The following is a 57671-nucleotide window of genomic DNA, read 5'->3' on the forward strand; positions in this document are numbered from 1 at the left end:
TTTTGAGAATTATATTCAAAACAATTTGCTGGAATTGTTAGAAGCAGTGACAAAATTGGAAAATTCGATGTACGGTCCGGAAGACTTTCCATTAGTGGATGTGCCTGAAGAGGAACTTAACCAACTACTAAGCAAAGAAACAGGAATTGTTGATATTTATGAATTGACTGCTTTGCAAAAAGGGATGTTATATCATAGTTTATTTGATAGTGAGAGCAGTCAGTATAAAGTACAACTCATTTTTGATATGAAAGGCGTTCTGGACGTCGCAAAATTAAAGAATGCCATTGAGACAGCAGCTGGGAAACATGACATTTTAAAAACGAAATTATATTCAAGTAGAAAAGGGATATTCTATCAACTATTAATGAGTTCCATGGATATCGAGATTAAATATGAAGAAATGACCGATCATAAAGCGAAGCTGGAAAAGTTGTTAGCAGATCAATACAAAATCATAGATATCGAGAACAATAGGTTGAATAGCTTCATGATCGTTAAGCTTGCGGAAAATGAGTACCAATTAATATGGACATTCCATCATATTATTATGGATGGTTGGAGTTATTCGATGGTGATTAATGACATTTTTGACTCTTATCATTCAATAACACCGTCATCATCTTTGAGTACCTCATTTAAAAAGTATGTTGAATATATGAAAGATTATACGAGTAATAAGGAGCTGCGGGACTATTGGGCAGGGAAACTGGAAGGTGTCCGAAGTTCTGTACCTAGTTTAACGGGAGTGTTGGAAGGCGAGGGTTACATTGAGAATAGCTACTTGAAAGTACTGGATGAGGAATTGAGTGATTCCATTCAACGATTCTGTCAGGAATACAAGATTACCATGAATACTTTCTTTCTAACTATTTGGCTAACTACTTTAAAAGAATTAAAAGGTACGGATAATGTATGTTGCGGCGTAGTGACATCCGGCAGGAATATCCCGGTTCAAAATATTGAGGTTATGGTTGGTCCATTTATCAATACCGTTCCGTTTATAAAGCATATCAGCCAAGAGAAGACCTACATGGAACTGCTGGATGAGGTTCAAAAGGAATTTTTGGAACTAAGTGCCTATGAGAATACACCATTATCAGAAATTTATGAATGGGCTAATATGAAAGATCATTTATTTGACTCATTATATGCTTTTGAAAACTATCCCATACAACTAGCTAATACTGGTGAAATCAATGTAAGTTTGAAAGAAGGGCGGGAAACCACCCATTATCCAATCGTCATCATCATTAACCCTGGTTCAAGTGTTCAAATTAAGTTTAATGAGGCAGCGGTCAATCTAAAGTTAAGGACATCAGTCATTTCTATATTTAATCAAATCTTAAACGGAATGTTAGAAAAAATGAAAGTTAAGTGAGGGGAAATATATGGAGACAACTATTGCGGTCAAGGGAAGGTTAATTGAGGAAAAGCTTATTGGATTTTGGAAAGAGATCTTAGAACAAGAAACCATTGGTACAGATTCTAATTTCTTTGATTTAGGGGGGAATTCCCTTTTAGCCATGCAATTTATTCAAATGGTGAAGAATAACATGGGAGTAAGATTGCCAATCAAAGTGTTGTTCGAACAATCAACCATACAGGAACTATCTGTACTCATCAAACAATTGGACGATATTAATAAGTTAAGTTGAATGGAAAAGAATTGAGGTGATGTTCTATGAACAGGATCATAAGTGAAACGGAAGATAGGCTATTAAACATGATTTCAATTATCATCGAACCTCTTAAAATATCACTATTAGAGGACATGAATGCATCACTAAGTACAAATGAAAAAAAGGATGAGTTTTTGTCTTCGATAAAACGGGAGTTCGGTATTCAATTAACATCTGAAATCATTACAAGTCAATGGAACATAGAAAGGTTGGCAAGTTTCCTGGACATGCTTCTCAGCATGAGAGAAGACGAGGTCAATAAGCCTTATAAACGTGGAAAAAGGGAAGGGATGCTTTCTCATAATCAAGATCGAATGTATCTGTTTGACAGTCTCGATGATAGGAAAATGCTCTATAATATGCCATTTAAATTCATTTTAAATGGCGTAGTGGACATTGGTGACTTACAACAGGCATTAGATATCATGATTGAACGCCATGAAACTTTACGAACCAATTTTAAGGGTGAAGAACATCAAGTACTTCAATTCTTGTCAAAAAACAGCAGTAACTTAATAGCCTATGAGGACTGTCGGGAAGTAGGCCCCGAAGTCAGTAATATAATGGTGACCTCCCATCTTACTGAAGAAATAGAAAGATGTTTTGATCTGGAAAATGATCGGTTATTTAATATGAAGCTATTTCGAATTGAGGAAGAAACGTATTATTTAGTATGCAATTTTCACCATATCATTTTTGATGGAGTATCGTTTGTAACCTTTTTCGAGGAGTTAATGGAGATTTATGAAAGGATTCAAACGGGCAAGGTTGGTGATATTCCTCCTGTGGACATGCAATATTTAGATTATGCTGTCTGGCATAAGGAGTGGGTCAGGGAAAGTACGCCAAGCCAAAGGAGGTTTTGGGAAAGTTATTTAGATCGGGAGGAAGAAGCATTAGAACTTCCATTTGACTTTCAGCGTCCAAAATCACCTTCTTATTCTGGTGACAGACTGGAAATGCCTATAACGGATGAACTTCGTTTATTGATAGACAGGATTTTAAAGGAGAATGGCACAACCTTATATACTTTTATGATGACCGCCTATCAAGTGTTTTTAAGTCAGTATACCGGGAAGAATCGAATCATCGTTGGGAGTACCGTTGCAAACCGCGGCCAAGAAGAATTTTCCCGGACAGTTGGGTGCTTTGTCAATACGCTGCCACTGAAGTTAACAGTGGAAGCTACGGAATCATTTAATGAAATCTTGACCCGAAATCGCAAAGTGATTTTGGATGTATTGGAACATCAGGCTTTTCCATTTGAAAAAATTGTTGAAATCATTAATCCAGACAGGGATCTAAGCCAATCCCCATTGTTCCAAACAGCTATGGCTATGGAAGAAAGCTTTGAAGGGAATTTTAGCAATTCATTCTTCACGCTTGAACAAGAGCAGATCGAAATACCTTTTTCAAACTATGATCTAACTATAAAAGTAAAGGGTTCTCATGACCTAATACTTGAATTCGAGTATTCCGATGAGCTTTTCAAACGGGAAACAATCGAAAGACTCATGATGAGTTTCGAAAAATGGTTATTCCAAATTTGTAACAATACAAATATGCCCATTTGTCATTTGGATTATTTAGACGAAAATCAAATGAATAAATTGTTATTTGAGTGGCAAGGTGAGGTTTCGGATGTACATCAAAATGAGACGATCACCTCCATTTTGGAAAGAATCGTTAAGAAGCATCCAAACAAATTAGCCGTTGCTGATAATGGTAAGTCCATTACCTATTCAGAATTAGATCAAAAGTCAAATGTGATTGCGAAATTGCTTAGAAACTATATGGAAAATGGCTCTAATAAAGTGGGCCTGCATGTTAGTAGATCTATTGAGATGGTAATCGGCATGTTGGGAATCATTAAAGCTGGATGTGCATACGTTCCGCTTGATCCCATGCTACCAGCTGAACGGTTGGAATATATCATCAATGATTCAAAGATGGATATATGCATTACGAATCAAGTTGTGGTACCTGCGATTAAAAAGATAGCTAAAGTGATAGATCTTGAATCTGTACATTACATGGATTCCGAATGCTGTACCGAAATGATTACACCATCAGATCTAGCTTACATAATTTATACTTCCGGAACGACAGGAAAACCTAAAGGCGTCATGTTATCCCATAGAGGAGTAGTGAATTTAATAATAAGTCAAAACAAGTACTTACAGCTTGATGTGACCTCAAAGGTATTGCAATTTGCCACCTTTAATTTTGACGCTTCTATATATGAGATTTTTGGAAGCCTATTAAATGGTGCAGAGCTGCATATCGGGAATAATAAGGAGGAAATGTTTGATTTATTCGCATTGGAAAATCAAATCAAAAGTGAAAAGTTAACGCACCTAGTATTGCCGCCAGCGGTATTACTAGAGCTGAATATAGAGGATTCTGATGTGAAATTCGTTGGTTCAGCCGGATCTGAATGTCCAATAGCTTTGCTGGAGCGCTATCAAAATATAAATTTTTATAATGCCTATGGTCCAACGGAATATTCAGTATGGACCACGATTGAAATGTTTAAAGCGTTTGAAAAAAATGAAACTACTAATAATAAAGTATCGATAGGCAAACCAATCCTGAATACTGACGTCTATTTATTAAGTCCTGAGCAAAGACTCGTACCAATAGGTGCTGCAGGGGAAATATATATTGGTGGTGAAGGATTAGCTGTTGGATATGTGAATAATGATGATTTAACAAAAGAAAAGTTCATTGAACATCCTTTTAAAGCTGGAAAGCGTTTGTATCGCAGCGGTGACCTTGCAAAATTCACGAACGATGGTGAGTTGATTTTTCTGGGGCGTAAGGATAATCAAGTGAAAATAAGAGGATTCCGGGTGGAAGTTGATGAGATTTTGGTCAATCTCAATGCATATCCGCAAGTAAGTGACTCATTCATTATGGTTCAGGATCAGCCAAACTTAAATAAACAAATAATCGCTTATTTCACATCAAAACAACAGGTTGATAACGATCACTTAAAAGTATTTTTAAAAGAGAGATTACCAAGTTACATGATTCCTTCATTCTTTATGCAAGTGGACAATTTTCCGTTAAATGCAAATGGGAAAATTGATTCAGCAATTCTTCCGGTACCAGTCACTAGAATCAATACATCAGAAGAACCTAAGACGTTTAATGAGAAAGTGCTTCTTCAGATTTTTAAGAATGTCTTAGGGGTAGATGACATAAGTATCCGAGATAACTTTTTCGAACTTGGCGGCGATTCCATTCAGAGCATCCAAATATGTTCCCTTGCAAGGCAGGAAAGTATAATCATCAGTTCAAAATCAATTTTTGAAAATCAAACGGTAGCTGAGCTTGCAGCGGTTGCAAAAACTGAAAATAAAGTCATGATTCAACCAATAGCCACTAGAGGAAATGTGGAATTGACCCCCATTCAAGAATGGTTCTTTGCTGAACACACGACTTCCATCAATCATTGGAACCAGTCTATTGTGTTTAGTAAAAATTCCTGTGCCCTAATGGAGGATATTGAAAGTATTCTATCTCAAATCGTGGAACATCATGATGGATTGTTGACCTTATTTGAAAAGCATGACGAAAAATATATCGGGAATATAGACTCTGAACACAAAACATGGGAGTTAGTCTATAAGGATATTCATCATTTAGATGAGGAAACGCGAATAAGAACGAGAGATGAATGGGAAAGTACGGTTCAAGGTTCATTGGACATAAGTAATGGACCGATCATGAAAATGCTTGTTTTAAAAGAACAAAAGAACAAGTATCGCTTCTTTTGGGTAATCCATCATTTATTAATCGATGCAGTTTCCTGGAGGATTTTACTTGAAGATTTCAATCATCTCCATGATCAAGCATTAAACAATCAAAAAGGGAAACTCGCCTATAAAACTTCATCATTTAAAGACTGGTCAAATTTCTTAAAGAAATACAAGGAAACGTTGATGGACCCTGAAACACTCCGTTATTGGGAACAAAAAACAAAAAGTGAAATAACGGATTTCATGATAGGGGAAGACTTTATAGCTACGCAAGAAAGAACGGTGGAGAAATCATTCGGTGAAGAAGAAACTGAGTTTTTGATCCAGGAATTAACAGGGCAATCTAAAGCGACTGTAGAAGAAGTATTGTTGTCATTAATTGCGAAGAGTTTGAACCAATCTTTTGAAGTGAAGAAATTCTGGATAGAAGTAGAAGCGCATGGCAGGGAAATGGTGGACGAAACAATGGATGTTACTCGGACCGTTGGCTGGTTTACTGCGATGTATCCAATATTGCTGCATTCAGATAAGACGTTTGATGATACTTTAAAAAACACGAAGAATGCTATAAGGGAAATTCCGAATAAGGGTTTTGATTATGGTGTGATCAAGTATTTAAGTCCTGGGGTCATTCAGGAGCCGGATATCCACGTTACTTTTAACTATTTGGGTAGGTTGGACTCTCAATTCGAATCATCCAATAGCAAGGACTTTGGTGAATTTGAACAAAAACCGAAACTCCATTTTCTGGCATTGATCCAGGACGGAAGACTAAGTATAAAAATAATTTCAAAATTAGCTGAAGAAAAAATGAACTTATTAATAGAAGCCATAGGCAAAGTCGTGATGGAAATCAAGGGATCTGAATTTGATCAAGGTTCTTTAATAGAAAGTGATTTTCCAGATGCAATGCTTACTGAGGAAGATCTGTTTCATATATTGAATTCTAATAAATAATGTGAATACTCATTTAATAGAAAGAAGAAGTCAGTAGATAGGATGGAACACAACGATAATGGAATCGGGAGGCGCTAAATTGGAGAAATCTATTCAGAATATCTACTCATTAACTCCGCTTCAAGAAGGAATCCTCTACGAACTGGAGATGAACAATACAGCTGAGAACCTTTACATTTCTCAAATGCGAATCAGGATAACGGGCGCACTTGACGTAAATGCATTATTCCAAGCATGGAGTCAGGTTGTAGAACGTCATGAAGCATTAAGAATGAAGGTCATCTCTAAAAATATTGAAAATAATGTTCAGGTTGTATTCAATGCAATGGACTATCAACCAGAAATAATAGATATGACGGAGTTGAGTAAACATGATCAATTAAATGAAATTCAGAGAGTGACATCAAAATTCCAGCAGATGGAAGTGAATAACTCCAATTTGATGAAACTCCAGTTAGTGAGAATTGAAGAAAATCAGCATATCTTGATTTGGACTCATCACCATATAATTTTGGATGGCTGGAGTACCAGCATAGTCATCGATGAGCTCTTTGTTATTTACAGCCGAATTGTAGGAAAGGACTCAAAACGGCTTATTGAAAAGCCAAAGCAATATGGAGATTTTATCCGATATATGAATAAAATTGATGCTGAAGATCTAAAACGTTTTTGGAAAGAGCTAGCAAAGGATATTGAGCAGCCGACAATCACATTCCCCGTTCTGAAATCTGTGAAGGAAAACCGGCAGGAAAATGATCTATTTTGGGAGCTGGATAAAAAACAGAGTGAACTTTTAAGAGAATTTGCCGCTAAAAACCATGTAACGGTTAATGTATTATTGCAGTTAATATGGTCGATCGTGCTAAAGGAAATGTCCAACCAAAACCGAATAGTCTTTGGAATTGTGAGCTCTGGCAGGTCGAATAACTTATTCAAATCAGAAGAAATTGTCGGGTTGCTCATTAATACGATTCCGATGATAGCTGAAATAAACGATACTGACAGCGTTACTGATTTACTGAAACGGTTCCAGGAAACATTAAACAATATGCTGGAGCACTCTCAAATTTCTTTAGTGGATATCAAAAGGCATACGAAATTAAAGAAGGAAGATCCGATTTTCGAAACGTTATTTGTTTATGAGAATTATCCGGAAGCTAAAAATGAAGGCAATAGTATCAACTGGGAAGTTGAAGGCGGAAAAGAATCACATAGCTTTCCGTTATCATTACAAGCCCAGGATAATAAAGAAACCATTAAATGCAAATTGTATTTTAATCGCTGCTTCTTAGAGCATTCACTAGTTAATGATATCCAAAAAGCCTTCATGCAGATTGCCCATCAAATTACAAAAGCACAGCAAATTGACGAAATATATGTCGATGTTGATTTTTCAAAACTAAAGAATAATGTAGGTAATGACTTTCATGCAACAAGTGACCATTCGATCACTTCGGCATCGGTTAATCAAGAACTTAAAGAAATATGGCAAGAGTTTTTCTTGAATACTGAGATTAATGGTGACTTCTTTCAATTGGGCGGGCATTCGATAACAGCCATGAAATTGGTATCTAAGGTGAATAAACGACTTGATGCGAATATGAAATTGACTGATTTATTTGAAAATCCCACATTAAAATTGCTAAGTCATAAGATCTTTCCAGAAGTGATTACATCTCCTAAAGATGAAACGCAATTAGTTTCATCATTTGTAGAAAAGACATTTTTGGAAGTCTTATCAACAAGTCAAATCGAAAAAGATGCCGATTTTTTTGAAATGGGCGGTCACTCGATATTAGCCATGAAGTTATTGACAAAGTTAAATAAAGAATACAACCAAATTCTAACTTTGAAAAATATTTTTCAAAATTCAACGATCGATTCGTTGACGGCCTTCATCATGACTCGAATTTCAGATACTGACAGTGAGCACAAAGAAATCCAAACGGAAAATCATGTTTTATCCAGTAACCAAGAGGCTTTGTGGTTCAACGAAAAACTCAATGGTAAAACAACCAATTATAACATTCCTCAGAAATATAAAATTACTGGCAAAGTAGATACTTCACTCCTGGAAAAAGCCGTCAACCATGTCATCGATAGACATGAAATCTTAAGGACCATCGTGCATGAAAAGGACGGTAAAGGCTATCAAGAAATTAAGGAAGATTTGTACATTAAAATAAATGAAATGGACCTCTCTGAATTAAAGGCAGAACAGCAAACGACCCGTTTGCTGCAAATTGAAGATGACGTCCAATCGGAAATCTTTGAACTTGAAAAAGGTCCTCTCTTGACATTGAAACTTGTTAAATTGAGTGAAAATGAGTCTGTTTTATTTGTGAATCTCCACCATTTTGTTTTTGATGGATGGTCAGTGAGTATATTTTTAGATGAATGGTTATCATTTTATGACAGTGAAGTGAATGAAAAGGAACTTAACCTTGGAAACGACTTTACACAATATAAGGATTTTGCCATTGAGCAAAAAAGCTGGTTGGAAAGTAACATTAAAGAAGAAACGCTATTTTGGGAAACAAACTTATCTGGGGAATTACCTAAATTGGAGCTTCCTATAGATTCTATGCGTACAAAAGAAAATCGCAACGATGGCAGTAGTTTTATAGTGGAGCTAACAAGGGAAGAGCTCCAAGGTTTAAAGCGGATGTCCATTGAAAAAAACTCGACATTATTCATGACACTTCTAACGATGTACCAGTCTTTTCTAGCAAAATATACAGGTCAAAACGATATCATTGTCGGAAGTCCTTTGGCGAATCGAATGATTGAAGGAACAGGGAAATCGATAGGTTATTTTGTCAATACACTCCCCTTTAGATTAAAGCTGGGACCCGGGGAAACATTTGAAGAGATTCTTCAAAGAAATACAAATCATATCATTGACATCTATGATCATCAGCAAATGACATTGGAGAAAATTGTTGAAGTCATTAACCCTGAAAGAAATTTAGTAACCACTTCTTTATTTCAAACCGTCTTCATTTTACAAAATAATGCTAAAGCTGCATTTGAAAGTGAATACATAAAGATAACGCCTGAAGTAATAAAATCAAAGGTAGCAAAATTCGATTTGAGTTTAGCTGCGGAAGAATATGAAGATAAACTTTTATTCGCTTTTGAGTATAATTCAGGTATTTTCAATGAACAAACCATTCGATTATTAGGTGAAAATTTCTTGGAGTGGATTCGGACAATTACATACGAGCCTGAACGATACATTGACCAAGTATCTGTAGTGAGTAAGAAGCAGGAGAAAGTATTATTGGAAGAATGGCAGGGAGAAACCGTTCAGTTTGAGGGGATCGATGATACAATCCCAGAAGCATTCTATAAAATTGTTGAGAGATTTCCTGATAAGGTAGCCATTGTTGATGGTCCCAGAACCATTACATATCGCGAATTGAATCATAAGAGCAATCGTCTTTCACACCATTTAATAAGCAGGGGAATTTCTACAGAAGAAAGAATCGGAATTTATGTGAATCGATCAATTGATATGGTTACCGGGATGTTGGCAGTAATTAAAGCTGGAGCTGCGTATGTTCCATTGGATCCTCATTATCCTAATGAGCGATTAAGCTATATGGTCCAAGATTCGTCCATTTCCTATTGTTTGAGTCACAAAGAACTCGGTGTGAATGAATTGATCGATTCAGCTAAAATAATATATTTTGAAGATATTGAAAAAGAATCGGATCTGTTAATGGACGCCAATCTTCACATTCCGGATCAGAGAAATCTAGCGTATGTCATTTATACTTCGGGAACGACAGGCAGACCAAAAGGAGTCATGTTAGAACATAGAGGAATCATTAACTTAGTGTATAACCAAAATAAAATGATGTGTTTAGACACATCAGCTAGAGTGTTGCAATTCGCTACATTTAATTTTGATTCATCCGTCATTGAGGTTTTTAGCTCACTTTTATTTGGTGCCGAACTGCATATAAGTGTGGATAAAGAAAATCAATTTGACATGAGTAAACTTGTTGAACAAATTAAGGGAGAAGGAATTTCCCATATCATTTTACCGCCTGCCGTGTTGAAGGAACTGCCAATCACGGAATTGAACAGTATTAAAGTACTGGGATCTGCAGGTTCTGAATGTCCATTTGAGCTCGTTTCAAAGTTTAAACATATATCGTTTTTTAATGCCTATGGGCCTACAGAATATTCGGTGTGTACAAGTTTTAAACTATTTCCTCCGAATGAAGAGATAGCGAATGAATTCGTTGTTTCAATTGGGAAGCCTCTGACTAACACAGTTGTACTTGTTTTGGATGAAAACCGGAAACTAGTTCCGGCAGGATCGGTTGGTGAACTATACGTTGGAGGAATTGGGTTAGCAAGGGGATATTTGAATAATGAGAGCCTGACAAATGAAAAGTTCATCGCCAATCCATTCAACCCTGCAGAAAAAGTATATAGAACCGGGGATTTAGTTAAGCATAACAAAGCTGGGGAATTAGTCTATATAGGCAGAGCGGACGATCAAGTGAAAATAAGGGGATACCGGGTTGAACTATCGGAGGTTAATGTTTCCTTACGAATGATGGAAGAAATCAAGGATAGTTATGTAACGGTATTGGAAGATGAATTTGAGAATAAAAGGCTAATTGCTTATTATACGGTGAGTGATGTGGTTTCGATAGAATCAATCAGAAGACGATTGAAAGAAACACTGCCTGCATTCATGATTCCTGCTCATTTTATGCAACTGGATAAATTTCCTTTGACGCCGAATGGGAAAGTTGATCGGAAATCCCTGCCGAAATGGACGGAACAGATAGACGAGCGGAAGGGAAAAGTGCTGGATGTGCAAGAATTGTCCAAAACTGAAACAGCGCTTCTGACAATATGGAGAAACGTTTTAAATGATCCCACTATAGGCCCGGATGATAACTTCTTTGAATGTGGCGGTGATTCAATCATCAGTATTCAAATATGCTCTGCTGCAAAAGAAAAAGATTTATTTATAACTCCTAAAGATTTATTTGAATACCAAACGGTCCGCGAGTTGGGGAATATTGTGAATGAATTGGAGCAAAACCAAGTGGTTCAAGAAACAATATCAGGTTATGTCCCGTTAACGCCTATTCAATCATGGTTTTTTAATGAAAATCATGAGAATATCCATCATTGGAATCAGTCCGTAGTATTAATGAAGGATAATACATTATCAACTGAACAATTTAAAAAAATCATCATGAAATTAATTGATCAGCACGACGTATTAAGGACATTATTTGAAAAACATGGTGATTCATATATAGGGAATATTGGGGATGCTGATACAGCATGCGGTTTTTATGAGTATAATGTTTCAAGTTTTAAAGATGAAAATAGTTTGAAGGAAATTAAGGAGCTAGAAGAAAACGCCCAACAAAGTTTAAACATACACATTGGCCCCATGATGAAGTTTCTTCTTTTCAGGGATCAAAGGGAGGTAAGGATCTTTTGGGTGACTCACCACCTCGTAGTTGATGGTGTTTCATGGAGGATACTTCTTGAACATTTCGAAAGATGTTATCAGCAGATGAAGAATGAACAAGAACTATCACTTCCTTTAAAAACGACTTCTTATAAACAATGGTCCGAGAAACTAAACGAATATCAGAACACTGACCTATCGGAAGAAGCCGTTCAATATTGGGAAAAGGAAATGAATACTCCCGTTTCTCCGCTGACGAAAAGCTTAGGAGAAACGTGTGATTTTGAAAACATGTACAAAATAGAAGTGGATGAGGATCAAACACAAAACCTCATTAAAAATACATTAAGAAAACATAAAACGACGATTGATGAAGTTTTATTATCAGTTATCGCCCAGGTGTTTTCCAATCGTATGGGAATCAATGAATTTTGGCTCGATTTAGAAGGACATGGTCGAGAGGATATTGAGGAAGGCGTTGATCTTTCAAGGACGGTAGGGTGGTTCACCTCCATCTATCCAGTAAGGATTGAAGGAAGGGCGTCTTTGGGATCTACACTGAGAAATACGAAGAACATAATAAGAAGTGTGCCGAACAAAGGGTTTGACTTTGGAATCCTAAAGTATATTTCCACTCGGGATTATCGTTATCCAGAAAGCCTTGTGAGTTACAACTATCTAGGTCAGTTTAATAATACAGGTGATATGCAACAAACCAATAGCAGCAATATCGATTTGAACTACAAATTTCCATATAAACTCAATTTTGTCGCTAGCATCGTAAACAATAGACTCATGCTGAATATTATCGGGGATAGCAACAATGAAAACTTCCAAATGATATGTAAAGAAGTTGAAGCACAATTAAACAAAGTTTTAAGCGGAAGTGCAGATTTGAATGACTCTATTATCGAAACGGATTTTGAATCAGAGGAAATAGTTGATGGAAGTACAATTAAGCATTTCATTAATAAGTTTAATAACATTGAAGAAATTTACCCAGTGACATCACTTCAAGAAGGGATGTTATTCCATAGCGAAGTAACTCAAAGTCCTGAATATATCTCGCAGCTATCCATCGACTTAATAGGCGATCTTGATCTGGATAAATTAGAAGAAGCCTGGAATGATACTTGCAGAAAATACGACGTCCTAAGATCGGTTTTCAGGCGCAATCAATTGGGGGACCGTTATCAAATCATACTCAATGATATTTATTATGTGTTTAATCATGTGAATCTAACGATGATTAGTGTAGACGAGTCAGAATCCAAGATAGAAAATCTTTTAGAACAAAGCAGGAGCAGACAAACGGATTTAGAGAATGGGCCGCTCATGAACATCACCTTAATTCAGCTAACGGATCATCGTTTTAAATTCATCTGGACACATCATCATGCTTTAATAGATGGCTGGAGCCTGCAAATCGTCATTAATCATTTTCTGGATAATTATCGAAATCCATCCAGTACTTTAAAAGACAGTGATGAACATAAGTATGCTTATAAACAAGTCATGAACCATGTAAGAAATATTAATAAACAGGAAGAAGCAGCTTTCTGGAACAAAGAGTTGAGCGATTTCGAACAAGTAAAAGAACTGGTGAGTAAGAAAACGGATAAGGAAGCTTTTACATCGGATAAAGTAGTTGAATATAGCTTACCTGAAGAGCTTACTGAAGAATTGATAGAGTTATCCAAGCGGCATAGAAAAACAATTAATACCGTTGTTCAAGGAGTTTGGGGAATCGTTCTATCTTACCTTAGTGAAAGCAACTCAGTATGTTATGGGGTGACAAGCTCAGGAAGGAACCTCAGCATTCCGCATATCGAATCAGCTGTAGGCTTATTGATCAATACCCTTCCATTCTCTTTGAAAATCGATTGGGAGGATGATTTACAATCCTATTTCACCGCTATTCAAAACAAGCAATTACAAATGAGAGAGTATGAGTTCAGTTCACTTACGGATATAAAGCGATACGCTGAAATTCCATGGGATAGGGATTTATTTCAACATATATTTGTATTCGAAAATTATCCGGGCGCAGAACTGGCAGATGATTCGCCAATCATGATCGAAAGTTCAGTTGGAAGTGAATCAACTAATTTCGATCTTACGTTCTCTGCAGCTGTAGTGCAATCAAAGTTGCATTATAAAATCATTTATAAAAACAATAAATTCGATGAAAATGAAATTTTAAGTTTTATGGATTCCATGCAAGAAATATTCTTAAATCTAACAAAAGATGAAACACTATCTATTGGTAAATTAATAAATCACTTGAAAGTTGGGGCCCGATGATAAGTAAATCGATGACGACGAATAAATTGATGTCAATAACTGAAGCTTTTAAAAAAATGGCGGGGGATAATCAATCAAAAGCGGCACTTTATGATAATGAACGGCAAATAACTTATAAAGAATTAGATATTCTCTCAAATAATCTTGCCAAAAGGATCATTGACATGGGAATTCAAGAAGAAACGATGATCGGGATTCCAAGCAAAAGGTCCATTGAACTGATCGTAGGGATGCTTGCCATTATAAAGTCTGGCTGTTGCTATGTTCCAATAGATGAAAAATACCCATTAAAAAGATTGGAATATATGCTTGAGGATACGGATATGGAGTTCTTCTTATCATTTAATGATCATGAAGGGAAGCTCAGTGAATTGGATATTGAACCAATTCCATTTGAGATTAAAGAACTGAGCAGGGAAGGGCACACGCCTGTGAACCGTTCTTCAGAGAATGGTCTAGCGTATGTTATTTATACATCTGGAACGACTGGAAAACCAAAAGGCGTAATGATAGAACAAAGAAGCGTAGTCAATTTAGTATTGAACTCTGAAATACTTGAAATAAACGAAAATAATAGAGTGGCTCAATTTTCCAACCCTTGCTTTGACGCCGCAACTTTTGAGATATGGGGAGCGTTATTAAATGGAGCAACATTATTCCTGATGACGAATGAGTTCACTTCTTTTGATGATTGGAAAGAAGCGATATCGGTTGGAAAGGTGGATGTAGCTTTTTTTACGACAGGTCTTTTCAATGCAATGGTTGATGAGGATCCATTAATTTTTGAAGGATTAAAGAAAATTGTGGTTGGAGGAGATAAAATCTCGATTTCCCATGTCAAAAGATTGAAGCAGGCAATTGGTCATTTTTCCTTGATTAATGGGTATGGACCAACTGAATGCACAACCTTTGCCATTTGTCATGAAGTCGCAGATAAGGATGTAGATGTTATTCCCATTGGAAAGCCATTGACCAATGTCGAAATCAGGATTTTATCTGAAGAACAAGTTGAGGTAGGCGATGGCGAAATAGGTGAAATCCACATTGGCGGTCAAGGGGTCATGAGAGGCTATTTAAATCAGCCACAATTAACAGAACAAGCTTTGATCATGGATGATTTGAATCAAACGAAGTGGTATAAAACAGGTGATCATGGCATCCGGTTAAATAATGGTGAGATCCTTTACAAAGGACGAAAAGACAGTCAAGTGAAAATTCGCGGCTTTAGAATAGAACTGAATGAAATTCAAGATAAGCTTGATAAGTACATGAAGGTTGAAAGTTCAGTAGTAGCAGTTAAAAACATCAATGATGAGAATTATGTTATCGCGTATTACAAACAGAAGGATGAAAACGCGAAAAATGCTGAAAAGGATATTAAAGATTATCTGGGCAATGAATTGCCGAATTATATGATTCCACACTTTTTTGTCAGAGTGGATGATTTTCCGCTTAATGCCAACGGTAAAGTGGATAAGGCGAAATTATTGGAAATGGATATCATGCAAAATGAGATTTTTTTAGCCAATCAAGAAAATGGAAAGAAAAAAGAAGTATTGGAGATTTGGAGAAATATATTAGGAAATCAAAGTTTAGGATTAGACGACAATTTCTTTGAAAATGGAGGTCATTCCATTTTAGCTACCAAACTGGTCTATATAATGAAGGAAACTGTACTTCCTGAAGCTACTTTACAGATTTTATTGGAAAATAACACAGTGAATAAATTTGTTGGTGCACTTGAAATTGATTCATCTGGCAGTATGGAAGCTCTGATGGAGAAGGACTCCACACTCGATCGATCGCTTATGGAGAAAATAAGGAAAATATGCACTAAACCAGTTCAATTTGAAAAGAATATGATGATTACTGGTGGAACAGGGTTTTTAGGAGCCCATCTATTAAACAAATTGTTACGGGAATTGGAAAATGTCAAAATATATTGTTTGGTTAGATTTCCTTCAAGAAATAGATTGAAAGATACTTTAACGAAATATGGTCTTTGGCAGGATGAGTTCGAAAGCCGAATCGTTGTAATTGAAGGCGATTTTAGTAAACATCAATTCGGTTTGGATGATATGACATATGAGAAATTAAGCAATGATGTTTCCCATGTATATCATGTCGGTGCCGAAACGAACTTCTTCGAGCCGTATAGTAAATCAAAAGTTTCAAATGTGGATGGTGTAGTGGAGATCATTAAGTTTGCTTCATCATACACTCGGAAAAACATCTATTATGCCTCAACGCTTTCTGTATTGACCGGCGAAAGGAAATGGGATGAGGAAGACGAATTGGTTTACTCCCCAGATTTAATGATCGGGTACAGCCAGTCCAAATGGGTAGCAGAGAAACTGCTTCTTGAAGCAAGGGAATATGGATTGACAATCGATATTTTCCGATTAGGCCGGATTTCATCTAATTCACTAAACGGGGTTTGGAACGAGAAGGATATGCTGTACAAGGTTTTTGAATCATTTATTGAACAAAGGATATTGCCATTTAAAGAGGAAATTCATTTTGAATTGATGCCAGTCGACTTTGTAAGTGAGTTTATGTATAAAATATCAAGATTGAATGAGAATCAGAAACTCGGAATCTATCACATGTTCAATGATCAGAGGGTTTCAAGTGAATTCGTGACCTCCTTCTTCGAAAAAAATAATATACCTTACTCCAATATGGATTTGCAAGAATGGTTACAATCTTTAAAGGAAAAGACACAATCTAATGAGATTCATTCATTAAGTGCTTTGTCCCAGTTAATTGATGAATCAACAAAATTAAAAGAGTCGGAAATCCTTCAATCCAAAACCAAGAAGGATATGGAATGGCTATCAATGAAAATGCCGGAAATTGATTCAAGGTATGTGGAAAACTTTATGAAGTTCATGTTGAAATAATCTTTATTGAACTGGAGAAGGGGGATGAAAGGACTGAAGAAAACACTTTTTTGTTTCCCTTATGCTGGGGGAAGTGCATCTTTTTATAGAGAGTGGAAATTTGATGACGATGTGATAGAGGTAGTCCCGTTGGAATACCCTGGACATGGCAGTAAATATAGTGAACCATTGCGTGACCATATGACTGATCTGACGGATAGCCTAATGGAAGAAATGGAAAGGAAATATCAAATTCAAGCATTGGAAAACATCTCTTTGTTTGGACATAGCATGGGTGCGATAGTAGCCTATGAAATTGCGGCAAAATTAGAAGGGAGATATGGCAATAAAGTAGAGCATTTATTCATTTCAAGTAAATCGTCCCCAGATTATAAAGTAGATCAAATCGATTGTTCTAATTCAAATAATTTAAAACAATCACTGAAAAAAATCGGGGGAACGAACAAGGAGCTCTTAGAAACGGAAGATTTCATGACATTATTCCTGCCGATAATACAATCGGATTTAAATGTTTTAGCCAACTACCACGATGAAAATAAACGTAAAAAAAAGGTGGGAAATAAAGCAGTTTTGCTATTGGGCTCAGAGGATTCCGTGACGAAGGAAAGTATGGAAAGCTGGAATGAATACATTGAACATATTGAAGGATTGCATATGTTAAAGGGAGATCATTTCTATTTAAAGCAAAACCAAGATATTGTATTAAAAATCATTCAAGAGTATTTACTAAGAAGTCGTTGTGAAATTCTGATTTAGGTATATGCAGTTATTTGTGTACTCGGATTAGGAATGATTAATGTAAAAAGAATAGGACCCAAAAGTGTTCGGATCATGACTCTAGAATTATGGATTATATCCAGATTTTAAAGATGAAATGATTTCAGCCACTTTTGGGTCCTTTTGTTCTATCTAAGCTATAATGTGACTTTGGTTTTTAAGCTGGTTATTAATGGGCTAGACACTATTAATTGAAATCATGTATTTATCATGTAAGTCTCGAATTGGAGCAGCTAAAGTCTCTAAAGTTAAAGGGTGAACAATTATCATTGGTTGATATTATTATTTTCAGCCAGTACGTTGGGGGATATGATTAAACATTGACTCATAACGGTACGAAAAATTTACCTTTGATATAAAGAATATGAAGCAAAAAAAATGCTCCAAATAGTTTTTTTGAAAGAATGGATCTCTTTACGGATTTTCATGTTTAATTAGAAAGATAAAGAAGGGTTGACGCAATTGATAACAACAACCAAATTTTATAAGAAAAAACGATGGATGATTCCCATCTCTATCATGATCATTCCAATTATCCTTGTATTAATAATAGGGAAATTCACACCGGTACTTAATACCTTTATGATCAAGCAGCTTTTCGAAGCAGATTCTTTTGCATCTCCTAAAAACATGGAGATCATTACAGAACAGGTTCATGTCGAAAAAGATTTAACTTATGATAAGCATGGAATGGATAATAGTATTTTAGATATTTATTATCCCAAAAATATGAATAAGCCACTCCCCGTTATCATGTGGATACACGGAGGTGCTTTTGTATCAGGCAGTAAGGAGCAAACAAAAGAATATGGAATGGCATTAGCCAATGAGGGATATGTCGTGGCAAATATAAACTATGCGATTGCACCAGGACAAAAATATCCCGGTCCAATTCTGCAAGCCAACCAAGCCCTCAAGTTTTTACAGGAGAATATCGCAAAATACGGTGGTGATATGAATAAACTATTTATCGGGGGGGACTCAGCTGGTGCGCAAATCGCTAGTCAAACCGTTGCGTTAATAACGAATGAAGCACTCGCAAGGTCAATGGATATTCAACCTTCAATTGATAAAGAACAGTTAAAAGGTGCACTTTTATATTGTGGGATTTATAACATGGACGAAATGGGTACCCAGTCTTCGCCGGTGATAAAGAAGGGGATCGACTCGGTGTTTTGGGCATATACAGGGAAAAAGGATTATAAAGCTTTCTCTAGACTGAATGAGATGTCTACAGTTAAACATATAACACCATATTACCCTCCTACCTTTTTGACAGTTGGAGATGCGGATCCATTAGCATCACAATCAGCAGAACTTATAGACGTTCTTGAAAAACAAGGAGTGGAAATAGAAAGTGTTCTATTTGATGGAACAAATACGGACTTAGGTCATGAATACCAATTTGATTTTACCATCCCGCATGCTGAACAAACTTTTGAGCAAACCATTCAATTCTTAAAGGAACATAGTGAATGATTTTTTTGCAATATGATATTCAATTCGGTGTATTTCAGCATTATCAGTCTAATATGTTTGTGTAACTGATTATACCCTATACATTTAGGGGGTATTGTCCGATAATCCTTATGCCACCTAAAAAACGAAATCCCCTGTTTCACTAATGGAGGGGATTTCGTTTTTTTTATAAACAAGCGAGGTTATGAAAGCAATCAGCAATAGAAAGATGGGGAGAACATTGCTTATAAACTGAAAATATTTGATTCCTTTACAACTGTTAGAGTAGGTTGATACGTCTTCGATAGATGCAGTTGCATATTTAGAGCATTAGCTCTCACGCTTATCAACTCTATTTTAAGCTTAACATGGGGGATGAGATTCAAGTAAGATATCGTAATTTATCGATAATCATCCGCTATGTCGATCGATTTAGGATTATTTAAAATCAATCTACCCTGTTTAGGAACACAGGAGTACATTAAGCTAAATGATAATCATCGCGACTATTGTAGTGACTACTAAACCAATTGTTACCGGCAGCAGGTTCCGGCGTGCAAGTTCAAAAGGACTGACGTTACAAATTGCAGCGGCTGGGATCAATGCCCATGGAATCAGGGTGCCTCCGCCAACCCAAATCGCGGTTATTTGCCCAAGGGCGGTCAATGTGGCGGTTCCGCCTCCGATTGCCGTTCCAAATAGTTTGGCAACCGATCCCGCTAAAGAAATGCCTGAGAAGCCCGATCCATCCAAGCCAGTGATGGCACCGATTCCCGTTAATGTGACGGCGGCTATTTCTTTCGTTAAAGGAACGGAAGCCGCTAAGGCGGCACCGAGATCATTGACGATGCCGAGAGAAGTTTTTGGTAAATAGGCACCGATGATCTGATTGAAGCCAGAATCACCTAAATAGAAGAATGCAGCGATTGGAATGACGGGTCCGAATACTTTGAAGCCAAATTGAAACCCCTGAATCAAATAGGCCGTTGATTTTTCAAGTCCTTGTTGTTTATGAGCGACAAGGGATAAAATCAGCAAAATGAAAACGGCTGTACCGCCTACCAACGCCGTGGCATCCCCGCCTTGCAGCTTCAAAATCGACAATGCCACAACATCTAACAGAAATGCGATTGGAATGAAGACGGCAAAAAACTTCTTTTGTGCCAGTGTGAGCAGGTCTTCACTGAATGTTTGATCTTGGACGATCCCTTCATTATCTGCCGCCTTGATTCTGCCAAGTTTCATATCACGCTTTAAAAGGATAAAGGCGGAGAGGGTGGTGACGACGCCCATTGTAATGACAAGAGGAATGCTCGCAGCGATGACATCACCGACTGGGATAGAAGCGGCATCCGCCGTTAGTTTAGGTGCAGCTTGAATGATGAAATCCCCTGATAATGCAATTCCATGACCAAAAAGGTTCATCGCCATCGCCACGCCTAACGCAGGTAAACCAGCACGTAATGCAACGGGAAGCAGGACCGCCCCAAGTAAGGCAACGGCCGGTGATGGCCAGAAAAACCAGGATATGATCATCATGACGATCCCGATAATCCAAAAGGCAAGTGTAGGATTTTTAATGAATTTCGCAAATGGTGCGATCATGACATCGTTAATGCCGGAATTCGTTAAAACCGTGCTCATGGCGACTATGATTGAAATGATTAATATCGTGGGCATTAGTTCCGTGATTGCAAAAATGAAGCTGTTGAATATCCCGCTTATGGATGAGGCTAAACTGCCTGTAGCCACTAAAACCAAAAGAAAAATTCCAATTATGCAGATGAGGGTAGTATCACGACGTTTTACCATAAACCCGATTATCAATGCAATAAATACAACATAAATCCAATGGAGTGCCGTTAATTCCATCTCCATGATCCGTCCCCCCTCATAATATGCCTAGTTACAGATTATGAGGGAGGTATGGGGGGGTGAGTTGTTTCATAAATTTAAAGGCTTATTTACTTTATTTTCACTTATGATGTAAAGTGCCTAGTTCAGGAAGCAACAACCTGATTATTTGGCCAGAGTATTTTTTCTTGTGTAATCTGATTATAAAGAGGATACCAAACCTTCGAACAGGGAAATGAAAAAGTCAGGTCCACCTCAAAAAACGTAAAAATCGTTATAAATAATGTCTTGTTACGAATGGGTTTTATGGTATTGAAACAAAATCAGTACTTATTAAAGCTCTAAAAAAGAACTTAATAAGGAGTCCAAAAAAAAACCTTGATATGTGTATGGAAAATGGGACTAAGACTAAGGCTGCAATTGTCACTGTCAAAAAAGGTCCAATAGGCAATCTCACTTGGATTCTACAGGAACTATATTCGAAGGATATAATCCGGGTCGGGATGATATAAATTCAAGAAGTCTAAAAAGACTATTTGTTTGCTGCATAAAAAAGAGGATGAATTATAAATGGATTTGATTGGCGACACATATATTATTGTTCTCCCACAAAAGTGGTAACCCTCCCCATTGTAAAAGTCTTCTCTTAATTGAGAGGCCTTTTTTTATTTGTAATGCAATTATACTGAAATAGTGAATTGGTATTAGCCTTCGATAAGGTTTTTAAATCTTTATGGATATTTACCACATGTATTGAACAATTTAATAAAGGGCCTTTTTTTAAAGGTTAATTTTCAATGCGGAGGGATTTCTTATGGATAATAATACTAAAAAAAAGATTGAATCAGAAGTTAAAAAAACGGTGGATGTTGAAATTGCTCAAGAGTTAAGTGATTTTAGAACTCAATTGAATCATCTTCAAAATTCACTATCAAATAGCGGGCAAAATTCAGGGCAACAAAATCAACAGCAAAATCAACAACAAAATCAATTAATGGAACAAATCCAGCAATTTGCTAGCCAAGCACAAAACCAACTGCAACAAACTGATCAACAATTACAACAGTCCATTCAACAAGCAATCCAATCTTTAAACCAATGTCTTCAATATGCACAAACAACTCAAGCGCTTAACCAGATCAATCAAGTAGTAGGTCAAGCACAACAGCAATTTAACCAATTGGGTCAACAGCAAGGTCAACAGGGTCAGCAAGGTCAACAGCAAGGTCAACAGCAAATGAGCAATCAGCAATATGGCCAAATGGGACAACAACAAAACCATTTACAATAATTTTACCTAATTCAATCTATTTGAGAATCCAGTACTATATTGGATTCTCTTTATTTATGTATTTAATTTTTAACCGGGTATTCCTTGTCTTATACGACGTTTTACAATAAACCCGATTATCAATGCAATCCAATGCCGGTAATTTCATCCCCATGATCCGTCCCCCCTTATAAATAAGTCTAGTTACAGAGGGAGGTATGGGGTGGTGAGTTGATTCAAAATTTAAGGCTTATCTTCTTTATTTTCAACAATACTTCAAGTATCCTTAATTTGAATAGCAACTATTGTAAATGAGGGATAAGCCGTGAAGCAAATATATAGTGATGTCATACAATTTCGGGGTACACATTATGAGTTTGGGTACATGCAAGGGAAGGAATTAAAAGATTCACTTACGGTGAAAAATCGTGAAGATCAGTGGAAGATTAGGCAGCCGCGATTTACGGTTGAGGAAGAAGAGGTCAAGAACGCAATTACACAATTCGCCCCTGGAGTTTGGGAAGAATTACTGGGGTTGCAAGAAGCGTTGAAATGGCCAATTGACCGCGTGCTGCAAGAGTTCGGTGGATATCGATTGGATTATGTCCGGTCGGGCTGCTCCATCATGACTGGCGATGATTATCTGATTCGCAATTATGATTACCACCCAAAGACATATGAAGGACGCTATGTTTTATTCCAGCCAACCGATCAAGGGTATTCAAGCATCGGCCCGAGTCAGCGAGGGACTGGCCGGATGGATGGAATGAATGAAAAAGGTTTGGTGATAGGCTATAATTTCATGAATCGCAAGAACCCTGGTGATGGTTTCATTTGCTGCATGATTGGCAGACTGATTGTTGAATCGTGTGCGAACGTACAGGAAGCGGTCGCGATGTTGAAGGAAATCCCGCATCGTCATTCCTTCACTTACGTCGTCTATGATAAAAGCGGAAGTACCTATATCGTGGAAACCTCTCCAAGAAATGTAGAGGTGCGCACGTCAAATGCCTGTACCAATCACTTTGAAATCATGAAAAAAGAGAACCGTAACCATCTTATCGATTCGAAACGCCGATTGGAGATCATCCAAGATCATGAAGGGAGACTTTCATCTGCCTACGATGCTTACAGGTTGTTTAATGATATCAATCGAGGCGTCTTCTCGGATTTATATAGCAGCTGGGCTGGAACGATTCATACATCCGCTTATTTACCTAAGGAGATGAAAGCTTGGATTGCCTTGGGAGGGGACCAGGAGCCGACTTCAATAGATTTTGCGAAATGGCTTGAAGGGGAAGATGTTGAGTTAGAACGAATCAAAGGTGTAATTGATACGGATATCCCCTTCGTGCATATGGATGAGGGAGCGAATTGGTTTCGGAATTGAACGTTCTTGAACTCTTTAAGTAAATTTCAATTACGTTGAATAAGTAAATTATTTAAAAGGCCCAATCCTTGGATTGGGCTTTTGCTGTTCTATTTTTAGGCAAACGGATCCTGGAACTTTTTATTAGGGGATCTGCCAGTAATATAATATGATAGAGGAACATATTTTGGATGGGGCACAAGTTGCTGGAAGTCTGTTTATGACTTGTACAATGAATAAGGGGATGTGCGAATGTTTTCTACAGCTATTGGATGGTTTCGGTTTATTACAATAATTGAGGGAATCTCATATGTTCTATTGCTTGCTATTGGTATGCCCATTAAGTACTTATTGGATATTGGGGAAGCAACACTCATTTTAGGAAGCATCCATGGTTTCTTATTTGTCGTGTTTGGGCTATTACTGCTCTATGTGAGCATCAAATCAAAATGGTCCTTTTTTAAAATGGCGATGATCTTCATCGTTTCATTCATCCCATTTGGGAATTTCGTAATCGACCGCAGGATATTGAAGCAAAGTTAAATGATAAAGAACCTGATTTCGTATTTACTCAGTACTTTTACTTTTGACAAATCCATAAAAAAACGTCTTCCTATTTAATTGGAAGGCGTTTTTTTTTATAGATTTAAGCTTGCTGTAAGGTTGGCATAATTATGCTGTAAGGATGAGCATGTAAAGTATAAGTATCAACAATATTGAAGAGGTGAAATACATGGAACCATTATTAAAAGTAGAAAATATAAAAAAAACTTATGGTAAATCAAGCGCTTCCTACACAGCGTTAGAAAATATATCTTTTGACATTCATGAAGGAGAGTTTGTAGGTATCATGGGACCTTCTGGAGCGGGGAAATCAACTTTGCTTAATATGTTAGCAACTATTGACTCGCCAACAGAAGGGAAAATATATATGAATGATACGAGCATTCACGATATGTCGGGAGCCGAATTAACGGATTTCAGGCGTGATAACCTTGGTTTTATCTTCCAAGACTACAATTTGCTCGATTCATTGACTGTGAAGGAAAATATATTATTACCACTGGCGATTGCGAAAATTCCAGCGAAAGAAATTACTATCTTAGTGAATCGGATTGCTAAAGTATTTGGAATTGAAGGTTTACTAGCTAAATATCCATACCAAATCTCCGGTGGTCAAAAGCAAAGAACAGCTGCAGCCAGGGCGCTTGTGACAGAGCCAGCATTGATCCTTGCAGATGAGCCAACGGGTGCGCTTGACTCAAAATCGGCGACAGGCCTGCTGGAAAGCTTAAGTGAATTGAATGAAAATAATAATTCCACCATCATGTTGGTGACACATGATGCATATGCCGCAAGCTTCTGCCGGCGGATTATTTTCATCAAGGATGGTACGCTTTCAACAGAAATTTATCGTCGTGGCCGAACACGTAAAGCTTTCTTCCAAGAGATTTTGGATGTCCTTGCAACAATTGGAGGTGAGGTAGATGACGTTATTTAGTCTAGCGAGAAAAAATATTGCACGAAACCTCTCCCAATATTTTTTATATATCGCATCCATGGTTTTTAGCATTATCATATACTTCACATTTGTAACATTAAAATATAGCGACACGATTGCAGAACAAACGGCTTCATCACAAAAATTAGGTTCATTGATGAGTGGTGCGGCAGTCATCCTGATTTTCTTCGTTGCCATTTTTATTGCCTATTCAAATTCATTCTTTATGAAAAAACGTAAAAAAGAAGTGGCATTATATGCATTGCTTGGCGTACGTAATCGTCAAATAGGGTTTATGCTCTTCTTTGAAAATTTATTACTAGGTTTGGTTTCATTAGTTGTGGGGATTTTACTTGGATTCCTTTGTTCAAAAGGATTCATGACTATTTTGATTTATTTAATGGGTTATGATGTCATAGCACCATTTACATTTTCGGGATCTGCAGCTTGGAACACCTCTATCGTATTTCTTATTATTTTCTTGGTGACATCATTCCAGGGCTATCGTTTAATATATCAATTTAAACTAATTGATCTCTTCCATGCATCTAAAAAAGGGGAAGCGGCTCCGAAGCCATCAATGATTGTAGCCATTTTGGGAGTTTCCCTGATGGTCATTGGTTATTGGTTGGCGATGCAAGACCTTTTTACTTCTAAAGTGTGGGAAAAAGCCGGCTTTTTAATGACGGCACTCACTATTTTGACAACAGTAATTGCCGGTACATTTTTATTGTTTCATAGCGTGACAGGCTTTGTGTTGGCCATGATTAAGAAAAATGAAAAATGGCTATGGAAAGGCCTTCATTTAATGACGATTTCGCAACTGCTATATCGGATTCGGGGCAATGCACGTACATTGACCGTAATTGCAGTGTTAAGTGCTACAACGGTAACGGCTGGCGGTGCGGTTTATGGTCTTTATTACAACGCAAATGACCAAGTTATGACCGCTGATCCGAATACCTTCATGTATCAGCAAACGGATGAAAAAATCGATCAACAAGTCAGCGCTGTATTGCCAGATACCATGTACGATAAAAATATCGTAGCACTATCTGTCCCATTTAATACGAAAGAATTAAACACGGCATCAGCATTCGATAGCTCGGAAAAAAGAATTTATACAGTTATCGACGAAAAAACATATAACGAATTAGCAGAAGTACAAGGCAAGGAAGCACTGCTTGTGAATGATGACAATGCAGTTATTCTAGATATTGGATATGACAAAAGATTCTCGCCTAAATACAAGGACAAGACCATTAAGACAGAAAACAGCAAGGCAATCACATTCCAAAGCTATAAAACACAAACAGTTTTAAATGCCGGAACAGCAGGCATTACAGTGGTTGTATCAAATGATCAATTTAAAGCATTGCAAACAGAAGGCGAACACCTAAATTATCGTGTTATTGGAATGGATCAAGCTTCCACGGATTTATCTGAAAAAATTGCAAAACAAATACCTGAAGAAGCGCTATTTTCTAGTGCACCTAAAGATTTCCAAACAAGCATCGAAGGTGTAGGCTCATTGCTCTTTATCGGAAGTTTTCTGGGTTTGGTTTTTTTAGCTGCTACAGGCAGTATCATTTACTTTAAAGTTCTAACTGAAGCTGAGGAAGATAAATCACAATATAATATGCTTCATAAAATGGGCGTTAACGCAAAAGAAATGAGGAAATCCATTGCCTCACAAGTTTTCGTAATCTTTTTCGTTCCACTGGCAGTGGGGTTATTACACAGCGCAATCGCTTTAAAAGCCTTCTCGGGCTTATTGATGATGGACCTAGCAAAACCTGTGTTGATCTGGATGATTGCTTATACGGTTATCTACGGGCTGTATTATATCTTAACGGTAGCTGCCTATAATCGTATTATCACACAAAATAATAAAACAGAAGGATGATCGGAATGAAGAAATTTTTTATGGTAATTGGTATTTTGTTAATATTGGGAGCGGCGGGAGTCTTCGCGCTTACTAAAATAGACTTTAACCGCATGAATGCCGACAATTATTATTTGCAGGTTACAGAGGATGGAGTACAGCATGAAACCAAACTGGATGATGGTTCAGTCATGACTTATTATTCTTATAAACTGGACGCCAAAAATGCAGATGGTGAAACGATACCACTTGAATTCACGGCAACAAAAAATCTTCGAAAAGATGCTTACTTAAAGATGTACGTGAAAAATGGTGATGAAGTTTCGTCATATGATGAAGTGAAATTTGAGGAAATTCCAAAAAAGGCACAAACAAAATAAAATATGAAAGAAGGGCTGTCTGTAAGTGAAGGACAGCCCTTTCTCCGTAAGAAAAATAATTATAAAAGTATAGTAATGGTGGTTCCTTCATTTTCAACGCTAGTCAAATTAAGTTTCCCATTATGAGCAAGAATAATATCTCTTGCAATAGCCATTCCTAAACCAGTCCCATGTGCACTGGCTGTATTCGTACCTCGATAGTATCGTTCAAAAACCTGTTCTATATCTTTAGGGGGAATACCCCGGCCATTATCGGCAATGGTAATTTGGGTATGAAGTTCTGATCGTAGATGAATATCATCAATTTGTATTTTAACAACGACATTTTCTTCGTTATGCACGAGTGCATTGTAGATAAAGTTAAATATAGCCCGTTTCAGTAATTTTTTATCCACTTGATGTGTTGCCTTATCCACATTTGCCTCGAATTCAACCTGGCGATCACCAAATTGTGAATCATTTAAAAGCTCGATCGTCATTTCTCGTATAAACCCAACGATATCTACATCTTCAAATTGAAAAGGGAGTCGTTGATTGCGTAAACGCATCGTTAAATTTAGGTCATCCAACAAATCTTTCATATAAATGGACTGTCTATTAATAATGGATGTATACTCATACAGTTCCTGTGATGTTAAATCAGTGGCGTTATCCTTCATCAATTCTGTATAACCATGGATTGAAGCGAGTGGTGTCTTCATGTCATGAGAAACATTGCTAATCCATTCCTCACGCATTTGGTCGAGTTGATCACGTTCTTTCTCATATTGATCTAACTTTACCGAAAGTTCATTCATATTGCGAAACACATCTTCATAAACACCTTTTGGTATGCTCATCCTTTTAAAGCGCTTCTCCCGGAGCTGCTGAATTCCCTCTATTAATATGTTAAGCGGATTCGTTAACCTTTTACCAAATAAGAATCCAATGACTATTGCAATAATGATATCCACAATTAAAAACAGTAAAAGGAAGACTTTAAAGTTTTTAAAAACTTTTTCATAATCATAGGTCAGGACATAGCGACCTATTTTCTGATCCTTAACGCCTACAAAATAGCTGAAATCATGGGCCGTACCTGCAAAAACAGTCGTCTCTGCATCAACTTCTTTATACTTATACATTTGGACGATTTCAACAGGTGAATACATGGTTTGCAATTTTGGAGGAGTATAAAAGGCAGCCACTTGCTCACCCTTATTATTCAAAAATTGTATCCAGGCGTTATTCTCCTGCAGTTTTTCTAGTCCTTCTTCATTTACAATTGGTTTGTTATCTTTTAGTTCTACATATTGTGAAAATGTTCTGCTAAAGTTTTCTGCAGATGCTTCTTCAGTCCCGAAATCATGCATGGCCCGATAAAAGAGTAAGCTTAAAAGTAAAATTGTATTTACAATCCCTACGATTACAACTATTGCCACAACGGATACTAAAAAGCGCCGTGTCAATTTCCACTTCATCTTGTTTCACCCCTTGGTTTGTAATTTATAACCAAGCCCTTTAACGGTTATTAAAAACGAAGGTTTTGAAGGATCTGCCTCGATTTTTTCGCGTAAACGGCGAATATGTACCATCACTGTATTATCAGAGCCAAAGAAATCATCGCCCCACACATGTTCAAATAAAGTTTCCTTGCTTAAGATCTGATTCGGGTGATGCATAAAACAGCTCATCAGACCGATTTCTTTGGCTGTGAGCTCAATCGTATTGCCATCCTTTTTCACTTCATTTTCATTTGCACTAAGCTCAAAAGGACCAACTTGCAAATTTTTCGGAACAGCTTTTGCATCCGAAAAGCCAGCACGCCTCAAATGTGCCTTTATTCGATAAGCAACCTCTTTCGGACTGAATGGTTTGGTGATATAATCATCCCCGCCAATTGCCAACCCTAAAAGCTTATCAATTTCCTCATCCTTTGCTGACAAAAATAAAACGGGAACATTCGACACTTCACGAATTTGCTTGCATAAATCATAGCCTTCACCATCTGGCAGCATAATATCTAGCAGCACAAGTGCAGGATTGATCTCCTGAAACTTTGACCAGCCATCCGCAACCGTACCAGCCGTAACAATATTCGGGATACCTTCTTTATGTAAAACCGTCTCCATGAGACGTGCCAAATCATCTTCATCGTCAATAATTAAAATCCACTGATCATTAGACATTCTTCTACCTCCCATACTTCAATCATACCCTACAGTATAGTGTACCCCATAGGAAAAAATAAGGGGGAAGGGATAGATATTTCTCGAATAATTGGTGACATTGGCAACCGTCATAATTTTTTCAAAACGCTATGGATAAGAGCACGTAAGTTTCGCTAAAAAATGAAAATGTACTTTCAAGATCAGGACTCGTATGCCTGATTTTTAGGGGGTTTCCTTTCATTTGGGGAGAAAGAAGATCGTGCTTCATACTGATTTGGTAAAGGTTGTGTGATAAACTGTTTAAAGTATTGCTAGGAAGATTATGCTAAGTAATATGATTCGCTGCTGTTCTTTTGACCCAAATCATTCTATAAAAGTTATTAGCGAATGTGGAAGAATAAAAGGAGAAAAAATAATGGAAACAAAAAAGGTGTTACCCGTTCTTTTTTTAGTGATGTTTTTAGTCATGGTCGGATTTGGGATCATCATTCCCGTCATTCCGTTCCTTGCTGAAAAGGTTGGCGGCAGTCCTACTGAGCTTGGTCTTTTAATGGCTGTTTATTCATTAATGCAATTATTTTTTGCTCCGATGTGGGGACGTATATCTGACCGGATAGGACGTAAGCCTGTCATGATAATCGGGATTGCTGGATTGGCCCTTTCGTTTTTCATCACGGCTTCGGCAGATTCCTTATCGGTATTATTTGTAGCCAGGATCATTGGCGGGATTTTGTCTTCGGCAAACATGCCAACCGCAATGGCGTATGTGGCTGATATCACGACGCCGGAAGATCGAGGAAAAGGGATGGGAATCATCGGTGCGGCTACAGGGCTTGGATTCATCTTTGGTCCGGCGATTGGCGGGGTATTCTCCAAATCAAGTTTGAATTTACCGTTTTACATTGCTGGAATTTCTTCTTTGATTACTTTATTTTTAGTAATTGCGATTCTGAAGGAATCACATCCAGTTGAAAAGAGGGCCCAACAGTCTAAAAATGAAGAGTCCATGTGGAAAGCCTTTAAAGGGCCTCTTACAACCATGTTCTTTCTGCAATTGATCGTCACCCTTTCAATGGCAGGACTCGAAACGACTTTTGCCTATTTTGCAGCCAAAAAGGCTGATATAAGTCTTGTCCAATTAGGCTATATCTTCATGATCATGGGGTTTGGCAGTGCAATCGTTCAAGGTGGATTAGTAGGTAGGTTGACAAAGAAATATGGGGAAGGCGCGGTCATACGAATGGGAATCATCGTATCGGCAGTTGGTTTCATTCTGATCCTGTTTTCTTCAGGTTTTTGGACATCGGCGGTTTTCCTGACAATTTTCGGAGTGGGTAATGGGTTCATCCGGCCGGCAATTTCGGCACTGCTGACTAAAAGTTCCATGACGGGCCATGGCAGTGTCACTGGACTGCTATCTTCCTTCGACTCGTTCGGCAGGATTGCAGGTCCTCCGATAGGCGGTTGGTTATTTTCGATTTCGATAGATTTACCATTTATATCGGGCGCGATCCTTTCCGTTTTTGCTTTAATTCTTTTTCAGGTATATCATGCAAGGACACAGACTAAACAGGTCCAAGTATCTCATTAATTTGATGATGGGCAAAAACCCCCCATTTCTAAAAATGGTGGGTGGCTGCGAGCGGTGCTTGAAAAAGCACCGTTTTTTATTGAATCATATTAAGGAATTTACGTGTACGCGCTTCTTTAGGGTTTGTGAAAATCTGTTCGGGTGTTCCCCGTTCCATTATTTTTCCTTCATCCATGAAAATGACCTCGTCGGCGACCTCACGGGCAAAACGCATTTCATGGGTTACAACGATCATTGTCATGCCTTCTTCTTTTGCCAGGTCTTTCATGACCTGTAACACGTCTCCAACTAGTTCGGGGTCAAGAGCGGAGGTGGGTTCATCGAATAGCATGACCTTCGGCTCCATGGCCAGGGCCCTTGCAATTCCGACTCGTTGCTGCTGTCCGCCGGACAATTGAAAAGGATAAAAATCGATTTTTTCACCTAAGCCCACTTTTGTAAGCAGGGCAGCAGCCGTTTCTTTCGCTTGATGTTTGGCTATGTTTTTTACAATGATGGGGCCTTCCATAACATTTTCCACTGCTGTTTTGTGGGGGAAGAGGTTATAACTTTGGAAAACCATCCCAGTCAAACTTCGAAAAGATGTAATCGATTTTTTTCTAACGGTTTTTTTGAAGTCCATTACGCTTTGATCGATTTCAATCGTCCCGTCCGTTGGCACCTCAAGGAGATTCAAACACCGAAGAAAGGTTGTTTTACCTGAACCCGAAGGACCGATCAATACAATGACTTTACCCTGCTCCACTTCCAAATCAATGCCCTTTAATACTTCAAGGTCACCAAACGATTTATGAAGATTCTTAATGTTGATCATTTTAAAATCTCCTTTAACTACTGCGGTTCTTATTTTGCTACATAACGATTAAGTCTGTCCTCTAAACTTCCTTGAATGAAAGACAAAATAGTACACAAAATCCAATATAAAGCAGCTGCTTCCATGTATAATAGTAAAAATTCATAGTTTTTTGCAGCAATTTCTTGAGCTTTACGGAATAATTCCGTTACAAGAATGAGTGATGCGAGCGATGTATCTTTTAAAAGGCTAATGAACGTGTTGGATAATGGGGGAATGGATACACGTGCTGCTTGCGGCAAAATGATGCGCTTTAAAGCTTGGGTATATGTCATCCCGATTGAATAGCCTGCTTCCCATTGTCCTTTTGGTATGGATAAAATGGCTGCTCGTATAATTTCCGAAGCGTATGCTCCCACATTTAAAGAGAATCCTATAATAGCCGATATGAAAGGATTAATTGTTACACCTAAATTTGGAAGTCCATAGAAAATGATAAATAATTGCACAAGTAAAGGTGTCCCGCGGATGATTGACACATATACACGCGCAATTATTTGAAAGATTTTAATGGAAGATAGTCTAGCCAATGCTGTGAGTACAGCGAGAATAAGTCCGAGAACGAATGTGATCAATGTTAGTGGAATCGTATATTTAATAGCTCCCTCTATCATCGGATAGAGGGAGGTTTGAGCGATGGAAACAAGCTGGTTCATACGCTCAGGGTCACTGAAAATATTACTTAGGAGAAACATCTTCACCAAACCATTTATCTGAGATTTTTGCGTACGTGCCGTCGTCTTTCATGGCTTTAAGTGCTTTGTTTACTTCTTCCACTAATTTGTCGCTGTCTTTTCTGAACATTAAACCACTGGCAACTCCGCTTTTTTCCTCATCAGCCACTTTGATAGGTGCATCCGGGTGTTGCTTTTTATAATCAAGGTACGACAATTTGTCATTGATCGTTGCATCTACACGTTTAGAACCGATAAGCTGTACAGACTGGGAAAATCCTTCTATACCGGTAACCTTTGCACCATGTGATTCGGCTATTTTATTGTAGTTACTCGTTAAAGATTGAGCAGAAGTCTTACCTTTCAAGTCATCGAATGATTTAATATCCGAATTATCTTTGTGAACAAGTAAAACGGCTCCTGATTGAATATATGGGTCAGAGAAATCATATTTCTTTTGACGGTCTTTATCGATGCCCACTTGGTTTGCGATCATATCAAAACGTTTGGCATCCAATCCTGCAAACATGCCGTCCCATTGTGTTTCCTTGAAATCAGCTTTCACTCCAAGGCGTTTTGCGACTTCTTTAGAGATTTCAACATCAAACCCCGTTAATTTGCCTGAATCATCGTGGAATGTGAAAGGAGGGTATGTACCTTCTGTTCCGACGGTTAATACGCCATCTTTTTTGACTTTATCATATAGACTTTCTTGTGAAGAAGACTTATTGCCGTTATCGTTCGCCTCATTTTTTGTATTTGAACCACATGCAGTAAGTACAAAAGTGAAAGCTAACAATAGCGATAAAAGCGGAACCATTTTTTTCATTTCGGTAAACCTCCTAGTAATCTGATAGGGATTGATACAATGTGATACTAAACAAGAATAGGAAAAAAGTCAATGAAAATAACTTATATGATTAGTGTTAATGAATCTTGGTGAATTATACGGATTTTGATGGATCGGAGTGAAATAATACTAAAAGAAAGAAGTATAATTACCGCTTAATTAATTCGAGGAAGGAACTTAAAGGAAATGAACGGTTCGTTAAGATTTCATATCCTTTCTGTGGGGCCAAAAAGACCCTCATCCACGTCTATTATTAGCTAAGTGGAAGAGGGCCTTTTTGGACTGTCCGGAACTATTTAATGGATCTTTTTAACTTAGTGCTTATCATCATGATTTCTTTCCTCTACGCTGATGAAAATTGGGTTCGAATAGAACCAAAGGTCTTTATAGTTACGTTTGTTGATTTCTGAAAAACGTGTTTCGTTATCCTCGTTCTCCGTCTTCGTATCGATTAGCGGTTCACCGTCAATCGTTTCTCCAGAGACATTTGCCCCTAGATTCGTGCCTCGCAAACGGAAATATTGATTCTTATTTGCTTTGACCTTGTAAGTGATGGTATGAAAACCGTCGCCATCGGTTTTCCAGTCTTTACTTGTAGAGCGTTTAACCACTTTTGCCGTATCATTGGTAGCTTTATTATAAGCAGGTGTTCCAGGCACTGCTTTCCCGGTTACTTCCCCTGAAATTAGGTCTACGTGATCAACTTTAACGGGGTCCCCGTTGTTGTTCTTTTCGGGGCTCTTAAATCGGATGGTGATCTTGACCATCTGTCCTTCCTTCACTTTAAGTTCCCCGCCCATATCCACCTTGTTGTTTCCGTTTTTAGCTTGGAAATCAAGGGCATCGATCAAGTCACCGAAAACGGAGAAGGATTTCCCTGATCGCATGCCGTCAAGGACGGATTGCATCGTTGAACCTTTCACCCAAGTATAATTCTTGGAATATTCGCCAGGCCAGTAGCCGCTGGAGTAAAGTCGGTTTTGACTGATTTCGAAATGAGAGTCCGAATTGGAAAAGGTCCAGAACTGACGACCTTCACCAAGCAGCGCATCCCATGTACCACCTACCTTAGCAAGCATGTAATCGGAACCGCCATAGGTCCTGTTTTCGGGCGTTGTCAGGTTTAAGCCACCTCTGTCTGGCTCCATCTGGTTACCAGGCATCCCTTCAAATCCAAACATGACATCAGGCGCGATATTGTTAAAGTCGCGGAAATCAGATATGTTGTACACCTTTTTTCTTGATGGATGGTTCAAAATGGCATAACTTGTATGCTTATAATTCTTCTCAAGCCATGCCAAGGCTGTTCGAGCATCCTTGGGTGTCTTATTGGCCCTTTGATCTTGGGCTTTCCAGACGGCTACATCCTTAGAATCAAACATCTTTTCATCCTGGTTGGTGAAGAGATATTCGAACTGATTGCCAGCTTTCAGACTTATAGGTGATCCCGGCTGGTCTCCCAAAATTCCGATGCCGACATGCTCGTAAGTGGGCATGTCCCATTCGAAGCCTGAAAACATGACTTTATTTTTATATTTGCCCTCTTTTTGCAGTTGTTCCATTTTCGGGGCTTGATATTGAATGATCCCTTGGGATAGCGGTATCGGCCCGCCGGGAATCAAATGTCCCTCATCATCCCTTGAAGACATCCTCAAGTGGTCGGAAGTTCCCATCCAATCCATGCCATACTTATCAAATGCGTCATTCAGCAAGCTTTCAAGGCTCTGTGATCCCTCGGTATCATCGGACTGAGTGGTATGGGCATGATATTCACCTTTCATCCATCTGCCTCCAAGCTGATTGTCTTCTGCATCTTTTGCAGCAACCGCGACCGGAAGACCTTGAGAAAGAATGGCTATGCTTAGAACCGGTACTGTGAATGCCCTTAACTTATTAATCATCTTACCGACACCCTCCATATATGGAAATAATGTTGAACAAGCTAATTTTATTTTATAAATATTAAGAACTCGTTTGGGGGGAGTATGGTTTTTGTAAATAGAATGATCGGTGCTGATTCCATTCTGTATTTTGGACGGTAACAGTGGATTGGAAGAGGAAAGTGAAGGAAGGGGCTTGAAACTAAAAAGGCTGAAGAGAAAATATTCTTTCTCTACAGCCTGCAATGATTGCCGTAGATATTATTTAGTTTCGAGTAAATTGATATGGTCTACAGTTTGATCTTCACCGACAATGAATTGTAGTTCATAATTTCCTGTCCTGTAAATGTAGTTGGTTTCATTCGTACTGGAAATATGGCGTATTTCGTCAGCACTGCCGAGTTGTTTTCCTAACACTTTAGGTGTGATGCTTCCTAGATTATGGTCCCGTTCTACATTTGTCCCAAAATATCGGATTTGTGAGAGGGTCTTGTCATGGTTATAGGCAAATGCAAATCCTGGGTGACCCATTTCTGCATGGTAATAGTCAAAATTTTCATCGGTTTTACTTGGTTCAGGGGGGGGACCAAATGTCTCATATACTTCTTTTTGGGTGTTTTCACTAATTTTCAAACCCTTGGCAGTATAAGGCATTTCTCCTGAAAAAGCTTTGTTGTAGATTTCATCTAAGGTGGTAAGAGCATGTTCCTTAGCTATTCTAGAAGTAGAACCCATTGTGGATGCAGCCTCAACCGGTTCTGTTGAAAACGATGCACCTGCCCCTAAAAGAGTGCTGGTTAGAATAACTGCGCTAACCATTCTGGCCGCTTGTTTTTTAGATAACATTTCTTATCCCTCCTATATCAGTACTTTTCCACAATTTTCTTATATGAAACATTTTCTTGATGATTAATTTTTCCGTTTACATAGATTACAGAATAATTTTGAGATGAATTGTTTTTTACAAAGATTATTACAGAAGTCCATCGCACAAAGCCCTTTCCCCTCTTAATTGTAAGCAAAAGTATTTATCACAAATTTAACCTGTTTAAGTAAGCTTACAAATAAATCATACAAAACCTATCACAATAATATGCTTTAAATTCGTTTGCCGATGTCGCATCAGTAATACATAGTGGCAGGGATTGTGAAAATACAAAAAAATGGGGGTTGGAGTATGAAAAGAGGAATCAGCGGTCTTATTCTCTTGATTGGTTTGCTGTTGCTTTTATCAGCATGTGCGATAAACAGTTCAGGGGATGGTGGATCGAAGGAAAGCGGGAGCGGATCATATTAAATGGCGACATTCCGAGTCCGGTGAACCCGCCATCGGGATGTAAGTTCAGGACTCGCTGTCCGATGGCAACGGAGCTTTGCGCCGAAAAGGTTCCGGAGTTCCGGGATATGGGGAATGGACATTTCACAGCCTGTCATCATGTGTGAAAATTATTGAACTGTGAGACTTATACATTTAAAGAATATTTTACGATGATTATAGATTTGATTAGGATAATCATTATTTTTCATTAATGGGTGGCTAGAATAGAGCGGAGTTATCTTGAAGTCAGGTTATAGATATCTTAAGGATTTTTCATGCCGTATATGACACGGCTGCAAAATAAAAAGGGTGATCCACCATGATGAATCGCCCTTTGAAAGCGATGCAGTTAATCCCAAACGCTAATTCTAGGAACTCCGGCAGTTCTTAAGTAGTCCAATAATTGACCAGTATGTACTGACTCATGATAAGCGATTCTAAGTAACATGTCTCCTAAATCTCTAATATATCCCATATTAGAGCGATCAATTTTAATATTTGATAAGTCGTCTTCGCTGAAGGATTTTATTGTTTCCAAAAAATCACGCCTGTAGGGTTCGGCAAAGTTTAATTCTGCTTCGACAGAGATAAGTGGCTGTTTTTCGAATGGTGATTCATAAACTGATAAGCTACCTTGATTTTTAATAGATAAATGATAGTAATGCTCACTATCAAGGACATGTCTAACCATTTCTAAACAACTCATTGCCTTGTCATCTGGTTTCCAATGGAGAGTGTCATTAGGTATTGAAATCCATAGTTTAATGTTTCTTCTTCTGACCTCTTCCAGATTTAAGATGATTAGTTCAATTGATTTCATAATTTCCTCCTCATTAAGCAGTGTATATCATTACTATACACGGTTTGATGCATGATTTATTGAATTATTTTGAAAATAAGGAAAAAATAATGATTGTTCGAAGTTGTATATTAATGCGTATTCCTTCTAATATATATTGTACCGTTCCTGTTTAATTCAATTAGGATATCGTATAAGGTAGCCAGTTTCTACTTGTTGGCATTTTTAAAGGAATCTCTAATACCATGCCAAGGGAGGACATATGGGCGGAGGTTTTCGTTCCATTAGATTGTCCATGTTTAAATGTAGAACAGATCATTTTAATGAAGCAAACTAGAGAGGAATTAGATCATGATTAAGGTTTAATAAAAGGTTGAATAGACTACAGGGAAAATGCCTATGAATCCATGTGGAATTTACAGGCGATTTCATTTTCCTTGTTGTTCATTGCATGGAACCACAAGATTCATATATCCGAGTAATCCTAATATTCCTTATTGAGAGTCCAATTAATGAAGGATAAAACAGAATGTATTTTAATCGATTTCTTCGTATTTATGGTGATAGGGGCCAGGAGGACCCTTTTAAATCAGTGATTGAATTAGAATGTCATCATGATAAATTAAAATCGGTTTAAATCCAAATTCTTTAAATTTTTGCAATGCCTCAGGGTTATATTTGTTCACAAAACCGGATACTACAAGGATCCCTTTTTTTCTTGCATAAGCTACTAATCCTGGTAAAAGTGATTGCAGATTTCCCTTTCCTCTATACTTCTTCTCAAGCACTATATAATTAATATGAGCCACTTTAGATAAATAAAGATTATAACAAAGAAATCCCACTACTTTACCTTTATCATTACAAATCACAAGTACCTTATGTGACTTTTGCAAAATTTCATTCACTGTATCTGACGAAACCCAAAAATTACTTACCGTAATTTCCGTTAATTTCTTGATGTCTTTTTTAGGTTTCCAGTCTCGAAAGTACATCGTAATTTCTCCTTTATCTCTATTGGATATAACAGATATTTACCAGAAATATATAGCTATACATAACCAAAACTTAGCAATCAGTATTAATGTTTTATTAATATGGAATCCCTTTAGAATATTCCAAAGGGATTCCATATTAATCTTTAAAAAAGAAACCTCTTAAAAATCCCGTTTAAATTCCTTGATTGAATTACCGTTATTGTTTTTTAATAAATTTTCCAAGACTCTTATCAAGCCAGCCCTGCGGCTGCTATTTCCAATTTTGGAAGTGCCGCTTCTAAAATTACCAGTTATAAAATTACTAGTTCTAGAACTACTTGTTCTTAGTTTTTTATTTGACACTGTAATCATCCTTTTGTTTTATAATTTTCCACATTACTAATTTATGTGTAATTTCCCCTTTTGCTTGGACAAGTTCCTTAATTATTGCCACCGTGGTAGATACCATCTAATGTAATAATATGGTATAATTTTGTGAAGTAATTCACAAAAAGGATGTTACTGGTTAGTACTCGAACTATTAACACATAACAGAAAGCGGGTTGGTTATATGCTGAAGAAAGTGGTTTTAGCTGGCGGGACTGGTTTTGTCGGTCAATACTTTGAAAATCATTTCAGGAATTTGGGATATGAGGTAAGAATCATCTCCAGGCAAACCCCGCATATCGGATGGGAAGATAAAGAAGGAATAAGGGAAACAATCGATAATTCGGATATGTTAATCAACCTCGCCGGAAAAACAGTCAATTGCCGCTACAATGTCAAGAATAAGAAAGAAATCTTAGATTCACGAACAAATACGACTGAAGTGCTCGGACAGGCGATTGAACAATGTGAAAATCCTCCTTCATTATGGATAAACTCAAGCACGGCAACCATATACAGGCATGCTGAAGATAAACCAATGACAGAAGAGGATGGTGTAATCGGTTCAGGCTTTTCCGTTGATGTAGCAAAAGCATGGGAGCGCTCATTTTTCGATTTCCGCTTACCCAAGACGAGACAAATTGCTTTACGGATCGCCATTGTATTGGGCGATGGGGGAGTGATGACCCCTTATAGGAATTTGGTTAAATTCGGCCTGGGAGGACATCAAGGATCAGGAAATCAGAAATTCAGTTGGATACATATAGAAGACTTATTTAACATTGTCCTTTTTCTGAGAAAGAATGAGGAGTTGAGCGGGGTGTTCAATTGTTCATCGCCGCACCCAGTTACAAATCGTGAACTGATGGCCTATTTGAGAAAAAACATGAATAAAAGGATAGGAATGCCTTGCCCGACACCCATGCTTGAAATAGGGGCTTTCTTTATGGGGACCGAAGCGGAATTGATATTAAAAAGCCGCTGGGTCATACCTGAGAGGTTGGAAAAAGAAGGATATGCATTTGAATTCCATCATCTTGATGAAGCTCTTCATCAGATACTGATGAACTCTAATTAAGGGTATAAAATATTGTAGATTGATTGCTATAATGATAGATATAAGATCATTTAATGAAGGGGAATCGCAGAATGAATATGGGGCCATCAGAAAAAGTCGGAAGATTCAAAACAGGGATATTTTCAGAGTTGGCGACCCGCAAGCGGGCAGCGATGAAACGAGGGATGGATGTTATTGATTTGAGTGTCGGAAGTCCGGATTTACCACCGCCTGATTTTGTTGTGGATACGCTTGTGAAGTATGCACAGGATCCTAATTCCTATGGATATACGTTAAAAGGTACGCCTGAATTCCATGAGGCAGTCCGTTACTTTTATCGGCAGCGTTACGGAGTGGAACTGGATGCAGAAAAGGAAGTCCTGCAACTGATGGGATCCCAGGATGGCCTTGCACACTTGGCAACGGCGATGATAAATCCGGGAGATTATGTGCTGGTGCCAGATCCGGGATATCCAATTTATGAAGCGAGTGTTGAGCTTGCCGGCGGAATCATTCATCCGATGGCGCTTACTGCGGAGAATGGATTCCTGCCGCAGCTCAACGGCATTCCGGATGAAATAGTGAAAAAAACGAAAATGATGATCATCAGTTATCCGGGAAATCCAGTCACCGCCCTTGCTGATGAGGCTTTCTTTTCAGAAGTCATATCGTTTGCGGAAAAGAATGAGATCCTGGTGGTTCACGATTTTGCTTATTCTGAGTTGATTTTTGATAATCATCGACAAATTAGTTTTATGTCCATTCCTGGTGCCAAGGAAGTGGGGATTGAATTTAATTCACTTTCCAAAACATTTAATATGGCCGGCTGCCGGATTGGGTATGTGGTCGGCAATCGCGATGTGCTGAACATCTTGGGAACATTGAAATCACATATTGATTATGGGGTTTTTTATCCCATCCAAAAAGCTGCCGAAATGGCGCTTACTTCCAACCTTTCGCTGCTATCCGATCAGGTTAAGGAATACGAGTCCCGGCGTGATGCCTTGATATCAGGCCTTGCCGAAGGGGGATGGAAAGTGCCGAGGACCTCAGCGACCATGTTTATTTGGGCCAAAGTTCCAGCTGGTTGGAAATCACGAGATTTTTCCTATGCACTGATTGAAAAAGCAGGAGTTACAACCGTTCCTGGAGATGCTTTTGGGAAACAGGGTGAAGGGTATGTCCGGATGGCTTTGGTCCAACCGGCTGAGAGGTTGACGGAAGCTGCTGAACGGATTCGATTGTTTTTGGAGGAATATCGAGTGTAAAAGTTGTCATTTAGTAAGGGGAAGTAAAGGAATATCATTCCAGGATTTCATCCTCAGGCAAATATGGGGAAAATTGAAGCGAAAAGCAAGTATCATGCCTATTGATTTATGTTCATTACATTGGGATATAAGAACGCTCGATCATGGATCGAACGTTCTTTATTTTTGTTTCTACTGCTTAATTATTTTTCGCGGCTTTATTTAAAATGAAATAGGCTGATACAGCAGAGATTGCAGCAATTATCATTATAGGCATTTCCGAACGTTGCACAAAAATGACCTCATTGGATACTGTACCGCCGATATGTCCTGATCCTGAAAAATCAGGGGCATATGCAGCAGTTAGAATAAGTCCGGATAAAACTTGTAATATCATGAATATCAATAAGAAACTAATCGTGAAAAAAAGATACTTTTTCATTTTACACCTCCTCATTCATGTACGTATGTCCTGTATAAAAGTTACAAAATTTTACACTTTTCGTAAAGGGAATTGGTTTCTCTCACTCTAGTTTTCTAAAACTATTTTGATGTTTAAGAGAAGGTCCATCCTCGGATGGACCTTTTTAAAGGTGAATTTCATGGAGTTTTCGAACGTAAAATGGACAAGCAGCATAATATATAGCAAGTCCGTAACTATTTTTCAATAAAGTTGACTTAATATGATAGATAGGGGGAAAAGCAATGATCAACTGGAAAGTGCGCCTTAAGAATCCGACGTTTATATTCACTGTACTCCTTCCAGGGCTTTTATTTTTGGCGCAGATGGTTGCTGCGTTCATAAACAATTTCATTACCCCAATAGGCTTTAGCATAACTGATGATGCAATTAACGGGGCATTAGGCATCATTAACTTCATAGCGCTTACTTTCTTTGGGGTCGGCGGTGTGGTCGATCATACCACGAAGGGTCTAAGCGACAGTGAAAATGCTCGACAATACGAGGAGCCCAAGTAATAGAAAAAACCAGATAACACCGTACTAGTTACACAACGGGGTATCTGGTTTTTTGTTTTTTTGCAGGGATGTTGGTGGACGAATGAATTTTTTTTTGGTCTGAAAACTAAAATGCAACATACATTTAAAATTGTGGTTCATTTTCAGTTTGGGGAGGAAAAAGAATGAGTTATAGTTTACCAGTTTCAAAATGGCTTGCTGCCATAGTTTTACTCGGGGCATTGTTAACGGCATTCATATTCAGTCCGGCTAATGCTTCAGCTTCTATTAATTATGGTGATGAAGTTGCTGCTTTGGCAAAGAAGCAGGTGGGAAGCTCCTATAAATATGGAGGGACGACACCGATAGGGTTCGATGCAAGTGGTCTTACCCAATATGTATATAAAAATGCCGCGACGGAAATGAAGATTCCGAGAACGAGTGCGGAACAGTATAAAATCGGAAAGGCCGTGAAACAAACGGACTTAATGGCGGGCGATTTGGTCTTCTATGCTACAGGTAAGAAAGGGCAGGTATCCTTTGTTGGAATCTATTATGGAAATGGCACATTTGTCGGGACCACGACCAAAGGAGTCAAGGTGGTCAAAATGAGTGATAAGTATTGGAAAGAAAAATATATAGGGGCAAAACGAGTCATTAAGTAACAATTTGATGTTTATATAAAAAGTACAGCAAATAAAAGAGCATCGATTCAGATGCTCTTTTTTGCTAGTCATATCCGGGATCGGGTCATTCAATGATAATATCCGTTAAGACAACATTTCCATTACGAACCTTTACCACGGCCACTGAAGGATTGGCCAATGCGTCCTTCTCCATTTCCTTAGCCTTTTCTTCGGATGCGAAATAATTGTCCAGACCGTATCTGATCTGAATGGTTTTAGCATTTTGCAGGTCATAAGGGATTTGCAATTCCCCTTTTAGGTAAATGCCATTGCCGGGTTTTTCTTTCGTTACGGAATCGACATCATATAGCCCATCGGTGTTTTGTTTTAAACGTACATATACCTTTTTATAATCACCCGTATTTCTAGTATTGAAATCGGATTTAATCGAGCTATCGAGTTGTGATGGCTTAACGGATTCAATTTCGTATTGCAATGCCACATAGCTGCCCCTAAACAAGTCAGTCGGATCGACCGGGGCAGTTTTAATCTTGATTACATCGCCTGTCATCGTTGTCCAGACTGGAGGAAGCGCCAAGACTAAAAGAATCAAGACTGGAATGGTAAATACAATGAGAGGCCGTAATGATGGTTTATTCATTGAGTTCTCCTCCTTTTTTTCGTCGATTTTCAAAGAAGAAGCCAAACCCGATAAGCATGATGCCGCCGATGATGAATGTAAGCGATTTTGGCAGGAAGTCAAAGGAATCGATGTAATATCTGAAAATCAGTGCACAGATGATCACGATGCTGGTCAAACTGCCTTTTAGAATGAGATATAGCAGAAAAACGAAATAAGCTAAAGGGAACCAGATTGAATAATCAAAGGTGAGGAAGAGTGCAGTAATACCATGTAACATATGCCCTTGTATGTGGGTGATGTTTTGCAATTTAGTTCTTACTGGAATATAGGCCAGCAGAATTCCCAACAAAAACAGAATGGAAAGGACAATCGTATTCGAGTTTTCAAATTCCAGCTTCGGAACGGATTCCATTAGAAATAAGGCAATTGTATTGATGGCTAAAGCGTTAATGAAAAAAGTCAGGTACTTAGGGTAATCGAATTTCTTTAACAGAATGTATAATGCCGGTAAAAATACAAGAATGGCAAGCGGATAAGACGTTTCATCAACGAAAATACTTCCGTTAATATAAATGAAAAGCAAGAAAGCTGTAAAAATAAGGATGAAGACATCCTTTAAATAGTAACCGATGGATACCGTTCCGATGGCCCATAATAAAAAGGAACTGTTGAAATTGATGCTGATGTTAAACATCTGCTCAATTAGAAAAATCCCTGCACCAAATATTAGAATCCCTGCATAATGCAGACTTCGTGACGTTTTGGGAAAGCGTGCCTGCCACTTCACACCAGCAAAGTTCACTCCGATGAGGCATGCAATGATAAGTAGGAATTTAACCGCTTTACTTAAATAGATCCAGTTACTGGCGACAAAGGTCAATATCCCCAGACCTAAAAGAAGTGCCCCAATGGATAATAGAATAGTGATGAAACTCAAATTACCTTTTACATCATAGGAATCTAACATCCTCACTTTTTCTTGCTGGGAGATGACTCCTTCCTTTTCAAGGTAATTAAATTCATGTTCAAGAAACTCGAATTTCTTTTTGGTTATTTCTTTTTTGACCAAAACACTTCCCCCTTCCATATTTTACTATTATACAATGTATTCTCTTACAGCTATGAATATATGTTAATTTTCTTCTACCCTCATTGGATTGCATGTAAGAAAAAAATATTTTCAGTATCTTGCAATAAATAGTACCATATGGTAAATTATTTACATAAGATGTACTGTTCGGTGTTCAGTACTGTTTATTGAACTATACTGAAAAAAAGTTTTGGAAGGAGTGTTGGTGCTATGAATGTACAATTCAAGAAAGGTGTCTTGGAACTGTGCGTCCTGGTCTTATTGGATAAGCAGGACCGCTATGGCTACGAACTTGTACAGAAGATTTCAGATCAAATCGAGATATCGGAAGGTTCGGTATATCCACTTTTACGACGATTGACGAAGGAAGAGTATTTTACGACTTATTTGCAAGAATCAACAGAAGGGCCACCGCGCAAGTATTATAAGTTAACCGACAAAGGCCGGCGATACCTTCAAGAGTTGCTGACGGAATGGAATGAATTTTCCAATGGGGTCAACCAATTAATCAAGGAGGGTGTGAACCAATGAATAAAGAACAGTTTTTAAAGCAGTTGAATGAATCTTTAATAGGGCTTTCTTTAGAGGAACAGGAAGATATCCTCCAAGATTACGAGGAGTATTTTGCAATTGGAATGGAAAAAGGGAAGACAGAGCAGGAAATTTCCACTTCCCTTGGGAATCCTAAACAGATTTCCAAGGAGCTGTTGGCATCCTACCATCTTGGTCAGGTCGAACAATCGACTTCTGCCAGTAATGTAATTCGGGCCGTTTGGGCAGTCATTGGTTTGGGATTCTTTAATTTAGTGATCGTTTTAGGACCTTTTATGGCATTGGTCGGAGTTGTCATTGCAGGATGGGCATCGGCGATAGCGTTCATTCTTGCTCCGTTGGGCGTTATTTTCAACCTTGCAGTGGGCAACTTTCAATTATTCGATCTGTTCTTTTTATTGGGGCTAAGCGGGATTGGCATTTTCATTGCCATGGGAATGTTTGTCGCTACGAGCGCTTTAACCAAAGGTTTCATTCGTTATTTAAAATTTAACGCTTCCCTTGTGAAAGGCGGTTTGAAAAAATGATTAATGTTAAAAAGTTATCGATCATTGCACTTGTATTGTTATTGGTCGGAGTAATAGGAAGTCTGTTTACTTTTTTCCAAGTGACGGATAAGAAAACGACTACAGAGGAAAAAACGGTTTCAGAGATCGTGACGGACGTTCAGGTCGACGCTGACAATGCAGCTGTAGAGATTATTCCAACGAAGGATAAGGATACCAGGATAGAGTTGGTTTCAAAAGGTGTGGATGTTTCCAAGCTGGATTTCTCTGCAGATGTGGAAGGCAAGAAACTTTCGGTTACATTAAAAGATAAACATTCCTTTAGCTTTGGGTTTCAAATTCAATCATTACATTTAAAAGTGTATGTGCCCGAGAAATCTTATAAGTCCTTTGTCGTTAAAAGTGATAATGGAAAAGTGCAAATGAATGAACTGGAGATAAAGAATCTGAACGTGGAATCACAAAATGGCCGTGTTGAATTAAATAATATAATAACCGAAAAAGTCAAAGTGAAATCTGCTAATGGAAGAGTAGATCTTAATAATGTAGAGGGAAATCTGGTTGGGTCATCGAATAACGGTAAAATCTCTCTTGTCACAAAAGACTTGGATCGGAATATTCAATTGGAAAGTGACAATGGGAAAATCATGATTAAAACAGATAAGGAGCCGACCAATACAACCTTTGATGTTCATGTTGACAATGGGAAAATCGATATTCTCAATAAATATGATAGGAATGTTGTCATTGGCAAAGGTGAAAACTTAGTGAAATTGGAAACGAATAATGGGAAAATCGAAGTAACGAAATAGTCGTGAATCGTGAAAATTTGCAAGAGGCCCAGTGTCATACTGGGCTTTTCTTTTGATATATATTTAGGTACACGAAATAAATCATTCGCTTATTTTAACCATTTTTAGTAAACTGGCAGTGACTATTTTAATTAGAAGGTGAAGGAATATGAGGGAAACCTTAGTGGATGAACGGGTAAGAGGGAATGACAAAATCTGGACACGTGACTTTATCATGATCTGTTTGGCAAATCTGTGCATCTTCATGGGATTTCAAATGACGATGCCGACCCTCCCGCTGTTTGTTGAGCAGCTTGGTGGTGATGACCGCCTGGTGGGGGCTGTCCTTGGAATTTTTACTTTTTCGGCCTTGCTTGTTCGGCCAATTGCCGGCAGATTATTGGAAACGAAGGGAAGGCGAATCGTTTTTATTATCGGGTTAGCCATTTTCGCATTGTCCGTGGGTTCCTTCGGTTTTATGGGCAGCATCGGCTTGTTATTCATGATGCGGATTGTACAGGGCGTCGGCTGGGGATTTTCTTCAACGGCTTCAGGAACAATAGCTTCCGATATAATCCCCGCGAAACGGCGTGGTGAGGGGATGGGTTACTACGGTTTGTCGGGTAACTTAGCATTGGCATTCGGTCCATCATTGGGTCTATTTCTAGTTACGGTCCTCCCGTTTCAAGAGTTGTTCTTGATCTGTTCATTATTAGGATTGTTTGCCATCATTTCAGCATCACTTATTCGATATCAAAAAGTGGATAGTGATCCTTCGACGGCAGTGTCAGCCAAAAGGTTCGATATATATGAAAAAAGTGCCCTTCAGCCATCTTTGCTCATTTTCTTCATTTCCGTCACATTTGGTGGAATTGCAACCTTCCTTCCTCTTTATACAGCGGAAAAAGGGGTAGGTGGAATTCAGTGGTACTTTTTAGTATATGCAATGGCCCTCATGGTCACGAGATTATTCTCGGGTCGATTATATGACCGAAGGGGACATCGGGCAATATTCATTCCTTCAACAGTGCTCATCATGGCTGGGATGCTGCTGCTTGCGTGGATGCCGGGTGAAGCGGCCCTTTACATCGCGGCAGTGCTTTATGGATTTGGGTTCGGCTCCGTTCAGCCGGCGCTTCAGGCATGGTCGATTGAAAAGACGGCAGCCAATCGAAAGGCGATGGCGAATGCAACATACTTTTCCTTTTTCGATCTTGGAGTGGGTATAGGTGCTATTGTGTTCGGACAGATAGGCTATCTCTTAGGCTATAGAAGCATTTATATCACGGCAGCAGTCTCGATTTTCATATCAATGATCGTTTATTTATGCATTATCAGGAGCGAGGAAAAGTAAAAATCAATTTGAGGACTTTGGATGACTTCAGTTGAAGTCATTCTTTTTTTGAGTTGGGAGGAAGACACTGGTTTCCGTTGTTTTATCAGGGTATCATCCTTAATATTTAAAAAATGGAAAAACTTTGTTATTATCGAAAAGAGAATATACATACGATGATATAAGGCCTAATAGAAGGAAGGGGAATCTGGGGATGAATGATTCTTCAAACGAAGAAATGACATTAGAAAGAAGGAAGCGCATTTTCCAAGAAGAGCTGGGTATTTTATGGGAAAGGCGGCTCATCCCTAAATCAGAATATATCCGGATTAGCAAGGCCTACGAAAGGCATTTCCAATTAGCCCTCTATAAACAAAAGTGCTTAGAGCATGAAAAAAGGAAATCCATTCAAGGACCTGAGACGATTATCGGTGAAAGTCCCGAGAAGAAGGTTCAAGATAGCCAGATTGAAGAAGCTTCATTGGAATTACTGGAATCTGGTGGATTGAAAGAATCGATATTGAAAGATGAGAAGACAGGATATGAACCTAATGAATCAGTTTTGGAGGATAGTCTTGAACCTATCAAGGGAATCCCTGAAAGGATACCGGTTATTCAACAGCAGGCAATCAAGCGGGAGAAACCAGCAAAACCAGCAAAACCGAAGAAAACACCTGAGCAGATCAGGGAACGGAATATCTCTGTTATCCTGCTCACGGGGGTCATATTGCTTCTGTTCGGCGGGGTGATTTTGGCAACCTCTTCATGGGGAGATTTGAATGCGGTCCTGAAGGTTTTATTCATTGGAATGGTATCCGGCATTTTTGCGGGAATGGCCTTCATCGCTTCAAAGCTGAAAATTAAACAGACCGCTTTTGCATTCCTGACGCTAGCGGGTTTATTTATTCCGATTACGATTTTATCAGCTTCATATTATCGGATTTTTGGAGAGTACCTTTCACTTAATGGTGGGGGGCGGGGGCTTCTGGGGTTTCTTGGAGGACTACTCTGCTTAGCCATTTATTTTAAGATCGCTAACTACTTTAAGTCGAAAATATTCATATTCATTTCCATATTCACGTTCGGCATTACCTGCTATTTCGGTTTGGCTTTTGTGACGCCGACTATCGAGTGGATGTTTTTGACGATTGGCATTCTTAACTTAATACTTTTATGGAATATTGAACAATTGAAAAGTCAAAAAGCCTTAAAGATATTCAAACCATTCATTTTTCAATTCATCCAGTTTAAGATCATCGTGGAAGCCTTTGCGATCTTGACGTTATTTTCAAGTAACTTTGTGTATTCGCTAACGTTGATGGTCTTTTCTGTTTTGTTTTTAGTTTTTTTCGTTAAATTCCAAAAGAAACATTATGAAATGGCTTTTAGTGCCGTTTTCACTTATGGATATATCCATTTTGTTTTTAATTCATTTTTAAGTGAGTACGTGGTCATTGCTTTTGCACTTGTACCAATCATTTTTACAGCTCTTTCCAAATATCTGGCCAAATTCAAAATGAATAAGCTTTCCAAGAATTTCATGTTTACCAGTTTGATTGAGAGCGGGATTGTCTTCCTATATATAAACGCAATGGTGTACCAGGAAAACTATGCGCAAATATTCATCGCGCTCATGATAGTATCCGCACAGCTTGTCTATGTTTCCCTTCAATCGAGAAATTCAGGCTTCACGTACCCGGCGGTTGTTGTTTTCAACTTAGCGTTCGTATATCTTTTCTTTGCCTTGCCAGTCTCTTTTTCTACCGTTTTAAATCTGATTTTTATCCTTCAGGTCATTCAATACCTTGGATTATATTTATATAACCACCCAAGGTACAGCCTGTTTAAGAGGAGTATCTTACTTATCTCCCCAATGATCATGTTAATGATACTGACCAGTAAATTCAGCGAGATGGATTGGCTTGCAGTTAGCGCCGCCCTCGCCATGATCTCTGGACTTTTCTTCATCACATATATAAAAGACGATACAAAGCATATGAAGGAAAACGCCATTTACGGATTTCCAATCACTTTCGTTCTGGCTTTGGTTGCTTTCTATCCATATTTGTTGGAAAGTTTAGAGTGGGCCCGTTCAAATATCCCGGTCAGCCTCTATTTAATGGGGGTTTCCCTGATTTCCATCGGTGGGGCTTACACATTAAAAAAGGGATATCATAAATTCTTTCCTGTTTTTGCATATAGTGGTCAGATTCTTTCCTTCCTTTCATTTTTATGGATTCCATTCAATTCAATGAATCCTTTAGAGGCAAGCGGAGTGATTGCCGTAGCTGCTGCAATAAATGGTTGGTCCGTCCATATACATCGGAAGCACATATTCTGGGTGCCTGTCGTGATTTCAAGTGCCGGCCTATATGCTTCGCTCTACGATGTTTTTGATTTTGGTTCAATGGTGTTGAAGATTGCGTTCGTGCTGACCGGACCTGTTATCTTTTTCCTTTTAGGGGAATGGCTTGGGAAATATTCGAAAAATGGGAAGCAGTACTTCATTTACGCAAGTCACCTTGCCAATATACTGGCGATTCCTGTTGGATATTTGCTCATTGTCAATACGGAAAGTTCACCGTTCCTATATACTGCACAGCTGTTGATCTATATTTTGAGTGTCTGGCGGGCACATGTGAAATGGGAAAAATACGTTTTTACGTACCTAGGGTTTTCAGTTCTTTTCCTACAGGTCCACTTATTTTTGGCAAACATGGGGCAAATGGTATTCATTACATCAATATGCTTGATGATAACAACAGGAATCATAACCATTCTGTGGGCGGTTTCCAATAAGAATTGGAAAGGCATCATGGAGTATTACCTTATTCCATTCATTCATTTAGGCATAAGCATATCCATATTGGAAACGGCAATCAGGGATTTTCCGCTTGACTGGGAATTGGTCTGGGTCGGGGTGATGACAGTACAGTTCTTGTTTACCTGGTATCTGCTCATGAAAAGGAATTGGCGGAACTATGTAGTGGTTCTTCTAAGCCTGGCGTTCATTTTCTACAATATGTATGTAAATACATTACCCCTGATCATGACGATTATCGTATTATTTTTATGCACGGCTGTGATGGTGTTTGCCAGCAGTCGCCATTTCAAAGGATTGGTCAACAAAGAGGAATCGAAGAGATCCATTGATTATTATAGGATTTATGGCTTGTTATATCTGTGTACTCTGAATCTGGAAGTGTTTACGAGTGATACAGGTACTGCGATTTTGGGGATTTTTGTTTCCCTGCTGTTGCCTAGCTACTTCATCCTGATGAGAAGGCTCACGATCTATAAGGATGAAAGAAGCATTTACTCAGGGGTAGCGGCCATCATCGGAATTTTTCCGTTTATCATTATCAAAGACTATGCACATACACTCCCAATCTTCACAAGTTTGGCTGTTCTTATTGGCTGTATGGCAGGAATGTTGTTGTTGAGCAGGCTGCATTCCAGCGGGTTACTTAAGAAAAACGGATCAGGCATCACCAGCTTTGATCCCTTCAGAATCTATGGTTTATTCTTTTTGATCGATTTGAATGTAGAGGTTTTTAATAAAACTGATCAACTGTTACTTAAAGTCTTTGTTTCGCTCTTGTTAACCGCTTATTTCATTTTCCTGAGAAGCTTCACAAAGGAAAAGCAAGAACGGAAAATCTATTCCAATATTGCTGCTATAGTCAGTCTGTATCCTTTCCTAATCATCGTCATCTATGCCGAGAGCCTCTCGGTTGTAATGGGATTGATGGTCCTTTTCAGCTGTATGTTAGGAATGCTGTTTTTAAGCCGACGTTACTTCACTGGATTAATCAAAAGGGAAGAAACAGGTATAACCATCGATGCATACAGAGTATATGGCCTGCTATTTTTACTTGCCATGAATAGGGGAGTTGCAGTAACTGAAACACCAAGCCAGTTACTCCAGGTTTTTGCATCACTCTTGATCACGGTTTACTTCATCCTGATTGGCAGTTTCACAAAGGATGTAAAAGAAAAGGGCATCTATGTTTGGCTGACGGGAATTCTCAGTTTGTATCCGTATTGGACCATCATCATGTATGCGGACACATTACGGCCTTTCGTTGAAACGACAATCCTTTTTGGGTGTACCGCCATGATGGTACTATTAAGCAGGAAATTCTTTAAAGGCATGCTGAATAAAGGCGGGGCAGGACTTCAATTGGATTTTTACAGAGTCTATGGTCTGCTGTTCCTTCTTGCCATGAACATGGATGTTTTGATTGGGGAACCACAATTCATTCTCGAAATCATCGTGGCACTTCTGATTCCGGCCTATTTCATTTTAATGAGAAGCACGACGACAGGAACGATGGAAAGAAAAATCCAGTTGTCTGCAGCGATATTGTTCAGCCTTTATCCCTATTGGGTCATAACCGATCAATTTACGATACCAGCGGTACTTGAGGTGGAGGTAAATATTCTGCCGCTTTTCATTATCAGCACCATTCTGCTGAGGAAAATCTTTGTTAAAGGAAAAATTACACAATATATTGAGATCGGTATTGTTTTCCTCCTGTTTTCAGTTTTGATCATTGATGCAATGGCGGGCAACACCTTATATGATGCGCTCATTATTGGAACAGTATCATTGGCTGCTATGCTCTTTGGATTCATGATGAAATACAAATCCTATTTCATCGCTGGAACTGGCACCATTTTATTCAATGTCTATATGAATACCAACTCGATGTGGGGCGAGATGCCCTGGTGGCTGTATTTAATCATCGGTGGAGGGCTCCTTATCGGAATTGCATCTCTCTTTGAATGGAAAAAACAAAAAGACAACCGGACATCGAAGGAGGTTCTTGAGAAAAATAAACAAAGGATCAAGAATTGGTTCAATCGTTGGAATTAATTAATTGTATCGTTAAACCACTGTAAGGTTAATGAAGAAGAAGCGCTGAGCGGCGTTACGAATAATAGAGCATCAAAAAAACGCTTGGATTTTCCAAGCGTTTTTTTGATGCTCAAGAACGAAAGAGAAAAACGTGAGCTTGGTGCACAATATACATCAGAGATTAATATTTTAAAGGTAATCAAGCCTTTATTTTTGGATGATCTTTATGAGGAATTTGAACGAGTTAAAAGTAATGAAAGGTAACTTGATTATTTCCAAAAAAAAGTTAGCTGAGTTAAAATTTATAGAAGAGTTTTTAAAGGATTTTATAAAAGTAAGCGTAAGCCAATTCTACGGGATGGAATACGAAGAATTTCCAGGGCAGATCGCCCAGGTTGGAATGTGGCTTATGGACCATCAAATGAATATATTCATTATGGAAAGGAAGATGGAAATGCATTAACGATTGATTGGGAAGATGTGATCTCAAAAGAAGAATTGTCCTACATCATTGGGAATCCCCAATTACTAAACACTTTTGGTAACAAAACAAAAGGTATTGGAAAATTAGACTATGTAACTGCTTGGTATTATAAAGCTGCACAATATATGTAAGATACATTTGTTAGGACAGCATTTGTATCCACAAATAGTATAGTTCAAGGTGAATAAACACCTATTTTATGGGATGAAATCATTGAAGAATAAGCATAGTGATAGATTTTGCTTACCGGTCTTTTGTCTGGACCAATGAGGCAAAAAGAAAGGCTGCTGTCCATTGTGTAATAATAGGTTTTTCAAAAGGTACCCTCAAGAAAAAGAAAATTTTTGACGGTGACGAAGTAATACTTACCCAAAATATCAATCCTTATCTAGTAGATGCTCCTACTGTGTTTATTGAAAGCAGGAAAAATCCTCTCGTGAATGTTGCTAAAATAAATTATGGAAGTATGCCTATAGATAATGGATTTTTGATACTATCGAATGATGAAAAAACAGTGTGTAGATGAGAATCCCAACACAGAAATCTTATTAAAAAGATATGTTGGCGGTGACGAACTAATAAATAATAAAATTCGTTGTGTTTATGGCTCAAAGATACTCCAGAACCCAGATTAATTCGGAAATCAAGATTTATTATGGACCGGATTAGAAACACAAAACAGAATAAACTAATAAATTAGCTGATTATCCTATGCTATTCGGTGAAATAAGACAGCTTGACAGTCAATATATAGAAGTATCATCCGAAAGAAGACGTTACATCCCTATATCAATTGTTGAACCTAACGTAATTGCAAATGGGAGTTTACTAATTATTTCCGAAGCCAATTTGTATAGTTTTGGCATATTAACATCAAATGTACACATGGCCTGGATGAGGACGACTTGTGGTCGTATGAAAAGCTATTATCAATATTCTGCAGTTCTGCCAACAGAAACTGAAAAGACCGCAATGCTTTCTTGAAGAAGAACATTGCAGCCTTTTGTTTCTTTGTTTCAGAGGTATGACTCCTACGAAAAATCTGCTAAAAATAGTCACTGAAAGAATAGGGACTTCTAAAATGGCCAACACACCCAAATGCTCCAAAGCCAAATGGCCGCCATAAATCCATATTACTACTCATCAATTAAGGGTTCACGAAAAGACTCTTTTCTATCTTCGACTATCATGCGCAATCCACGCTTTGGTCTGAGTGTAATAGACGGAAGTGGTTTTACTTCATGATGGTCCGGCGCAAGCTTTATCCGATATCGTTGAGCAATGCACGCTAAGACAAGCACAGCTTCCATCATTGCGAAATGATTACCGATACAAACTCTCGCCCCTCCGCCAAACGGAAAGTAAGCGAACGGAGGTAGAGTTTTCAAAAAGTTGTTTTCAAATCGCTCAGGATTAAAAGACTCTGGGTTATCAAAATACTCTGGCTTGTGGTGCATCACATACTGACTTAACAAGAGCATATCGCCTTTTTTAAAATGATATCCTCCTATTACCACATCCTCCTCCACTTTCCGTGATACTATATAGCCAGGCGGGTATATGCGCATTGATTCATTGATAATATTTTGTGTGTACGTTAATTTCATATAATCGTCAGGAGTAGGGTTACGATTGCCGATAACGCTATCTATTTCATTGAAAAGTTTAGTTTCCACTTCAGGGTGTTGTGAAAGCAAGTATAAGGTCCAGGAAAGCACGTTTGCAGTTGTTTCGTGACCGGCAAGGAAAATGGTCATTAGCTCATCACGTACCTGCTGGTTTGTCATAGCTAAGCCATCCTCATCATCTCGAGCATCCATTAGAATTCCAAGCATGTCCTCATGTCTCTCTGCATCTGCCCTACGTTTTTCAATAAAGTTATAAATCACTGTATCAAGTCTTTGTATCGAATTTTTAAATTCACGGTTATTTTTAGTCGGAACCCATAATGGCATTTGAAGAAGTGTTCTCATCCTTTTAACAGCAATTCTCATAGATGCTTCTATAGGTTCCCCGAGCTCGTCATATCCTTCTTTGAGGTTCATACTGAACATGGTCTTGCTGATGATACCGAGAGCAAGGCTCATCATATCCTCCGTAATAATCCGTTCTTCCCTGTTTTTCCAATCGGAAATATAGTTCATTGTTATATCAATCATATCCTGTGCATAATTGCTAATATGAGACTTTTTGAAAGAAGGTTGAATAAGCCTTCTTTGGCGCATGTGAATTTCTTTTTCACTTGTAAGAAGGCCTTCTCCAAGTAACGGTTTTAAAGCATGGAAGTCCTTAGATTTCAAGAAGGATTTTTGTTTTGTTACAAGTACCTGCTTAATTAAATCTGGATTTGAAATGAAGTAAACATTTTGGAAAGGTCCAAAACGAATTTTAGCAACATCTCCATATTCTTTTGCTAAGTGGGTAAGAAAGCCAAGTGTATCTGAAATAAACTCCTTTGAATGGCCAGTAATTAGTCTTCCTTTTGGGCCCTTGGGAGAATCATGTGAAAAATCTGTGTCACTCAATGGTTTGTTCCTCCATTTCGATATAATTACTTGTAATCATTCTATGAGGAGAGTATAAATTGGTTTGGACAGGTTGTTAAAAAGAAGACTAACGATTACCAAACAGCTAAATTAGCGATATTCCAATTTATTGAAGGTTGGTATAACCGAAAAAGAATTCACAGCAGCTTGGGATATAAAACTCCACAAGCCATTGAAGACCAAATTAGAAATGCAGCTTAAGCTTTAACTTTTTTGTGTCCAAAATACTGACTCAAATCCAGTATTCTCCAGAGCATTTTCTATTTTAAAAAGTTTCCTTTTGAAAAATGTTATCCTTATCCTTAGTAGCTGCTCCAAAATATTTTTTATTGGATTTGAGAACTAAGTTTGATTGTTTATAAAAGACTGATCATTGTAATATGTTTCTGGCAGAGATTGGCGATTCGATCAGGAGCTGTCTCGTGATGAACGGGTAGAGGGAGGCTACATCTAATAGGTTAACTTTCACCAAAATTGGCAGCCCTTAAGAGTTGCCCTTTTATGTACTATCAATAAAAGTGACATCAATAGGTAATTACATACCTGAGACAAAATAAGTCTGTACGTAATTAATCACCGACATTGTAGTCGCAAGTCTCATTTTGCAACAAAAAATGTTTAGTCTTAGTGAATCGTATTGAAGGAGTTTTACTGGCATATAAACATTTTTATGTAGTTGCTATCGAGCAAAAGAAAGATGTCTATGTTAGCTATGAAGGAGTGACGAATTAATTGTATATAACAGTAGAGGAAACGGCTGATTACTTATCGGTGTCTGTACCATATGTGGAGAAATTAATTTTACAAGGGAAAATAAGAGTTTTGCATGACGGTGAGGGTGAAGTATTGGTCTACAAGGAACAGTTCAAGACCCATTTTGAACAGCTTGAGAAATATAAAAAGTTAGTGGAGGAGTTGGAGAATGAACCAATTCCAGAAGATAAAGATATTAAAGATGAAGACTAATAAAGGCTAATACCTACGTTTAATAACCTTAATGTCAGATCTTCAGCTCGTTACAGGGATAGAAAATTATATTTATATAAATTAAAATTACATTGAGAATACAAAGGGGAAACTGGATAAAAACAATTCAGATTATGATAATATAGTTTTATCTAAATGTTATTATATATTTGCCCGTATATTATTAGGGTGTTGTCTTTCTTTTAGTTTTATCCCAATTAAAAATACAGTGATATCAAAGATTAATTAGTTTTATCTCATAGTAATATGCATCTTGAACAGATGGAGAAGTATAAGAAGCAATTAGCGGATTATTATAACGAGCCCATCCCCGAAGATATCGATGTGAAGGATGAGGATTAGCATCTGCCCATTCGGCAGATGTTTTTTCATGCATGAATGGCAGTGGAATTAAGGAACCGGATGTTCTAAAAAGGTCTTATCTAACGTCCGCAAAATGGGGCTTACTGATGATTCAAATAATTTTGTTGTCAATGTAAGGTATTTGTAGTAGAATCCTTCAATTCCGTGTAAAATAGGAATTATCACAGCAGAATGGTAGTTAGGAGATAGGTAAGTGGTAAAAGAGTATTTGCAAAGCGAAGGTTTTTCAAGGTTAATTACATTAATTGTGTTAGTCCTCTTTTTAATAAGCATCGGAAGTATGGTTAATATCGTGTTATTCACATTTGTTTTCACTTTCTTGATGGGAAGGCTGGAGCAATTTATCATGATTCGGCTAAATAAAGTGATGCATATCAACTCTAAGGTTGTTATTAGCTTTTTATATGCAGTCGTTATTTCTTGTTTAGCCATCGTTCTTTATAAATATCTACCGGTCATAACGTTGCAATTTACGGAATTAGTTACACAAATCGTTTTCTTCTTTCAACATCCTCCCGATAGTCGGGTCATTCAATACGCCATTAGTTTAATGAACGAGAACGGATCGCCGCTCGATCTTCAAAAACAGATGA

General features: G+C 38.1%; 41 protein-coding genes and 3 pseudogenes (2 of these 44 cut by a window edge). 29 read left to right on the forward strand and 15 right to left on the reverse strand.

Annotated features, from left to right (window positions below; translation table 11 throughout):
• The 7 genes from SB775_RS11605 to SB775_RS11635 form a co-directional block, all read left to right on the forward strand.
• On the forward strand, positions 1-1381 hold the 3' end of the coding sequence (locus SB775_RS11605) for an amino acid adenylation domain-containing protein (protein WP_410861683.1). Its footprint begins 6143 nt before the window's first position; 1381 of the gene's 7524 nt are visible here — the last part of the coding sequence; its start codon lies beyond the left edge, outside the window; its stop codon occupies positions 1379-1381.
• Positions 1382-1391: 10 nt separating this feature from the next.
• Complete coding sequence (locus SB775_RS11610) at positions 1392-1658, forward strand: phosphopantetheine-binding protein (protein ID WP_061461678.1); 267 nt, start codon at positions 1392-1394, stop codon at positions 1656-1658.
• Between the two features lie 26 nt (positions 1659-1684).
• Complete coding sequence (locus SB775_RS11615) at positions 1685-6403, forward strand: amino acid adenylation domain-containing protein (protein ID WP_410861684.1); 4719 nt, start codon at positions 1685-1687, stop codon at positions 6401-6403.
• Between the two features lie 79 nt (positions 6404-6482).
• Positions 6483-14159 carry an amino acid adenylation domain-containing protein gene (locus SB775_RS11620; RefSeq protein WP_410861685.1) on the forward strand — a complete coding sequence of 2559 codons (7677 nt, stop codon included), beginning with the start codon at positions 6483-6485 and terminating at the stop codon, positions 14157-14159.
• Positions 14156-17062, forward strand: coding sequence for a non-ribosomal peptide synthetase (locus SB775_RS11625; RefSeq protein WP_410861686.1), 2907 nt, complete (start codon positions 14156-14158; stop codon positions 17060-17062). The genes SB775_RS11620 and SB775_RS11625 overlap by 4 nt, the downstream gene beginning before the upstream one ends.
• 24 nt (positions 17063-17086) lie before the next feature.
• Positions 17087-17818: a thioesterase II family protein gene (locus SB775_RS11630; RefSeq protein WP_410861687.1), complete on the forward strand. Its 732-nt coding sequence runs from the start codon at positions 17087-17089 to the stop codon at positions 17816-17818.
• Between the two features lie 483 nt (positions 17819-18301).
• On the forward strand, positions 18302-19318 hold the full coding sequence (locus SB775_RS11635; RefSeq protein WP_410861688.1) for an alpha/beta hydrolase: 1017 nt from the start codon (positions 18302-18304) through the stop codon (positions 19316-19318).
• Positions 19319-19783: 465 nt separating this feature from the next.
• On the opposite strand, the gene SB775_RS11640 is transcribed toward SB775_RS11635, so the two are convergent.
• Positions 19784-21175: a hypothetical protein gene (locus tag SB775_RS11640; RefSeq protein WP_410861689.1), complete on the reverse strand. Its 1392-nt coding sequence runs from the start codon at positions 21173-21175 to the stop codon at positions 19784-19786.
• Positions 21176-21965: 790 nt separating this feature from the next.
• Here SB775_RS11640 and SB775_RS11645 point away from each other — a divergent pair.
• The 6 genes from SB775_RS11645 (at position 21966) to SB775_RS11670 (ending at position 27556) form a co-directional block, all read left to right on the forward strand.
• Positions 21966-22442, forward strand: coding sequence for a hypothetical protein (locus SB775_RS11645; RefSeq protein ID WP_410861690.1), 477 nt, complete (start codon positions 21966-21968; stop codon positions 22440-22442).
• Between the two features lie 304 nt (positions 22443-22746).
• Positions 22747-23811: a C45 family autoproteolytic acyltransferase/hydrolase gene (locus SB775_RS11650; RefSeq protein ID WP_410861691.1), complete on the forward strand. Its 1065-nt coding sequence runs from the start codon at positions 22747-22749 to the stop codon at positions 23809-23811.
• Between the two features lie 231 nt (positions 23812-24042).
• Positions 24043-24333 (forward strand): DUF3817 domain-containing protein, encoded by a 291-nt coding sequence (locus tag SB775_RS11655; RefSeq protein ID WP_061461686.1) that lies wholly within the window; start codon positions 24043-24045, stop codon positions 24331-24333.
• 190 nt (positions 24334-24523) lie between these two features.
• The gene (locus SB775_RS11660; RefSeq protein WP_061461687.1) at positions 24524-25291 is read left to right on the forward strand and encodes an ABC transporter ATP-binding protein; all 768 of its coding nucleotides are present in this window, start codon (positions 24524-24526) and stop codon (positions 25289-25291) included.
• The gene (locus SB775_RS11665) at positions 25278-27197 is read left to right on the forward strand and encodes an ABC transporter permease (protein WP_410861692.1); all 1920 of its coding nucleotides are present in this window, start codon (positions 25278-25280) and stop codon (positions 27195-27197) included. The genes SB775_RS11660 and SB775_RS11665 overlap by 14 nt, the downstream gene beginning before the upstream one ends.
• A 5-nt stretch (positions 27198-27202) precedes the next feature.
• Positions 27203-27556, forward strand: coding sequence for a YxeA family protein (locus tag SB775_RS11670; RefSeq protein WP_284471765.1), 354 nt, complete (start codon positions 27203-27205; stop codon positions 27554-27556).
• Positions 27557-27615: 59 nt separating this feature from the next.
• On the opposite strand, the gene SB775_RS11675 is transcribed toward SB775_RS11670, so the two are convergent.
• Positions 27616-29016 carry a sensor histidine kinase gene (locus SB775_RS11675; protein WP_410861693.1) on the reverse strand — a complete coding sequence of 467 codons (1401 nt, stop codon included), beginning with the start codon at positions 29014-29016 and terminating at the stop codon, positions 27616-27618.
• 6 nt (positions 29017-29022) lie between these two features.
• Complete coding sequence (locus tag SB775_RS11680; protein WP_410861694.1) at positions 29023-29724, reverse strand: response regulator transcription factor; 702 nt, start codon at positions 29722-29724, stop codon at positions 29023-29025.
• Between the two features lie 397 nt (positions 29725-30121).
• Here SB775_RS11680 and SB775_RS11685 point away from each other — a divergent pair, with 397 nt between their 5' ends.
• A complete protein-coding gene (locus SB775_RS11685; protein ID WP_410861695.1) occupies positions 30122-31297 on the forward strand; it encodes an MFS transporter in 1176 nt (391 codons plus the stop codon).
• A 76-nt stretch (positions 31298-31373) separates the two neighbouring features.
• Here SB775_RS11685 and SB775_RS11690 read toward each other — a convergent pair whose 3' ends face one another.
• The 5 genes from SB775_RS11690 to SB775_RS11710 form a co-directional block, all read right to left on the reverse strand.
• The gene (locus tag SB775_RS11690) at positions 31374-32111 is read right to left on the reverse strand and encodes an amino acid ABC transporter ATP-binding protein (protein ID WP_089362859.1); all 738 of its coding nucleotides are present in this window, start codon (positions 32109-32111) and stop codon (positions 31374-31376) included.
• A gap of 29 nt (positions 32112-32140) precedes the next feature.
• Positions 32141-32845 (reverse strand): amino acid ABC transporter permease, encoded by a 705-nt coding sequence (locus tag SB775_RS11695; RefSeq protein WP_061461694.1) that lies wholly within the window; start codon positions 32843-32845, stop codon positions 32141-32143.
• Positions 32829-33653 carry an amino acid ABC transporter substrate-binding protein gene (locus tag SB775_RS11700; protein WP_089362860.1) on the reverse strand — a complete coding sequence of 275 codons (825 nt, stop codon included), beginning with the start codon at positions 33651-33653 and terminating at the stop codon, positions 32829-32831. The genes SB775_RS11695 and SB775_RS11700 overlap by 17 nt, the downstream gene beginning before the upstream one ends.
• 335 nt (positions 33654-33988) lie before the next feature.
• Positions 33989-35575, reverse strand: coding sequence for an S-layer protein (locus SB775_RS11705; RefSeq protein WP_410861696.1), 1587 nt, complete (start codon positions 35573-35575; stop codon positions 33989-33991).
• A gap of 240 nt (positions 35576-35815) precedes the next feature.
• A complete protein-coding gene (locus SB775_RS11710; protein ID WP_410861697.1) occupies positions 35816-36400 on the reverse strand; it encodes a YjgB family protein in 585 nt (194 codons plus the stop codon).
• 429 nt (positions 36401-36829) lie between these two features.
• On the opposite strand from SB775_RS11710, the pseudogene SB775_RS11715 reads away from it, so the two are divergent.
• Positions 36830-36997: pseudogene (locus SB775_RS11715) on the forward strand (oligopeptide/dipeptide ABC transporter ATP-binding protein); the annotation flags it as partial.
• A 224-nt stretch (positions 36998-37221) separates the two neighbouring features.
• Here the strand turns inward: SB775_RS11715 and SB775_RS11720 are convergent.
• The 3 genes from SB775_RS11720 to SB775_RS11730 all read right to left on the reverse strand — a co-directional run bounded on the left by SB775_RS11720 (position 37222) and on the right by SB775_RS11730 (position 39011).
• Positions 37222-37692, reverse strand: coding sequence for a DinB family protein (locus tag SB775_RS11720; RefSeq protein WP_317778600.1), 471 nt, complete (start codon positions 37690-37692; stop codon positions 37222-37224).
• 563 nt (positions 37693-38255) lie between these two features.
• Positions 38256-38666, reverse strand: coding sequence for a GNAT family N-acetyltransferase (locus SB775_RS11725; protein WP_061461697.1), 411 nt, complete (start codon positions 38664-38666; stop codon positions 38256-38258).
• A gap of 162 nt (positions 38667-38828) precedes the next feature.
• The gene (locus tag SB775_RS11730; RefSeq protein ID WP_410861698.1) at positions 38829-39011 is read right to left on the reverse strand and encodes a hypothetical protein; all 183 of its coding nucleotides are present in this window, start codon (positions 39009-39011) and stop codon (positions 38829-38831) included.
• 208 nt (positions 39012-39219) lie between these two features.
• Between SB775_RS11730 and SB775_RS11735 the strand changes: the two genes are divergently transcribed.
• Together SB775_RS11735 and SB775_RS11740 are read left to right on the forward strand one after the other, a co-directional pair.
• Positions 39220-40113 carry a TIGR01777 family oxidoreductase gene (locus tag SB775_RS11735; RefSeq protein ID WP_410861699.1) on the forward strand — a complete coding sequence of 298 codons (894 nt, stop codon included), beginning with the start codon at positions 39220-39222 and terminating at the stop codon, positions 40111-40113.
• Positions 40114-40184: 71 nt separating this feature from the next.
• A complete protein-coding gene (locus SB775_RS11740) occupies positions 40185-41360 on the forward strand; it encodes an LL-diaminopimelate aminotransferase (protein WP_284471753.1) in 1176 nt (391 codons plus the stop codon).
• 178 nt (positions 41361-41538) lie between these two features.
• Here SB775_RS11740 and SB775_RS11745 read toward each other — a convergent pair whose 3' ends face one another.
• Positions 41539-41781: a hypothetical protein gene (locus tag SB775_RS11745; RefSeq protein WP_318685561.1), complete on the reverse strand. Its 243-nt coding sequence runs from the start codon at positions 41779-41781 to the stop codon at positions 41539-41541.
• Positions 41782-42044: 263 nt separating this feature from the next.
• Here SB775_RS11745 and SB775_RS11750 point away from each other — a divergent pair, with 263 nt between their 5' ends.
• Together SB775_RS11750 and SB775_RS11755 are read left to right on the forward strand one after the other, a co-directional pair.
• On the forward strand, positions 42045-42317 hold the full coding sequence (locus tag SB775_RS11750; RefSeq protein ID WP_061461701.1) for a phage holin: 273 nt from the start codon (positions 42045-42047) through the stop codon (positions 42315-42317).
• Positions 42318-42481: 164 nt separating this feature from the next.
• On the forward strand, positions 42482-42961 hold the full coding sequence (locus SB775_RS11755) for a C40 family peptidase (RefSeq protein WP_410861700.1): 480 nt from the start codon (positions 42482-42484) through the stop codon (positions 42959-42961).
• 85 nt (positions 42962-43046) lie between these two features.
• Here the strand turns inward: SB775_RS11755 and SB775_RS11760 are convergent, their stop codons facing one another.
• Positions 43047-43583: a GDYXXLXY domain-containing protein gene (locus SB775_RS11760; RefSeq protein ID WP_061461703.1), complete on the reverse strand. Its 537-nt coding sequence runs from the start codon at positions 43581-43583 to the stop codon at positions 43047-43049.
• Entirely contained in the window at positions 43576-44634 is a 1059-nt protein-coding gene (locus SB775_RS11765) for a DUF2157 domain-containing protein (protein ID WP_410861701.1), read from the reverse strand. Before SB775_RS11765 ends, SB775_RS11760 begins: the two co-directional genes overlap by 8 nt.
• Before the next feature lie 231 nt (positions 44635-44865).
• Here SB775_RS11765 and SB775_RS11770 point away from each other — a divergent pair, with 231 nt between their 5' ends.
• The 8 genes and pseudogenes from SB775_RS11770 to SB775_RS11805 form a co-directional block, all read left to right on the forward strand.
• Complete coding sequence (locus SB775_RS11770) at positions 44866-45186, forward strand: PadR family transcriptional regulator (RefSeq protein ID WP_061461705.1); 321 nt, start codon at positions 44866-44868, stop codon at positions 45184-45186.
• Positions 45183-45734, forward strand: coding sequence for a DUF1700 domain-containing protein (locus SB775_RS11775; protein WP_410861702.1), 552 nt, complete (start codon positions 45183-45185; stop codon positions 45732-45734). The genes SB775_RS11770 and SB775_RS11775 overlap by 4 nt, the downstream gene beginning before the upstream one ends.
• Positions 45731-46525 carry a DUF4097 family beta strand repeat-containing protein gene (locus tag SB775_RS11780; protein ID WP_289338170.1) on the forward strand — a complete coding sequence of 265 codons (795 nt, stop codon included), beginning with the start codon at positions 45731-45733 and terminating at the stop codon, positions 46523-46525. Before SB775_RS11775 ends, SB775_RS11780 begins: the two co-directional genes overlap by 4 nt.
• Before the next feature lie 148 nt (positions 46526-46673).
• Complete coding sequence (locus SB775_RS11785) at positions 46674-47858, forward strand: MFS transporter (protein WP_410861703.1); 1185 nt, start codon at positions 46674-46676, stop codon at positions 47856-47858.
• Positions 47859-48051: 193 nt separating this feature from the next.
• Positions 48052-52716 carry a hypothetical protein gene (locus SB775_RS11790; RefSeq protein ID WP_410861704.1) on the forward strand — a complete coding sequence of 1555 codons (4665 nt, stop codon included), beginning with the start codon at positions 48052-48054 and terminating at the stop codon, positions 52714-52716.
• A gap of 235 nt (positions 52717-52951) precedes the next feature.
• Positions 52952-53313, forward strand: a pseudogene (locus SB775_RS11795) (DNA methyltransferase).
• A 98-nt stretch (positions 53314-53411) separates the two neighbouring features.
• Positions 53412-53708 carry a DNA methyltransferase gene (locus tag SB775_RS11800; protein WP_410861705.1) on the forward strand — a complete coding sequence of 99 codons (297 nt, stop codon included), beginning with the start codon at positions 53412-53414 and terminating at the stop codon, positions 53706-53708.
• Positions 53709-53881: 173 nt separating this feature from the next.
• Positions 53882-54166, forward strand: a pseudogene (locus SB775_RS11805) (type IIL restriction-modification enzyme MmeI); the annotation flags it as partial.
• A 152-nt stretch (positions 54167-54318) separates the two neighbouring features.
• Here the strand turns inward: SB775_RS11805 and SB775_RS11810 are convergent.
• Positions 54319-55707, reverse strand: a complete 1389-nt coding sequence (locus SB775_RS11810) for a cytochrome P450 (RefSeq protein WP_410861706.1) — start codon at positions 55705-55707, stop codon at positions 54319-54321.
• 753 nt (positions 55708-56460) lie between these two features.
• On the opposite strand from SB775_RS11810, the gene SB775_RS11820 reads away from it, so the two are divergent.
• Together SB775_RS11820 and SB775_RS11825 are read left to right on the forward strand one after the other, a co-directional pair.
• Positions 56461-56694 (forward strand): excisionase family DNA-binding protein, encoded by a 234-nt coding sequence (locus SB775_RS11820; RefSeq protein ID WP_061461713.1) that lies wholly within the window; start codon positions 56461-56463, stop codon positions 56692-56694.
• 577 nt (positions 56695-57271) lie between these two features.
• Positions 57272-57671, forward strand: partial view of an AI-2E family transporter gene (locus SB775_RS11825; RefSeq protein WP_061461714.1) — the beginning only. 620 nt of this gene lie beyond the right edge of the window; 400 of the gene's 1020 nt are visible here — the first part of the coding sequence; the start codon lies at positions 57272-57274; its stop codon lies beyond the right edge, outside the window.

The organism is Peribacillus sp. SIMBA_075, from assembly GCF_046534585.1.

Excerpts from the sequence above, each read along its gene's own strand:
- SB775_RS11610 (WP_061461678.1), top strand. The coding sequence starts at position 1,392 with ATGGAGACAACTATTGCGGTCAAGGGAAGGTTAATTGAGGAAAAGCTT.
- SB775_RS11615 (WP_410861684.1), top strand. The coding sequence starts at position 1,685 with ATGAACAGGATCATAAGTGAAACGGAAGATAGGCTATTAAACATGATT.
- SB775_RS11625 (WP_410861686.1), top strand. The coding sequence starts at position 14,156 with ATGATAAGTAAATCGATGACGACGAATAAATTGATGTCAATAACTGAA.
- SB775_RS11630 (WP_410861687.1), top strand. The coding sequence starts at position 17,087 with ATGAAAGGACTGAAGAAAACACTTTTTTGTTTCCCTTATGCTGGGGGA.
- SB775_RS11640 (WP_410861689.1), bottom strand. The coding sequence starts at position 21,175 with ATGGAGATGGAATTAACGGCACTCCATTGGATTTATGTTGTATTTATT.
- SB775_RS11645 (WP_410861690.1), top strand. The coding sequence starts at position 21,966 with ATGGATAATAATACTAAAAAAAAGATTGAATCAGAAGTTAAAAAAACG.
- SB775_RS11655 (WP_061461686.1), top strand. The coding sequence starts at position 24,043 with ATGTTTTCTACAGCTATTGGATGGTTTCGGTTTATTACAATAATTGAG.
- SB775_RS11660 (WP_061461687.1), top strand. The coding sequence starts at position 24,524 with ATGGAACCATTATTAAAAGTAGAAAATATAAAAAAAACTTATGGTAAA.
- SB775_RS11665 (WP_410861692.1), top strand. The coding sequence starts at position 25,278 with ATGACGTTATTTAGTCTAGCGAGAAAAAATATTGCACGAAACCTCTCC.
- SB775_RS11670 (WP_284471765.1), top strand. The coding sequence starts at position 27,203 with ATGAAGAAATTTTTTATGGTAATTGGTATTTTGTTAATATTGGGAGCG.
- SB775_RS11675 (WP_410861693.1), bottom strand. The coding sequence starts at position 29,016 with ATGAAGTGGAAATTGACACGGCGCTTTTTAGTATCCGTTGTGGCAATA.
- SB775_RS11680 (WP_410861694.1), bottom strand. The coding sequence starts at position 29,724 with ATGTCTAATGATCAGTGGATTTTAATTATTGACGATGAAGATGATTTG.
- SB775_RS11685 (WP_410861695.1), top strand. The coding sequence starts at position 30,122 with ATGGAAACAAAAAAGGTGTTACCCGTTCTTTTTTTAGTGATGTTTTTA.
- SB775_RS11690 (WP_089362859.1), bottom strand. The coding sequence starts at position 32,111 with ATGATCAACATTAAGAATCTTCATAAATCGTTTGGTGACCTTGAAGTA.
- SB775_RS11695 (WP_061461694.1), bottom strand. The coding sequence starts at position 32,845 with ATGTTTCTCCTAAGTAATATTTTCAGTGACCCTGAGCGTATGAACCAG.
- SB775_RS11700 (WP_089362860.1), bottom strand. The coding sequence starts at position 33,653 with ATGAAAAAAATGGTTCCGCTTTTATCGCTATTGTTAGCTTTCACTTTT.
- SB775_RS11705 (WP_410861696.1), bottom strand. The coding sequence starts at position 35,575 with ATGATTAATAAGTTAAGGGCATTCACAGTACCGGTTCTAAGCATAGCC.
- SB775_RS11710 (WP_410861697.1), bottom strand. The coding sequence starts at position 36,400 with ATGTTATCTAAAAAACAAGCGGCCAGAATGGTTAGCGCAGTTATTCTA.
- SB775_RS11720 (WP_317778600.1), bottom strand. The coding sequence starts at position 37,692 with ATGAAATCAATTGAACTAATCATCTTAAATCTGGAAGAGGTCAGAAGA.
- SB775_RS11725 (WP_061461697.1), bottom strand. The coding sequence starts at position 38,666 with ATGTACTTTCGAGACTGGAAACCTAAAAAAGACATCAAGAAATTAACG.
- SB775_RS11735 (WP_410861699.1), top strand. The coding sequence starts at position 39,220 with ATGCTGAAGAAAGTGGTTTTAGCTGGCGGGACTGGTTTTGTCGGTCAA.
- SB775_RS11740 (WP_284471753.1), top strand. The coding sequence starts at position 40,185 with ATGAATATGGGGCCATCAGAAAAAGTCGGAAGATTCAAAACAGGGATA.
- SB775_RS11745 (WP_318685561.1), bottom strand. The coding sequence starts at position 41,781 with ATGAAAAAGTATCTTTTTTTCACGATTAGTTTCTTATTGATATTCATG.
- SB775_RS11750 (WP_061461701.1), top strand. The coding sequence starts at position 42,045 with ATGATCAACTGGAAAGTGCGCCTTAAGAATCCGACGTTTATATTCACT.
- SB775_RS11755 (WP_410861700.1), top strand. The coding sequence starts at position 42,482 with ATGAGTTATAGTTTACCAGTTTCAAAATGGCTTGCTGCCATAGTTTTA.
- SB775_RS11760 (WP_061461703.1), bottom strand. The coding sequence starts at position 43,583 with ATGAATAAACCATCATTACGGCCTCTCATTGTATTTACCATTCCAGTC.
- SB775_RS11770 (WP_061461705.1), top strand. The coding sequence starts at position 44,866 with ATGAATGTACAATTCAAGAAAGGTGTCTTGGAACTGTGCGTCCTGGTC.
- SB775_RS11775 (WP_410861702.1), top strand. The coding sequence starts at position 45,183 with ATGAATAAAGAACAGTTTTTAAAGCAGTTGAATGAATCTTTAATAGGG.
- SB775_RS11780 (WP_289338170.1), top strand. The coding sequence starts at position 45,731 with ATGATTAATGTTAAAAAGTTATCGATCATTGCACTTGTATTGTTATTG.
- SB775_RS11785 (WP_410861703.1), top strand. The coding sequence starts at position 46,674 with ATGAGGGAAACCTTAGTGGATGAACGGGTAAGAGGGAATGACAAAATC.
- SB775_RS11790 (WP_410861704.1), top strand. The coding sequence starts at position 48,052 with ATGAATGATTCTTCAAACGAAGAAATGACATTAGAAAGAAGGAAGCGC.